This window comes from Pseudomonas corrugata (assembly GCF_001269905.1).
GTDB classification, from domain to species: domain Bacteria; phylum Pseudomonadota; class Gammaproteobacteria; order Pseudomonadales; family Pseudomonadaceae; genus Aquipseudomonas; species Aquipseudomonas corrugata.
In genome coordinates, this window is the sequence record NZ_LHVK01000021.1 from 57,672 (window position 1) to 115,342 (window position 57,671).

47 protein-coding genes and 1 pseudogene (2 of these 48 cut by a window edge) are annotated in these 57,671 nt (G+C 58.6%); 27 read left to right on the forward strand and 21 right to left on the reverse strand.

The annotated features are described in order from the left end of the window. The 4 genes in view from glcD to AD665_RS22215 are tightly spaced (at most 18 nt apart) and all read left to right on the forward strand, a layout consistent with a single transcriptional unit that may run on beyond the window. A protein-coding gene (gene glcD, locus AD665_RS22200) for a glycolate oxidase subunit GlcD (protein WP_024776330.1) crosses the window boundary here: on the forward strand, positions 1–757 show its 3' portion. 743 nt of this gene lie to the left of the window's left edge; only the last 757 of its 1,500 coding nucleotides appear in the window; its start codon lies off the left edge, out of view; it ends in the stop codon at positions 755–757. After that, a complete protein-coding gene (gene glcE / locus AD665_RS22205; protein ID WP_024776331.1) occupies positions 757–1,818 on the forward strand; it encodes a glycolate oxidase subunit GlcE in 1,062 nt (353 codons plus the stop codon). The genes glcD and glcE overlap by 1 nt, the downstream gene beginning before the upstream one ends. A gap of 3 nt (positions 1,819–1,821) precedes the next feature. Continuing rightward, positions 1,822–3,039, forward strand: a complete 1,218-nt coding sequence (glcF, locus tag AD665_RS22210) for a glycolate oxidase subunit GlcF (protein WP_033033989.1) — start codon at positions 1,822–1,824, stop codon at positions 3,037–3,039. An 18-nt stretch (positions 3,040–3,057) separates the two neighbouring features. After that, positions 3,058–3,459 (forward strand): heme-binding protein, encoded by a 402-nt coding sequence (locus AD665_RS22215; protein WP_024776341.1) that lies wholly within the window; start codon positions 3,058–3,060, stop codon positions 3,457–3,459. 268 nt (positions 3,460–3,727) lie between these two features. On the opposite strand, the gene AD665_RS27135 is transcribed toward AD665_RS22215, so the two are convergent. The 7 genes from AD665_RS27135 to AD665_RS22245 all read right to left on the reverse strand — a co-directional run bounded on the left by AD665_RS27135 (position 3,728) and on the right by AD665_RS22245 (position 13,177). Next, positions 3,728–3,892 carry a DUF3077 domain-containing protein gene (locus AD665_RS27135; protein ID WP_313934373.1) on the reverse strand — a complete coding sequence of 55 codons (165 nt, stop codon included), beginning with the start codon at positions 3,890–3,892 and terminating at the stop codon, positions 3,728–3,730. An 881-nt stretch (positions 3,893–4,773) separates the two neighbouring features. Beyond that, entirely contained in the window at positions 4,774–6,048 is a 1,275-nt protein-coding gene (locus AD665_RS22220; RefSeq protein ID WP_053193758.1) for an OmpP1/FadL family transporter, read from the reverse strand. A gap of 67 nt (positions 6,049–6,115) precedes the next feature. Further along, positions 6,116–6,895 carry a thioesterase family protein gene (locus tag AD665_RS22225; protein ID WP_024778762.1) on the reverse strand — a complete coding sequence of 260 codons (780 nt, stop codon included), beginning with the start codon at positions 6,893–6,895 and terminating at the stop codon, positions 6,116–6,118. An 80-nt stretch (positions 6,896–6,975) separates the two neighbouring features. Further along, positions 6,976–8,268 carry a beta-ketoacyl-ACP synthase II gene (gene fabF, locus AD665_RS22230; RefSeq protein ID WP_197677816.1) on the reverse strand — a complete coding sequence of 431 codons (1,293 nt, stop codon included), beginning with the start codon at positions 8,266–8,268 and terminating at the stop codon, positions 6,976–6,978. Between the two features lie 27 nt (positions 8,269–8,295). After that, positions 8,296–11,379, reverse strand: a complete 3,084-nt coding sequence (locus tag AD665_RS22235) for an efflux RND transporter permease subunit (RefSeq protein WP_053193762.1) — start codon at positions 11,377–11,379, stop codon at positions 8,296–8,298. Further along, positions 11,376–12,479 (reverse strand): efflux RND transporter periplasmic adaptor subunit, encoded by a 1,104-nt coding sequence (locus tag AD665_RS22240; protein WP_053193765.1) that lies wholly within the window; start codon positions 12,477–12,479, stop codon positions 11,376–11,378. Before AD665_RS22240 ends, AD665_RS22235 begins: the two co-directional genes overlap by 4 nt. A 74-nt stretch (positions 12,480–12,553) precedes the next feature. Further along, the gene (locus AD665_RS22245) at positions 12,554–13,177 is read right to left on the reverse strand and encodes a TetR/AcrR family transcriptional regulator (protein ID WP_024778766.1); all 624 of its coding nucleotides are present in this window, start codon (positions 13,175–13,177) and stop codon (positions 12,554–12,556) included. Between the two features lie 92 nt (positions 13,178–13,269). Here AD665_RS22245 and AD665_RS22250 point away from each other — a divergent pair, with 92 nt between their 5' ends. Further along, a complete protein-coding gene (locus AD665_RS22250; RefSeq protein ID WP_053193770.1) occupies positions 13,270–14,730 on the forward strand; it encodes an efflux transporter outer membrane subunit in 1,461 nt (486 codons plus the stop codon). 115 nt (positions 14,731–14,845) lie between these two features. Here the strand turns inward: AD665_RS22250 and AD665_RS22255 are convergent, their stop codons facing one another. Next, positions 14,846–15,652, reverse strand: a complete 807-nt coding sequence (locus tag AD665_RS22255; RefSeq protein WP_024778768.1) for an oxidoreductase — start codon at positions 15,650–15,652, stop codon at positions 14,846–14,848. A gap of 193 nt (positions 15,653–15,845) precedes the next feature. Continuing rightward, positions 15,846–16,466: a TetR/AcrR family transcriptional regulator gene (locus AD665_RS22260; protein WP_024778769.1), complete on the reverse strand. Its 621-nt coding sequence runs from the start codon at positions 16,464–16,466 to the stop codon at positions 15,846–15,848. Positions 16,467–17,157: 691 nt separating this feature from the next. Between AD665_RS22260 and AD665_RS22265 the strand changes: the two genes are divergently transcribed. The 10 genes from AD665_RS22265 (at position 17,158) to AD665_RS22310 (ending at position 30,405) form a co-directional block, all read left to right on the forward strand. Further along, positions 17,158–18,198, forward strand: a complete 1,041-nt coding sequence (locus tag AD665_RS22265) for a LacI family DNA-binding transcriptional regulator (RefSeq protein WP_024778770.1) — start codon at positions 17,158–17,160, stop codon at positions 18,196–18,198. 154 nt (positions 18,199–18,352) lie between these two features. Continuing rightward, a complete protein-coding gene (locus AD665_RS22270) occupies positions 18,353–19,741 on the forward strand; it encodes an MFS transporter (protein ID WP_053193773.1) in 1,389 nt (462 codons plus the stop codon). A 4-nt stretch (positions 19,742–19,745) separates the two neighbouring features. Further along, positions 19,746–21,101: a glucarate dehydratase gene (gene gudD / locus AD665_RS22275; protein WP_053193776.1), complete on the forward strand. Its 1,356-nt coding sequence runs from the start codon at positions 19,746–19,748 to the stop codon at positions 21,099–21,101. A 309-nt stretch (positions 21,102–21,410) separates the two neighbouring features. Next, the gene (locus AD665_RS22280; protein WP_024778773.1) at positions 21,411–22,484 is read left to right on the forward strand and encodes an HlyD family secretion protein; all 1,074 of its coding nucleotides are present in this window, start codon (positions 21,411–21,413) and stop codon (positions 22,482–22,484) included. After that, positions 22,481–25,225 (forward strand): ribosome-associated ATPase/putative transporter RbbA, encoded by a 2,745-nt coding sequence (rbbA, locus tag AD665_RS22285; RefSeq protein WP_053193778.1) that lies wholly within the window; start codon positions 22,481–22,483, stop codon positions 25,223–25,225. Before AD665_RS22280 ends, rbbA begins: the two co-directional genes overlap by 4 nt. 2 nt (positions 25,226–25,227) lie before the next feature. Then, positions 25,228–26,352, forward strand: a complete 1,125-nt coding sequence (locus AD665_RS22290) for an ABC transporter permease (protein ID WP_053193781.1) — start codon at positions 25,228–25,230, stop codon at positions 26,350–26,352. Between the two features lie 227 nt (positions 26,353–26,579). Further along, positions 26,580–27,227: a BON domain-containing protein gene (locus AD665_RS22295; protein ID WP_024778776.1), complete on the forward strand. Its 648-nt coding sequence runs from the start codon at positions 26,580–26,582 to the stop codon at positions 27,225–27,227. Positions 27,228–27,404: 177 nt separating this feature from the next. Then, the gene (gene fnr / locus AD665_RS22300; protein WP_024778777.1) at positions 27,405–28,157 is read left to right on the forward strand and encodes a fumarate/nitrate reduction transcriptional regulator Fnr; all 753 of its coding nucleotides are present in this window, start codon (positions 27,405–27,407) and stop codon (positions 28,155–28,157) included. A 130-nt stretch (positions 28,158–28,287) separates the two neighbouring features. Beyond that, positions 28,288–29,781: an arginine-ornithine antiporter gene (gene arcD, locus AD665_RS22305; RefSeq protein ID WP_024778778.1), complete on the forward strand. Its 1,494-nt coding sequence runs from the start codon at positions 28,288–28,290 to the stop codon at positions 29,779–29,781. Positions 29,782–29,868: 87 nt separating this feature from the next. Next, the gene (locus tag AD665_RS22310; RefSeq protein ID WP_024778779.1) at positions 29,869–30,405 is read left to right on the forward strand and encodes an Hsp20/alpha crystallin family protein; all 537 of its coding nucleotides are present in this window, start codon (positions 29,869–29,871) and stop codon (positions 30,403–30,405) included. 106 nt (positions 30,406–30,511) lie between these two features. Here AD665_RS22310 and AD665_RS22315 read toward each other — a convergent pair whose 3' ends face one another. From AD665_RS22315 to AD665_RS22325, 3 genes are all read right to left on the reverse strand, one after another. Continuing rightward, positions 30,512–31,867 (reverse strand): MBL fold metallo-hydrolase RNA specificity domain-containing protein, encoded by a 1,356-nt coding sequence (locus tag AD665_RS22315; protein WP_024778780.1) that lies wholly within the window; start codon positions 31,865–31,867, stop codon positions 30,512–30,514. 102 nt (positions 31,868–31,969) lie between these two features. Continuing rightward, entirely contained in the window at positions 31,970–32,860 is an 891-nt protein-coding gene (locus AD665_RS22320) for a universal stress protein (protein WP_024778781.1), read from the reverse strand. Positions 32,861–32,927: 67 nt separating this feature from the next. Beyond that, the gene (locus tag AD665_RS22325; protein WP_053193784.1) at positions 32,928–35,300 is read right to left on the reverse strand and encodes a phosphoketolase family protein; all 2,373 of its coding nucleotides are present in this window, start codon (positions 35,298–35,300) and stop codon (positions 32,928–32,930) included. Positions 35,301–35,494: 194 nt separating this feature from the next. Here AD665_RS22325 and AD665_RS22330 point away from each other — a divergent pair, with 194 nt between their 5' ends. Continuing rightward, a complete protein-coding gene (locus AD665_RS22330) occupies positions 35,495–36,478 on the forward strand; it encodes a zinc-dependent alcohol dehydrogenase family protein (RefSeq protein ID WP_053193787.1) in 984 nt (327 codons plus the stop codon). On the opposite strand, the gene AD665_RS22335 is transcribed toward AD665_RS22330, so the two are convergent. Next, positions 36,468–37,361, reverse strand: a complete 894-nt coding sequence (locus AD665_RS22335; protein WP_053193790.1) for a universal stress protein — start codon at positions 37,359–37,361, stop codon at positions 36,468–36,470. The genes AD665_RS22330 and AD665_RS22335 overlap by 11 nt on opposite strands. 243 nt (positions 37,362–37,604) lie before the next feature. Between AD665_RS22335 and AD665_RS22340 the strand changes: the two genes are divergently transcribed. Continuing rightward, positions 37,605–38,168 (forward strand): GNAT family N-acetyltransferase, encoded by a 564-nt coding sequence (locus AD665_RS22340; protein ID WP_024778785.1) that lies wholly within the window; start codon positions 37,605–37,607, stop codon positions 38,166–38,168. A 60-nt stretch (positions 38,169–38,228) separates the two neighbouring features. On the opposite strand, the gene AD665_RS22345 is transcribed toward AD665_RS22340, so the two are convergent. Both AD665_RS22345 and AD665_RS22350 read right to left on the reverse strand, forming a co-directional pair. Next, positions 38,229–39,140: a universal stress protein gene (locus tag AD665_RS22345; protein ID WP_024778786.1), complete on the reverse strand. Its 912-nt coding sequence runs from the start codon at positions 39,138–39,140 to the stop codon at positions 38,229–38,231. Positions 39,141–39,245: 105 nt separating this feature from the next. Then, positions 39,246–40,490 carry an MgtC/SapB family protein gene (locus AD665_RS22350; RefSeq protein WP_024778787.1) on the reverse strand — a complete coding sequence of 415 codons (1,245 nt, stop codon included), beginning with the start codon at positions 40,488–40,490 and terminating at the stop codon, positions 39,246–39,248. Between the two features lie 48 nt (positions 40,491–40,538). Here AD665_RS22350 and AD665_RS27460 point away from each other — a divergent pair, with 48 nt between their 5' ends. Together AD665_RS27460 and AD665_RS22360 are read left to right on the forward strand one after the other, a co-directional pair. Beyond that, complete coding sequence (locus tag AD665_RS27460; protein WP_155254747.1) at positions 40,539–40,796, forward strand: hypothetical protein; 258 nt, start codon at positions 40,539–40,541, stop codon at positions 40,794–40,796. A gap of 181 nt (positions 40,797–40,977) precedes the next feature. After that, entirely contained in the window at positions 40,978–41,901 is a 924-nt protein-coding gene (locus tag AD665_RS22360; RefSeq protein ID WP_053193793.1) for a universal stress protein, read from the forward strand. 111 nt (positions 41,902–42,012) lie between these two features. Here the strand turns inward: AD665_RS22360 and AD665_RS22365 are convergent, their stop codons facing one another. The 6 genes and pseudogenes from AD665_RS22365 to AD665_RS22395 all read right to left on the reverse strand — a co-directional run bounded on the left by AD665_RS22365 (position 42,013) and on the right by AD665_RS22395 (position 48,179). Continuing rightward, positions 42,013–43,422 (reverse strand): ATP-binding protein, encoded by a 1,410-nt coding sequence (locus AD665_RS22365; protein ID WP_024778790.1) that lies wholly within the window; start codon positions 43,420–43,422, stop codon positions 42,013–42,015. Beyond that, positions 43,419–44,081, reverse strand: coding sequence for a response regulator (locus AD665_RS22370; protein ID WP_024778791.1), 663 nt, complete (start codon positions 44,079–44,081; stop codon positions 43,419–43,421). The genes AD665_RS22365 and AD665_RS22370 overlap by 4 nt, the downstream gene beginning before the upstream one ends. 11 nt (positions 44,082–44,092) lie before the next feature. Beyond that, positions 44,093–44,420 (reverse strand): annotated as a pseudogene (locus AD665_RS22375) (hypothetical protein); the annotation flags it as partial. A 457-nt stretch (positions 44,421–44,877) separates the two neighbouring features. Further along, the gene (locus tag AD665_RS22385) at positions 44,878–45,333 is read right to left on the reverse strand and encodes a hypothetical protein (protein ID WP_024778793.1); all 456 of its coding nucleotides are present in this window, start codon (positions 45,331–45,333) and stop codon (positions 44,878–44,880) included. A 384-nt stretch (positions 45,334–45,717) separates the two neighbouring features. Beyond that, entirely contained in the window at positions 45,718–46,953 is a 1,236-nt protein-coding gene (locus AD665_RS22390; RefSeq protein WP_024778794.1) for an aromatic ring-hydroxylating oxygenase subunit alpha, read from the reverse strand. Positions 46,954–47,210: 257 nt separating this feature from the next. Further along, positions 47,211–48,179, reverse strand: coding sequence for a LysR family transcriptional regulator (locus AD665_RS22395; RefSeq protein ID WP_024778795.1), 969 nt, complete (start codon positions 48,177–48,179; stop codon positions 47,211–47,213). 331 nt (positions 48,180–48,510) lie between these two features. Between AD665_RS22395 and proV the strand changes: the two genes are divergently transcribed. The 8 genes from proV to AD665_RS22435 form a co-directional block, all read left to right on the forward strand. Next, entirely contained in the window at positions 48,511–49,671 is a 1,161-nt protein-coding gene (gene proV / locus AD665_RS22400; RefSeq protein ID WP_024778796.1) for a glycine betaine/L-proline ABC transporter ATP-binding protein ProV, read from the forward strand. A 96-nt stretch (positions 49,672–49,767) separates the two neighbouring features. Then, positions 49,768–50,721, forward strand: a complete 954-nt coding sequence (gene proW / locus AD665_RS22405; RefSeq protein ID WP_053193799.1) for a glycine betaine/L-proline ABC transporter permease ProW — start codon at positions 49,768–49,770, stop codon at positions 50,719–50,721. Positions 50,722–50,775: 54 nt separating this feature from the next. Next, positions 50,776–51,804, forward strand: coding sequence for a glycine betaine/L-proline ABC transporter substrate-binding protein ProX (gene proX, locus AD665_RS22410; protein ID WP_024778798.1), 1,029 nt, complete (start codon positions 50,776–50,778; stop codon positions 51,802–51,804). Positions 51,805–52,117: 313 nt separating this feature from the next. After that, positions 52,118–53,437: an NAD(P)/FAD-dependent oxidoreductase gene (locus AD665_RS22415; RefSeq protein WP_024778799.1), complete on the forward strand. Its 1,320-nt coding sequence runs from the start codon at positions 52,118–52,120 to the stop codon at positions 53,435–53,437. Between the two features lie 138 nt (positions 53,438–53,575). Further along, positions 53,576–54,478, forward strand: coding sequence for a dihydrodipicolinate synthase family protein (locus AD665_RS22420; protein WP_024778800.1), 903 nt, complete (start codon positions 53,576–53,578; stop codon positions 54,476–54,478). Position 54,479: 1 nt separating this feature from the next. Beyond that, positions 54,480–55,970, forward strand: a complete 1,491-nt coding sequence (locus AD665_RS22425) for an aldehyde dehydrogenase (protein WP_024778801.1) — start codon at positions 54,480–54,482, stop codon at positions 55,968–55,970. 144 nt (positions 55,971–56,114) lie between these two features. Next, positions 56,115–57,461, forward strand: coding sequence for a dimethylsulfonioproprionate lyase DddP (gene dddP / locus AD665_RS22430; RefSeq protein ID WP_053193802.1), 1,347 nt, complete (start codon positions 56,115–56,117; stop codon positions 57,459–57,461). 10 nt (positions 57,462–57,471) lie between these two features. Beyond that, on the forward strand, positions 57,472–57,671 hold the start of the coding sequence (locus tag AD665_RS22435) for a GlxA family transcriptional regulator (RefSeq protein WP_122319433.1). 757 nt of this gene lie beyond the right edge of the window; the window shows 200 of its 957 coding nt (coding positions 1–200); it begins with the start codon at positions 57,472–57,474; the stop codon falls past the right edge of the window.

Here is a 57,671-nt window from a genome sequence, read left to right on the forward strand (position 1 = left end):
CCGCGCGGTGGGTGACATCATCGCTGCGGGTATCATTCCCGGCGGACTGGAGATGATGGACAACCTGGCCATCCGTGCCGCCGAAGACTTCATCCACGCCGGCTACCCGGTGGAGGCCGAAGCCATTCTGTTGTGCGAACTCGATGGTGTGGAAGCCGACGTCCATGATGACTGCAACCGCGTGCGCCAGGTGCTGGAGCAGGCCGGCGCCACCGAAGTGCGCCAGGCCCGCGACGAGGCCGAACGCGTGCGTTTCTGGGCTGGACGCAAGAATGCGTTTCCTGCTGTCGGCCGCCTCTCACCGGATTATTACTGCATGGACGGGACCATCCCGCGTCGCGAGCTGCCCGGCGTGCTGCACGCCATCGCCGCTTTATCGGCCGAGTACGGCCTACGGGTAGCCAACGTGTTCCATGCCGGTGACGGCAACATGCACCCGCTGATCCTGTTCGACGCCAACCAGCCGGGAGAACTTGATCGTGCCGAAGCCCTGGGGGGCAAGATCCTTGAGTTGTGCGTGAAAGTCGGAGGCAGCATCACCGGTGAGCACGGGGTGGGCCGCGAGAAAATCAATCAGATGTGCGCTCAGTTCAACAGCGACGAGTTGACCGTGTTCCACGCCGTCAAAGCGGCCTTCGATCCGAGCGGCCTGCTCAACCCCGGCAAGAACATTCCGACGCTGCACCGCTGCGCCGAGTTTGGCGCCATGCATGTGCATCTGGGGCAATTACCCTTCCCTGACCTGGAGCGTTTCTGATGCACAACGCACTTGATAGGGATGCCAGCGACGCGTTGCTCGAACAGGTCAACCAGGCCCTGAAAAATGCCACGCCACTACGAATCCAGGGTGGCGACAGCAAAGCCTTCCTGGGACGTCCGGTCACGGGCCAGCGCCTCGACACTCGCGCCCACCGGGGCATCGTCAGCTATGACCCGACGGAACTGGTGATTACTGCCCGCTGCGGCACGCCCCTGCGGGAGCTGTCTGAGGTGCTGAACGCCTCGCAGCAAATGTTGCCCTGCGAACCGCCTTCCTTCGGCGACGCCACGGTGGGCGGCATGATCGCCAGCGGACTCTCCGGGCCGCGCCGTCCGTGGGCCGGCTCGGTGCGGGACTTCGTCCTCGGCTCGCGGGTCATCACCGGCCAGGGCAAGCTCCTGCGCTTCGGTGGCGAAGTCATGAAGAACGTCGCCGGTTACGACCTGTCGCGCCTGATGGCCGGCAGCTTTGGCTCCCTCGGGGTGATCACCGAGGTGTCGCTCAAAGTCCTGCCCAAGCCTCGGCAAGCCTTGAGCATCAGTCTGGAAATGGACAGCGAGCGCGCCTTGCTGCGCCTGGCGGAATGGGGCCAGCAGCCGCTGCCGATCAGCGCCGCCTGCCACGACGGCCGACGCCTGCACCTGCGGCTCGAGGGTGGCGAGGGCTCGGTAAGAGCGGCCCATGATCGACTGGGCGGCGAGATGCTGGAGGCCTCGTATTGGGAGGACCTCAACGAACATCGCTTGAGTTTCTTCGATGAGGATCTGCCGCTGTGGCGCCTGTCCGTGCCGCACAACACAGCGTGGCTGCCCTTGCCTGGCAGGCAACTGATCGACTGGGGCGGCGCCCAGCGCTGGCTCAAGTCTGGCGCCGAAGCCGCGTTCATCCGCCGGATCATCGAAGGCGTCGGCGGCCATGTGACCTGTTACGGCCGTGGTCTGATCGACAGCCCGTTCCAACCGCTGCCAGACGCCCTGATGCGTTACCACCGCAACCTGAAGCAACAGCTCGACCCACAGGAAATTTTCAACCCTGGTCGCCTCTACGCGGAGCTTTGAACCATGCAGACAACCTTGAGTGAAGAGGCTCGCCAGTTGCCCCGCGCCGAAGAGGCCGAAAGCATCCTGCGCACGTGCGTGCACTGTGGTTTCTGCAACGCCACCTGCCCGACCTACCAGTTGCTCGGCGATGAACTGGATGGCCCGAGGGGACGTATCTACCTGATCAAGCAAGTGCTCGAAGGCAACCCGGTCACGGCGAAGACCCAACAGCACCTGGATCGTTGCCTGTCGTGCCGCAATTGCGAAACCACCTGCCCTTCCGGGGTCGACTACCACAACCTGCTGGACATTGGCCGCGCCGTGGTCGATGCAGCGGTCGGACGGCCTCTCGGCCAGCGCTTGTTGCGCGAAGGGTTGCGGGCGGTCGTGCCCAACCCGGGCGTGTTCAAAGGGCTGATCGGTGGTGGCCGGATGTTTCGGCCGTGGCTGCCCGACAGCCTGCGCGGCAAGGTGCCTCGCCATGTACCGGCCGCCAAACCGCGGCCGGTGAACCGCCATGCCCGTCACGTGCTCATGCTCGAAGGCTGCGTGCAACCGAGCCTGTCGCCCAATACCAACGCGGCCACCGCCCGGGTCCTGGATCGATTGGGGATCAGTGTGACACCCGTTGCCGAAGTCGGTTGCTGCGGCGCCGTGGACTATCATCTGGACGCCCAGGCCGTGGGCCTGGATCGTGCGCGCCGCAACATCGATGCGTGGTGGCCGAACATCGAGAACGGTGCCGAGGCCATCGTGCAAACCGCCAGCGGTTGCGGCGCGTTCATCAAGGATTACGGGCACTTGCTCGGCAGCGATCCGGCCTATGCCGAGAAAGCGAAAAAGGTCAGCGCCCTGGCCAAGGACCTGGTTGAAGTGCTGCGCGAAGAGCCGCTGGAAATACTGCGCGTGCGCAGCGACCAACGCCTGGCATTCCACTGCCCCTGCACCTTGCAGCACGCGCAGAAACTGGGCGGCGCCGTTGAGGCAGTGCTGACGAACCTGGGTTTCGAGCTCACGCCGGTCCCCGACAGTCACTTGTGCTGCGGCTCGGCGGGCACCTACTCGATCACCCAACCCGAGCTGTCCCGGCAACTGCGCGACAACAAACTCAACGCCCTGGAAAGCGGGCGCCCCGACGTGATTGTCACCGCCAATATCGGCTGCCAGTCCCATCTCGACGGTGCTGGCCGAACACCGGTCCGGCACTGGATCGAGTGGGTAGAAGCCGCATTGCCTTAACCCACCCTGGAGCCTCCCATGAAAAGCAAAGCCGTGCTCGGCCAGAACGAAGTCAGCCGGATTCTCTCGGCCGCCCGCGATGAAGCGAACAGCAACCAGTGGGCCGTCGCCATCGTGATTGTCGATGATGGCGGTCACCCGCTGGCCCTGGAGCGCCTCGATGGCTGCGCGCCCATCGGTGCCTACATCGCCACCGAAAAAGCCCGCACCTCGGCCCTCGGCCGGCGCGAATCCAAAGGTTATGAAGAGATGGTCAACGGTGGACGCCAGGCCTTTTTGTCCGCGCCGCTGTTGACGTCCCTGGAGGGTGGCGTCCCGATCATTGTCGACGGTCAGGTGATCGGCGCTGTGGGCGTGTCCGGGGTCAAGGCCGAGCAGGACGCCCAAGTCGCCAGAGCCGGCGCGCAATGCCTGAACTGAAGTGGACGCAACGGCACCACCGGATTGATCAACCAGCAGTGACGGCGCGGGGTACGTCGAAGATCTGCATACGACGGCTGGTGAGCAGAGCGCACAGATCGCTGTAGGATCGAAACGGCTTTGGCGGAGCTAATGGCTGCGACATCCTTTGCCCAGAAAAAAGAAGGCCCGAACATAATGCTGAACTGAGCCAGCACCAGAGGTTCGGGCGTTATTGACTTAAGTATCTGCGCTCATCATCACGGCGGCAGTGTGCTCCTGTGGACCGTCATGGTCTCGCCCCGTAGAGGTCCACCCCGGATTTGGGCGTAACGGCCATTACCACGCCATTAATGACCGCCTTTCCCAACACCGTGAAATGATGCGCAGCCCAGGCGTGTCGCTCGGTATCGCGTATGAACGCTGCGTCTTCGGCAAACTCATCGGGTACCAATCTCGGTCGCTGAATTTGCAGCGACCTGAGGAAAATATCCCGGTGAAGCGCTGGCCATCAAGATCGTTACGATTAAAAAAACACCGTAAAAAGCACCTCCTACACAACTATCGGAGTTTGCCTACAACCCTGAAAAAAGGTCATCCATTTTATCCAACGGGTCGAGTCCTCTAGCCATACACTCCCGTAACACCGAGCCCTAATCCCGAGGCTACGTCACCTTGCGCCTGTGCCTACAACTAAGCCAGAATCCGCCCGCTTGTGCGCCAGGGGCCCGGCTTCTATTGTCTCCGAGTCGCTGAAAATCAGCGATCGGGTTTAGCAGCCCAGAACCTTTGACGCACAGTGCCACACATATGCCAGCAGGTTTAGAGCCCGCTCATTATGTAATGGCGGTTGTGCGCGGGAGACCTTCGGGTCTGCCGGTTAAGAGGTCCGGTCTGCTAACCCGCGTACAGCCGCCACCCTTTTTTTCGTTTAGCAGCGAGACAAGGCGGCTCCACTACCTCTTAGAGTCACAGCTATGTTTAAAGTAACTCCCAACCCTCCACAAACAGACCCCACCGCCAACGGCCTCGACCCAAAGAAAGTCCAAGAAGCTACCGATAACGTCGATCCGCGCTAGCACCCAGCCTGTAACTTGAGGCCGAGTCGGACTTTGTAACTCTCCTGCCTATAGAGCCGCCGATTCACACCAGCCCGAGCGAGGCCGCCTGTGCAGTGTCCTTCAAACACTGCGCAGGCAACCCATGGCCGACTATCTTCACGGTGTGGGAGTCATCGAACTCAACGACGCCCCGGCGCGGCTCGAAGGCTGCAAACCTAAACGCCGCACCTTCGAAACCCTGCTCCATTCGCAGAGGCGCTCCCCCTTCGCGAATTCAGAACTTATAAGTAACGGACATACCGAACCCACTGGCGCTGTTCTTGTATTTGGAGCTGTAGGCGCCCCTGCTGGCTGAAGCGTCGTTGACCTTCACGCTCTCTTCCCACAGATAGGAGTAAGCGAGGTCGACGGTGACATTGTCCACCGGCGTCCACCCGGCGCCCAAGCTGACCACCGTGCGGTCTCCCGTTGGAATCCGTGGCGAACGGTTGGTGTTGTTGGTGGGGGACTGATCCACCGAAAAGCCAGTGCGCAGCACCCATTGCTTATTGAGCTGGTACGAAGCGCCAATCGCGTGCGCCCACGTGTCGTGCCAGTTCTCCTCTTCAGTAACACTGCTCAACGTGCCGCTCAGCGCCGCAGGCAAGCCGCTGTTCTCGATGGTAATGTCCTTGAAGCGACTCCAACGTGTCCAGGTGCTGCCCAGGTACAGGGTCCAATCGTCATTGAGTTGCTGGGTCACCGAGAAGTCCACGGACTCGGGGGTGTCCACGTCCAGCGAAGCATCGTAGTTTTCACCGCTGAGCCCCAGCAGGGAAAAGACGCCTCCGGTGACTTTGGTCTTGGCATTGTCCAAGTGATAGCTGACCTTGGAATGGTAGGTCATGCCCACCCGCGTGCTGTCCGTGGCCTGCACCAGAATACCGGCGTTGAAACCCAGGGCGGTGTCATCGCCCTTGCTGGTGAGTTTGCCGTCATTGGTACCGGGACTGAAGGGGTTCAGGACCATTGCCGACAACTCACCGCTGATGCGGTTGATGGTCGGACCGAAACCGATGGAAACCCTGTCATTGAAGGCGTAGCTGACCGTCGGTTGGAAGGTCAGTGTCTTGACCTCGCTTTTGTTCGTGAAATAACGACCGGCGAACCCACTGCCATAATCCGTTATCAGACCGAACGGCGCGTAGAAGCCGACACCGAACGCCCAATGTTCATCGATGGGATTGACGTAGTAACCCATGGGCACCGTGACCACGGGCACCATGTCGCCGTCTTGCTGGCCGCCGAATGTGCTGCGCGTCTGGCTGATGTCTGATTTGGCGAACAGCGTTGCAGCGCCCACACTGACCTGTTCTCGCTTCAAGCGAGACATGCCTGCCGGGTTACCGAAAACGGTGCTCGCGTCATCGGCGGAAGAGGATCGACCGGCAAAACCGGTGCCCATCCCACTGATGCTTTGTTCATTGAGCGCAAAGCCGCTGGCGAACAGTTGCGAAGAGGCCAGTGCTACAGCAAGGCCAAGCGGAGTCTTGAGGATCATTTTTTTCATTATTGGATCTCTAGGGTGATGACAGCTAGGTGTTGCAGGGAAAACAGTGGCCTCAGCTCTTTCGGCTTCAAGCGAAAATCGCCACGGTCTGGCGTGCCCACAGCACGCGCAGACCGCTTTCATCCCAGATCTCCATATCCTGGACGCAATAGCCCTCTTGGGTTTGTTGGCTGAACGAATTGATCAGGAACCATTCGCCGACCACGGCAGGTTGCGGCAAGTCGATGGTCCAGGACACCGAACTGATGGCGGCCGGCTCGGTAAAGCAGGTCATGGCCGCGGGCGGTAAGCTGTCGGCCAGCGCGATCAACGCGACGGCCGGATCGACCCCCTGGGCGTCCAGGTGACGCACCCACATCAGCAGTTCGGGATTTTCGGCACCCGACACCGGCAGCGATCCGCCGGCCGGGCGCATCTCGAAGTTGTAGGCGCATGCGGGTGCAACTCGTCTGTCCAGCTCCAGCGTCTGGTACTCGGAGGGCCCGCCCACCGATGGACATTCCCATGAGTCGTGCCGGATCCGACTGGCACGCGGATGGGCAAACAACAACGTCGTGCGTAGCGCCAGTTCATCCCCCGACATGCAGTCAACCGCGACCGAGGTGACCGATCGGCCCTCGCGCAAGACGCTGGTATTGAACGTCTGTGCCTGCGTCACCGGGCCGATGAAGGACACCTGGGCGGACTTGAACGGCGGCAGTTGCCCACCATTCACCAAGCGCACCGCCTGCAACGACAGAGCCGCGGAGAGCCCGCCAAATACGGTTCTGCCCTGCAGCCAATTGGCGGGGGCCGCAAAAGGCCTGTCAGGGTCGAACTGATTGACCAGCTGGGAAAATGAAGTCACGGTCTTTTCCTCTTATGGGAAACTGAACATTCAGAATCGATACTCACGACGAGAACCTACGCAGAACATTTACGTCGTGATCATGGCGCCGACTCCCAACGACGGAACAGAACGCTGGCATTGACGCCGCCGAAGCCAAATCCATTCGAGAGCGCATAGGTGATCGAAGCCTTGCGTGCCGTCAGGCCAACCAGGTCGAGGCCACTAGCGACCTCGTCGGGATTGAGGAGATTCAACGTCGGGGGAATGATCTGGTCCCGCAAAGCCAGCACCGTGAAAAGCGCTTCGATGCCCCCCGCCGCTCCCAGCAAATGCCCCGTGGCCGACTTGGTCGAGCTGATCGCCACGCCTGAGTGGTCGCCGAACACGGACTTGATTGCCGCCAGTTCGCCCTTATCGCCCACCTGCGTCGAAGTCGCATGGGCGTTGATATGCTGTACCTCGCCAGCACTGACACCCGCCTGGCGCAACGCTTGTTCCATGGCACGCCGGGCCCCATTCCCGTCTTCCGGCCCTGCGGTCAGGTGATAGGCATCCGCGCTGGTGCCGTACCCCACCAGTTCCGCCAGGGGCGTCGCTCCGCGGGCGAGCGCGTGCTCCAGCGACTCGATCACCAATAGCCCTGCCCCTTCGGCCATGACAAAGCCGTCGCGATCGCGATCGAACGGACGCGATGCTTCCTGTGGCCGCTCAGCAAACCCGGTGGACAGCGCGCGGGCGGCAGCAAAGCAACCCAGCGTCACCCGGTCGATCGCCGCTTCGGTGCCGCCGCAAATGGCGATATCGGCTTCCCCGCTTCTGATCAGTCGCGCTGCATCGCCAATGGCTTGTACGCCAGCGGCACAAGCTGTCACCGGTGCGCCGAGCGGGCCCTTGAAACCGTTCTGGATAGAGACATGACCCGCGGCCATGTTGGCGAGGAATGACGGTGCGGTGAACGGCGATAATCTACGCGGCCCACGGGCATCCGTGGTCCGTACGGCCTCGGCAATCGCGCCGAAACCGCCGACACCGGAAGCGATAATGGTCGCGGTCCGCTGTTGTTGTGCTTCATCCGTGGGATGCCAGCCTGCCTGCGCCAATGCTTCATGGGCGGCCATGAGCGCGAATTCGATGAAGCGGTCCATCTTCTTGCGCTCTTTGGGCGCAATGATGCGGTCGGGCGCATAACCGGCAACGGGATCCTCTTCCAGTGTCGGCACTTGCCCCGCCACTGCGACGCCGGTGCCCTCACCGATCTCGTCTGGCAGGCTGCGAATGCCCGAACGGCCATCCAGCAACCTGCGCCAGACTTCTTCCGTGCCGCATCCCAGGGGGCCGACAATACCGCCGCCTGTGACTACGATTCGCTTTTGATCATTGGAATTCATCATGAGACCCTCCTGATTCTGAGTCGACGTTCAGTTGGCTGTCTGTGCTTCGGTTCTGGTGTCGGGACGGATTTTGAACCAGATGGCATACATCGCCGGCAGGAACACCAGCGTCATCACGGTTCCACCGAATGTCCCACCGATCAGTGTGTAAGCCAGGGTTCCCCAGAACACGGAATGAGTCAGCGGGATAAAGGCCAGGATGGCGGCCATCGCCGTGAGCAGTACCGGTCTGGCGCGTTGCACCGTCGCCTCTACAACCGCATGGAATGGATCGAGCCCTTCTTTCTGGTTGTGATCGATTTGCCCGATCAGGATCAGCGTGTTGCGCATCAGGATGCCCGACAGTGCGATCAGGCCTACCAGGGCGTTGATGCCAAACGGCTGATTGAAGATGAGCAGGGTCGGCACCACACCAATCAATCCCAGCGGCGCAGTGAGGAACACCATCACCATCGCGGACATTGAGCGGACCTGCAAAATGATGATCAGCAGCGTCAGGGCAATCATGATCGGGAACAGCGGCAACATCGCCTTTGAGGCTTTCCCCGACTCTTCGATCGAACCGGCTTGTTCGATGCGGTATCCGGCCGGCAGTGTGCTGATGATCGGCTGCAGCTCGTCCAGGATTTTCGTGGAAACGTCCGGCGGCTGCAGATCCTCGGCAATGTCCCCGCGTACCGTGATGGTGGGCGTACGGTCACGACGGCGCAGGACCGGATCTTCCATGCGCACCTCGACACTGCCGATTTGCGACAACGGAACCCGCTGGCCGGCCGAGCCCACCAATGTGAAGCCCTGGATTTTTGCCGGATCGAGGCGGATATCGCCCGCTGCACGCCCCACCACTTGCACGGAGCGAATGTCTTCGCGCACAAACGTGATCGGGATACCCGACAGCAGGAACTGCAATTGCTGGCCGACCGTACTGGACGTCAGCCCAACCGCCTGCAACCGGTTCTGGTCCAATGAGAAATGCAGTGTCGGTATGCGCGTCCCCCAGTCGGTGTTGACGGTCCTCATCATGGGACTTGCCCGCATGACAGCCTCGACCCGGCCGGCAATCTCACGCAGCCTGGCGGGATCCGGGCCCATTACCCGGTAAGCGACAGGAAAGGGAGAATATGGACCGAACACCAGTTGAGTAACCCGCACACGGGCTTCAGGCGCGAGCCCGTCAGCCACCGCTTGGCGGAGACGGTGCTTGAGGGTTTCACGCTCCTCCTGGCTACCTGTCAGCACCACCATTTTGGCGAATGACGGATCGGGTAGCTCCGGCGCCATTGCCAGGTAGAAACGCGGCGAACCCTGTCCGATATAGGACGTGACGATTTTCGCTTCGTCCTGCTTTTGCAGCCAGGCTTCAATGCTGGCCGTCGCCGTGCTGGTCTGCTCTATGGAAGTGCCGTAAGGCATCTGCACTTCAATCAGTACTTCGGGGCGATCAGAGGCGGGGAAAAACTGCTTCTTGACCAGGCCCATGCCAAGGATGGCTACGACAAAAAAGCCAATCACCGCCCCGGCCACCAGCCATTTGCGAGCAATGACACGTGTCAGCAATCGGCGAAAACGATTGTAGCGAGGTGTGTCATAGATGGCCGCGTGGCCACCCTCGACTTTTTTGACGTGCGGCAACAGCTTCACACCCAGGTAAGGCGTGAAGGCCACAGCGACCACCCAAGACGCGATCAGGGCAATGCCCACGATCCAGAACATGTTGCTGGTGTACTCGCCCGCGGACGAGTGCGCGAAGCCGTTGGGCATAAAGCCGACAGCCGTCACCAGCGTACCGGCGAGCATGGGGGCGGCGGTATGGCTCCAGGCATAGGCCGAGGCCTTGATCCGGTCGTAGCCCTCCTCCATTTTGACCATCATCATTTCGATGGCGATGATGGCGTCGTCCACCAGCAGGCCCAACGCCAGGATCAGTGACCCCAGGGTGATGCGGTCGAAATTCTTGCCGGTGGCGGCCATCACCATGAACACCACAGCGAGAGTCAACGGCACGGCCGCCGCCACCACCACACCCACATGCCAGCCCATGCTGAGGAAACAGACCAACATCACCACCAGCAACGCGACGAAGAACTTGATCATGAATTCGTCGACGGCCGAACTGATATTCACCGACTGATCGGTGACCTTGGTGAACGTCATGCCCAGCGGCATGCCGTCGTTGATACTGACCGTCTCGGCATCCAGGGCCTTGCCCAGGTCCAGACCGTTCCAACCTTCGCGCATCACGATACCCAGCAACAGGGCGGGCTCGCCTTTGTTGCGGACCAGAAAGGTTGCCGGGTCTTCGTAGCCACGCTCCACCGTCGCAACATCCGAGAGCTTCAGCGCCCGCCCCTGCACCACAATCGGCGTATCGCGAATTTTCTCAAGCTTGTCGAACGCGCCATCCAGGCGCACGAATACCTGCGGTCCCTTGGTGTCGATCGAGCCGGCGGGCGTCAGCACGTTCTGACTGTTCAGCGCGGCAAAAATGTCCTGGGGGGAAAGCCCAAGCGTTGCCAGCCGATCATGGGAGAACGACACGAAGATACGTTCGGACTGCTCGCCGATGATGTTGACCTTTTTCACCCCCGGCACATGCAGAAGGCGCTGGCGCAACGACTCGGCATCGCGGGCCAGCAAGCGCTGCGGCTCGCCCTTGGCCTTCAACGCAAAAAGCGCAAAGGTCACGTCCGAAAACTCATCGTTGACCATCGGCCCGATGACACCGGCCGGCAAGGTTTTCGCCTCATCCGCAATTTTCTTGCGGGCCTGGTAGAACTCTTCCTGCACTTCCGCTGGCGGCGTGGTGTCCAGCAGCGACACCATGGTGAACGCCAGCCCAGGCCGCGTGTACGTTTCCGTGCGGTCGTACCACTTCAGTTCCTGCAGGCGCTTTTCCAACGGCTCGGCGACCTGATCCTGCATCTCCTGAGCGGTAGCCCCCGGCCAGGCAGAAATGATCGTCATCTGCTTGACGGTGAAGGGAGGATCTTCCGCACGCCCCAAGCCGAAGAACGCCAGGACACCGGCAACCGTAATCAGAAAAATCAGGAAAAGGGTGATCGATCGCTCACGAACGGCAAGGGCCGAGAGATTGAAACGCCCCTCGCTCATGGCTGATTCCCCTTGGCGACAACCTGTTCCTGTTCCGCCACCCGAACCTCATCGCCGTCGTGCAGCAAATGCGCGCCCAAGGCCACGATCTGTTCGCCCTGCTTGAGGTTGCCAACGACCGTGGCCGTGTCATCGCCCAGGCCGAGGAGCTGGACCGGACGCCACGAGACTTTTGCCGGTTCGCCGGAAAGCGCCCATACACCGGGGCCTTCACCCGCGTCAAAAACAGCCGCGACAGGCACTTGCAGCGCCTGCCCCGGCGACTTTTCCTGGGCGATATCAAGCGTGACGGTCGAACCGAGCGGCGCATTGGCCAGCTCCCCTTCCAGCACGTACCTGGCCTCGAAGGTGCGCGTTACCGGGTCGGCGGCATCGGAAAGCAGCCGCAGCTTCGCAACAGTGGCTACCTTGCCGTTACCGTACAACGTCGCCTGGGCCACCGAGCCCACGGCCGGGCGCAGCGTTTCGGGCAGATCGACGCTGGCTTCGCGTTGTCCGGCGCGTGCCAGCTTGACGACTGGCTGTCCCGCGCTGACGACTTGGCCGGGTTCGGCCAGGGTATCCATCACAACGCCATCGGCGTCGGCCAGCAAGGTCGCATAGCCCATGGCATTGCTTGCCACATCGGCCTGAGCCTGCGCAGCACTGAGCTGCGCCTTTGCCGTGTCAGCCGCAGCCTTTGCCTGGTCGTATGCAGAGGCCGAGATCGCCCCTGCCGCCACCAGCTCGCGATTACGAGCTTCGTCATCCGCCGTCTGCTTGGCTTGCGCCCGTGCAGCGGCCACTGCCTGCTGCTGCGCACGCGCCTGCAGACCAAGGTCGACCGGGTCCAGGCGCATCAGTGGTTGACCACGCTTGACCGTCTGGCCGGCATCCACCAGACGCTCCTGGACCTTCCCCGACACTCGAAAGCCAAGGTCGCTCTGGACGCGAGCGACCACAACACCAGTGAACGAACGTGCGATGTCGACCGAGTTCTCGACGCCCGCGACCCTCACCAGAGGGGGCTGGGTGCGTGCGTCGACGGCAGTCGATGAATTACCGCACGCCGCCAGGACGAGAGGCATTAAGCAGACGGCAACAGGTTTTAGCCGAAGCATGGTTCGCTACTCAATAAATAGAACAGGAATGCATATTCAGTCTAGTGACCAATGATGTCAACAGTCACAAAATATCAGAACGACTGCGCTGAAAGGCTGCGTAACATCAGCGTCGATAGAAGCGCTACCGCCGACGAGGCCGTATCAAGGTTGTATTGCAGTTGCACGGGATTGGCGTAAGGCTTCATGATCAGGTGGATCGCCAGGACGGCTTCATCCAAAGGGGTTTTCCCCTCGAACTCCCCGGACTCACGCCCCTCCAGGACGATTTTCCGGATCAGTTGGCGCAAGCGCTCGTCATGCGCCTGCGCAGGAAGCCACTGCTCGCGAGCGGCAACAGCGGCAATGTCGTAGAGCTTGCGATCATGAAAGAACAAGTCACTACCCGCCTCTGCCAGCGCCCGAAACAGACGCTTCAACTTCTCGGAAGCCGTCGGTGCATCCTCGATCGCTGCATCCACAATCGCCATGATCATGACCAGACGATTGCTACAGATCACCTCTCCGATCGCCTGCTTGGAATCGAAAAATTTATAGATATAGGCCTTGGAGAAGCCGATGGTCTTGGCAATGTCGGACACGGTGGTCTTCTCATATCCATAGCGGCCAAAGTGCAATGTGGCAGCCTCCACGACTTGATCGCGGACACTATGGTCTGACGGCCCACGTATCTGGGGTGCATGCATGTGTTTGGTCATTTTTCCAGCTTAGCCCCATGCATCTCCATTGACAACGAGTGACCAATCGGTAATATCGTCACGAACAGTAACTGGCTAAACCTGGAGTCTTCATGCCTTCCCTCCGTACGCTTGCTCTGCTTGTGAACACCAGCTTAATGGCGGGCTGCGCGGTTGGACCGGACTACCAGCGTCCGGACGCTCCGCTGTCGGATAGCTACCAGGCTCAATCCGCCGTTCAACAAAGGACGGCAGCCCGCACGGCAAACTTTGCCAACTGGTGGGAAGGCTTCGGTGATCCATTGCTCAGTGACTTCATCGCCAAGGCGCTTGCGCAGAACCTCGATCTGGCCCAGGCCTCCGCACGGGTCGCCCAGGCTCGCGCGGGGCTTGGCGCGGCAACCGCTGCCCTGTTGCCGTCGGGCAACATCAGCGGACAAGCCGCACGCGCCTATCAGTCCGTCGAAACGCCAATGGGCCAGGTGCTCAACTCGACGCCTGGCTATGATCGCTATGGCAATTTGTATGAACTGAACCTCGGCGCAAGCTGGGAGCTGGATGCGTTCGGCGGCCTGCGTCGAGGCCGCGAGGCGGAACTGGCCGAATACCAGGCGTCCGAAGCCGGCTTCACCGCGACGCGCCTGGCCGTCGCCGCGCAGACTGCGGACATCTATATCACCTTGCGTGGCCTGCAGGCCCGGCTGGCCATTGCCAATCGACAGGTCAAGACCCAACAAGACCTGCTGGAGAAAGTACAACTGCTCCACGGCAAAGGGCTGGCCGCCGAATTTCAGGTTCGCCAGACCGAGGGGGCGCTTGCGCAGGTTCAAGCGACAGTGCCGGTCCTCAACACTGGTCTGGATGCTGCGATGAACGCACTGGACGTCATCCTCGGCACCCCTCCCGGCACCCACCGGGCTCAATTGGCTGAGACGGGGACGATTCCTCAGGCACCGCAGATTACCTCAGCCGGCACGCCAGCCGATCTGCTGCGCCGCCGGCCAGACCTCATCGTGGCCGAGCGTAAACTGGCGGCGTCCAACGCCCGGATCGGCGTGGCGATCAGCGAGTACTACCCGAAGTTTTCGCTCGGCACCTTGATCGGCAGCGCGACAGCCGTTTCCAGCGGTCATCTGTTTTCCAGCGGGGCCAGCCAGGCCTCGGGGGTCCTGGGGTTGCGCTGGAGGCTTTTCGATTTCGGCCGTATCAACGCGCAGATCGATCAGGCGAAAGGAGAGGAAGCCGAAGCGCTTGCCGCCTATCGCCAGTCAGTGCTGCGTGCCACCGAAGACGTCGAAAACGCCTTCTCCGCGCTGGTCAACCGCGAGGCGCAGGCAACAACCTTGGCCGGAGGTGAAAGCGCTTTGACCCGTGCTCGGCAGTCGTCCTTCATCGCTTATCAGAAAGGCTCGGCCAGCCTGATCGACGTCCTGCACGCCGATGAAACACTGCTGCAGGCATCCGACGCCAGGGCCCAGGCCCAGACAGAATCGGCACGTGCAGCGGTCGCGGCATTCCGGGCGCTCGGTGGCGGCTGGCAGCCGATTGAAACCCAACCCGTGGCTACGCGCTGAAGCAATTCCCCTCCCCGGTCCTCCTGCTGTTCAGCAGGGAGCCGGGCTGGCCGAGCTTTCCGGCTCGGGAACTGCACTCGAGGCTTATCAGTCACCACCACCCGAGTGCATACATTCAGCTCAGGCCAAATGTTTTTCTCAGGCTGGAGTCGACCGGGCCAGCCGGCATGAAACGGCGCAGCTTGCGCAAAAGAGAGGCCTCGCCTTTAGGCGTGCGGCGCATTTTCCAAGCGCCCAAGGCAGCCTCGACAATCGTTGCTGCTACACCGTCGGGACCTGGTGCGCCCTGGACACTGTTGATGATCGCGCGGGTCACCGCATCGCGGTCTTTGTCATAGGCCGGGATTTTGTCAGTCGCTTGCGGCGCGTTGAGATCCAGGTTCGTCCTGGTGAATGACGGCTCGACGAGCACCACGCGAACACCGAACTTGCGAACCTCATGATCCAGAGTCTCGGACATCCCCTCAATTGCGTGCTTGGATGCCGAGTAGAGGCCCATAAACGGCGCAGGAAGAAAACCCAGTACCGAACTGATGTTGACGATTCTTCCCGATCGCTGCTCGCGCATATGCGGCAGTACGGCTTGTGTCGTACGCAAGGCGCCCCACACGTTGGTATCGAACAACGATTGGGCTTCGGCGATCGACGTTTCTTCCACCGAGCCCACCAACGATCCGCCCGCGTTATTGACCAGCACATCAATGCGTTTGGCCTGAACGATCACAGTCTCGATTGCGCGCTGGACAGAAGCATCGTCGCGAACATCCATTTCGACAAGCTCGACACCTGGCAATAGGTCCGATGTTGTAGCGCGGCGTACGGTGCCAAACACCTGGCAACCTTGCTCGACAAACAATTGCGCGACAGCACGTCCAATGCCAGATGAAACACCGGTAACAAGGACAACTTTAGCGTTCGACATAGCAGTTCCTCTGGCAGGGATCGAGATGCTCACTCTGTACCCAGTAACCATTTTAGTCAATGGTCACAAACCAAAGATAAGAATTCCTCACCGAGGAGCACAGCGTTATCCCGTTTCGATCAAATCGACGCGACGCATGTTGTGATGAATACGCTGCTGCAAGTGCAGCTGGCTGCGCTGGTACCGGCGCGACTCAAGGCATCAGGCTACGCAGGACCAGATTGGCGATGCTCGTGGACGCGTCTTCGACGCCATCAAGGCTGTATTGCAACAGCAAAGGATTGATGTACGGACGCAACGCCAGACAGATCGCATTGACCGTTTCATCCAGAGGGGTCTTGCGTTCGAACTCGCCCAGCTCACGCCCATCAGAGACGATCTGACGCACAAATGCCTGAATGCTGGCTTCGTAGAACTGGGCGCAAGGCCAGCTCTCTGACGCCGCGGAGGCCGCAAGATCGTAGAGCTTTCGGTCGTTGAAGAACAGGCTGACACCGGTGACGACCGCGGTCTTCACCAAGCGACGAAAGCGCTCGGTGGGGGTGATGGACTCTACGCTGATAGCCTCATCCACTGCCGCAACAATCGTCTCCAGGCAATTACTGCAAATGGCTTCGCCGATCGCCTGTTTCGAATCGAAGAACTTATAGATGTAGGCCTTGGAAAAGCCAATGGCCTTGGCCAGGTCCGAGACCGTGGTTTTGCCATAGCCGTAGCGGCTGAAATGCTCATTCGCCGCAGCGACAATCTGGGCCCGGATTTCATGGTCGACGGGGCCACGGACGTTGCGCGAAGGGAAGGATGATTGATTCATGGCGCCAGCTTACCTGTCCCCCTATGGGGTGACAAGCAATGACCAAAATACAATACAGTCACAAAACCAATTCCTCATAGCCCCTCATCAGCCCAGTTTTAAGCTTTTACCGGCAATGTCGTCTGTCCTATTGATCAAGCCAACACCGCGATACAGTAAGCTCGACGGAAGTTTCGTTACCCGCACAGTCGTCGACATGACCTGGGACAAATGGGCTGTTGGACGGATCGCAATGTACACTCGGCCTGAGGGCCGGACAAATCGGTCGCGGTGGGAGCGGAAGTTGCCGGCCCCACGCTCATGTCCGTACGGCCCCCCTTCTCCTGCAACTCATCATCCGACATCAAGCGCACCTACTCGACTGCCATGGTCACACCAGTGAAGTTGCTAATTGTTAAGAGCTTGCGTACACCGCCGAACAGAAGCGCCTGTTTCCCTTTCAAGCTTGTGCATGACCGGTCTAATTGCATGCATAAGGATTCGGGGCGAGCCAGACCTCATAGCTCAAACACTTGGCGAATATCAACGTCGATGGGTGTCCACCGTGCTGAAAAACTGCGATGGACAAGCAGGAGACCTTCGGCAGGCAGCAATCGGCAGAGCCAGTCAAATACCTAACGCCATGGTGTGGCTGCGAAAAGCCCGTTAACATCACGAATTGTTCTTATCGTGTTGTGACGTAGGGTGCTTTGTGGCCAAGAAGTCGAAACGTGAGATTGCCTCCGCCAATGGCAACTTTGAAACTCCCCTCACCGTAGCTGATGTAGCGCTTAAAGCGGGAGTTTCGCCTATTACCGTTTCGCGCGCCTTGCACCGACCTGAGCTGGTAAATGATGTAACCAGGCAACACGTTTTGGAGGTTGTGCGCGATATGGGCTATGTGCCCAATCTTTTGGCCGGCAGTCTGGCCTCAAGCAGAAGCAGGCTGGTTGCGATTGTGCTTCCGACCATTGCCAATTCCATATTTGCTGGCACCGTACAAGCCATCATGGATCGGCTGACCGAGGCAGGCTACCAATCGCTCCTGGGCCCAACTGGATATTCGCCGGAGAAAGAGGAAATCTTGCTTGAAGCCATTCTGGGCCGACGTCCAGACGGTATCGTCCTGACCGGTACTCTCCACACTGAAGCCAGTCGCAAACGGCTTGCATCAGCAGGCATTCCGGTCGTTGAGGCCTGGGACCTGAGTGAAACGGCGTTGGACATACAAGTCGGGTTTTCTCATGAAGCCGTCGGAAAGCTGGTTGCCGACCACTTTTTCGCAAAGGGTTACCGGCGATTTGCGGTTATCACCGTGGATGATCCAAGAGGTATTCGACGCTGCAATAGCCTGATTGAACGGTTGAAGCACTATGACCTTCACGACGTGCCTGTTGAAATTTTACCCCTGCCCGCGACGTGGGAAGTTGGTAGAGAAGGTTTTCGAAGGCTCCAGCAACATGAAGTCGCCCCCCAACTTGTTTTCTGCAGCTCAGACACCGTGGCCTTGGGCGTGCTCGCTGAAGCGGCGAGTCAAGGTATACGAGTTCCCCAGGATATCGCCGTACTCGGATTCGGTGACATCACGGACGCTAAATTCGCCTACCCTGCGCTCTCCACCGTCAGTGTCAATTCCGCAACGATGGGCCAAAGGGTCGCCGAAGCCTTGCTCAAAAGATTTTCTGGCGCCGATGCTTCATCCGCGACCCAGATAAATACTGGCTTCGAGCTGATCGAGCGCGCCAGCACCTGAAAAATTTTTCGAAAACACGCTAAACGGCACTTGAATGATAGCGCTATCTGCTTATGATAGCGCTATCGTTGTACGACAACCTACAACGACTATGGCGATCATCGCCAACCTGACAGGTGTACCCGCACAAAAACAACTAGTGGGAGCGTCAACCATGCAAGACCGCAAGAAAACCCGCGTCCGCTATTTGATCTTACTCATGCTATTCCTGGTGACGACGATCAACTATGCCGACCGCGCCACCATCTCCATCGCGGGTTCCAGCATTCAGAAAGATTTGGGACTCGATGCAGTGACACTCGGCTACATCTTCTCTGCATTTGGCTGGGCTTATGTACTGGGCCAGATCCCCGGTGGCTGGCTCCTGGACCGCTTCGGTTCCAAAAAAGTCTATGCCGGAAGTATTTTCACCTGGTCGCTCTTCACCCTGTTGCAAGGTTATATCGGCGAATTCGGTATCTCTTCCGCCATCGTGCTGCTGTTTCTGCTGCGCTTTATGGTGGGCCTGGCCGAAGCACCTTCGTTCCCGGGTAACGCACGGATCGTCGCCTCGTGGTTTCCGACAAAAGAACGCGGCACCGCCTCTGCGATCTTCAACTCGGCGCAATATTTCGCTACGGCGCTCTTCGCACCATTGATGGGATGGATCGTTTATACCTTCGGTTGGCAGCACGTATTCATCGTGATGGGCGGACTGGGCATCGCCTTTTCGATTCTTTGGCTGAAGGTCATCTACAGCCCGAAGGATCATCCTCTTATCAACGCCGCAGAGGTTCACTACATCGCTGACAATGGCGGTCTGATTGATCTTGATGACCCAGGCAAGAAAAAAGACAGTGGACCTAAATGGGATTACCTCCGCCAGCTACTGACCAATCGCATGATGGTTGGTATTTACTTGGGGCAGTTCTGCATCAATGCCCTGACCTACTTCTTTCTGACTTGGTTTCCGGTCTATCTCGTGCAAGAACGAGGCATGACGATTCTCAAAGCCGGCATCATCGCCTCGCTCCCCGCGATCTGCGGATTCCTGGGTGGCGTGCTGGGTGGCGTCCTGTCAGACATGCTGCTGCGCCGTGGCAATTCACTCAGTGTGGCGCGCAAGACCCCCATAGTGGGCGGCATGCTGTTGTCGATGAGCATGATTATCTGCAACTACGTCGATGCTGACTGGATGGTGGTGTGTTTCATGGCGCTGGCATTCTTCGGCAAAGGCATTGGTGCACTCGGTTGGGCGGTCGTCTCGGACACTTCCCCCAAACAAATAGCCGGCCTTTCGGGCGGTCTGTTCAACACGTTCGGCAATTTGTCATCAATTTCAACACCCATCGTGATCGGCTACATCATCGCCGCAACCGGCTCTTTCAAGATGGCTCTGGTATTCGTTGGAGCGAACGCGCTCCTCGCGGCAATCAGCTATCTGTTCATCGTCGGCGAAATCAAACGTATTGAACTTAAAGGGACTTCAGCGGAGCCAAGCCACGCCGAGGAAACCTCGTCAGTACAAGCAACTGTCCTGCATCCAACTACAAGAAAGGTATGACTTGATGGAAACTTCGATCCAACATCAACCCGCCCATGGCGCACCTGTCATCACGGAGCTGAAGGTCGTTCCCGTTGCGGGCCACGACAGTATGCTGCTCAATTTGAGTGGTGCTCACAGCCCTTTTTTCACTCGCAATGTCCTGATCATCAAGGACAGCGCTGGTCACATTGGTGTCGGTGAAGTGCCGGGCGGCGAAGGTATCCGCAAGACCCTGGATGACGCTCGCGACCTGCTCATTGGCCAGTCCATCGGCAATTACCAAAGCCTGCTGAACAAAGTGAGAAGTGCGTTCGCTGACCGCGACGTTGGCGGACGCGGGCTGCAGACTTTTGACCTGCGCATTGCCATTCACGCAGTAACAGCGGTCGAGTCGGCATTGCTGGACCTGCTGGGTCAACATCTGGAAGTTCCTGTCGCCGCCCTGCTCGGCGAAGGACAACAACGCGATGCTGTCGAGATGCTGGGCTATCTGTTTTATGTCGGCGACCGCAAGAAAACTGACCTGGCATATCGTTCGGAACAGGCTTCCGATAGCGAATGGTTCCGCCTGCGTAACGAGGAGGCACTATCACCTGAGTCGGTGGTTGCACTCGCAGAAGCTGCCTATGATCGCTACGGCTTCAAAGACTTCAAGCTCAAAGGAGGCGTGCTTCGCGGCGAAGAGGAAATTGCCGCTGTCACGGCATTGTCGGAACGCTTCCCTGACGCACGCATCACCCTTGACCCCAATGGCGCATGGTCGCTGAAAGAAGCCGTGGCATTATGCCGGGACCAGCACAATGTGCTGGCCTACGCAGAAGATCCCTGTGGTGCGGAAAACGGCTACTCCGGTCGGGAAGTCATGGCTGAATTCCGACGCGCGACGGGGCTGCGCACTGCAACCAACATGATCGCCACCGACTGGCGGCAGATGGGTCATGCAATCCAGTCGCAGTCCATCGACATCCCGCTTGCAGACCCTCATTTCTGGACGATGCAGGGATCGGTTCGAGTCGCGCAGTTGTGCAATGACTGGGGCCTGACCTGGGGCTCTCACTCCAACAACCACTTCGACATATCGCTGGCGATGTTCACTCATGTTGCCGCCGCCGCGCCCGGCAGCATTACAGCCATCGACACCCATTGGATCTGGCAAGACGGTCAGCGCCTGACCAAGGAGCCGTTGCAGATCAAAGGCGGATTGGTGCAAGTGCCGAAGAAGCCTGGCTTGGGTGTCGAGCTGGACTGGGACGAGCTGGCGAAAGCCCATGAGATCTACAAATCACTGGGCTTGGGTGCACGCGATGACGCTGTAGCTATGCGCTATCTGGTGCCTGGTTGGGAATTCAACAATAAGCGTCCTTGCATGGTTCGTTAATCGAACTTTGCAAAAGGCCCGACTCTGCCCTCCGTGGAGTCGGGCCCAGCCTACCTCTGGCAAGTAGTACACGTCGTTTCTCAATCCAACTCAACGATACTGCCCCATCCTGGGGGGGGTCGATACAAGACAGGAAGCCTGCCGGGGGCGGACCTGTCCAGGCTCTGTACGAAAAGCCTTGATACTCGTTCAGTCTGCTTTAATTGCTGCCCTTAAAAAACAGATCCTTAACGCAGATCAACAAAGCGCCTCTTAATCCAGCCCTATCATCTGCCAGCGCCAACCTTCGCTGAGACCTGAGAGGCAGGGATGAACGATGTAACCGGCAAGTGGCTTAAACGAGGGGCTCTGGGGAGCTTGGTTTTGCTGGGCGTTCTGGGTGCCTGGTATCTATTCAAACCCATCCCTGTGAACCCCGATTTCGCCACCGGTAACGGGCGGATTGAAGCCACTGAAGTGGATGTGGCGAGCAAACTGGCCGGGCGCATCAGTACCATTCTGGTGGCCGAGGGCGAGCAAGTCTTCGCCGGTCAGGTGCTGGCGCGCATGGATACCCAGGCGCTGCGAGCCGAACTGCTCCAGGCCCAGGCCCAGTTACAACGGGCCCGTACCGCCAAACTCACCGCAGCCGCGCTCGTCGCGCAACGGGAAAGCGAAAAGGTTACCGCCCGGGCGGTGGTTGCCCAGCGCCAAGCTGAATTGATCGCCACACAGAAGCGCTTTGCCCGCACGGAAATCCTCGTAAGCCGCAACGCCCTCGCCCGACAGCAACTGGATGACGACCGCGCGCTGCTCGACAGCGGCCAGGCCGCGCTGGCGGCAGCCAACTCACAAGTATTGACGGCCCAAGCCGGAATCGAAGCCGCCAAGTCCCAAGTAGAGGAGGCCCAAGCCAGCATCGAGGCGGCAGCAGCGACAGAGCAACGCCTGCAGGCGGACCTGGCCGATACCGAGCTCAAGGCACCGCGCGATGGACGCGTGCAATACCGCATCGCCGAAGAAGGCGAAGTGATCCCCGCTGGCGGCAAGGTCCTGAACCTCGTGGATCTGAGTGACGTGTACCTGACGTTCTTTTTGCCGACTCAGCAGGCCGGTCGGGTAGCCATCGGCAGCGAGGTGCACGTGATCATTGATGCCGTGCCGCAATACGTGATTCCTGCCACCGCCAGCTATGTGGACAGTGTTGCGCAGTTCACGCCGAAAACGGTGGAAACCGCCAGTGAGCGGGAAAAACTGATGTTCCGGATCAAGGCACGGATAGATCCTGAGCTGCTGCGCAAACACCTCAGCCAAGTGAAAACCGGCGTGCCGGGCGTGGCCCATGTTCGGCTGAACCCTCAAGCCCAGTGGCCAGACGCACTGAAAATCAAGGTGCCGGAATGACCGGCGAGCTCGCTTGGGTAGCACGCCTGCAGGACGTGGGGCTGCGGTACGGCAAGACCATCGCCCTGGACAGCGTCACGCTCGATATTCCTGCCACCGCCACTGTCGGCCTGATTGGCCCGGACGGTGTGGGCAAGTCCAGCCTGTTGGGATTGATCGCTGGGGCCCGGACCGTACAGCAGGGACGTCTGACTGTGCTGGACGGCGATATAGCCAACGCACGTTATCGTGATGCCCTGTGTCCTCGTATTGCCTATATGCCACAGGGTTTGGGCAAGAATCTCTACCCGACCCTGTCCGTGCTGGAGAATCTGGATTTTTTTGCCCGCCTGTTCGGGCAAAGCCGGAATGAACGCCGACAACGCATCGATGCCTTGTTGGCGAGTACCGGGCTGACACCTTTTGCGGACCGCCCCGCAGGTAAATTGTCAGGAGGCATGAAACAGAAACTGGGGCTGTGTTGTGCGCTGATTCATGATCCCGACCTGCTGATTCTTGATGAGCCCACGACCGGCGTCGATCCCCTGGCGCGCAACCAGTTCTGGGCATTGATCGCCGACCTGCGAACACGCAGGCCCCATATGAGCGTGTTGGTGGCCACGGCCTACATGGAAGAGGCTGAGCACTTCGATCATTTGTTGATGATGGATGCCGGCAAGGTATTGGCCAGTGGTTCACCTGCGCAGATCCTCCAGCGAACCGACTGTGAGAACCTGGAAGCAGCCTTCATCGCCCTGCTGCCACCCGATCGCCGACGTGGCCACACATCGCTGGTGATCACGCCGCGCATCGAACTGGCTGAACAGCCGGTGATCGCCATCGAGGCCCGGGAGTTGACCTGCCGCTTTGGCGATTTCACAGCGGTGGACAGCGCCAGTTTCCGCATCGAGCGCGGGGAAATCTTTGGTTTCCTGGGCTCCAATGGCTGCGGCAAGTCCACTACCATGAAAATGCTCACCGGTTTGTTACCGGCAACCTCCGGGCAGGCTTGGCTGTTCGGCAAGCAAGTCGACCCGAACGACCTCAATACCCGACAGCGCGTGGGGTACATGTCTCAAGGCTTCTCCCTCTATAACGAGCTGACGGTTCGGCAGAACCTGGTGCTGCATGCGCAGTTGTTCCATGTACCCAGGGACGAAATTGACAGCCGCGTCCACGAGGCCGCCGAACGTTTCGGCCTGAAACAGAACCTTGACGCCCTTCCCGACCGGTTGCCGTTGGGTATCCGCCAACGCCTGTCGCTGGCGGTGGCATTGATCCATAAACCCGACGTGCTGATCCTCGACGAGCCCACCTCTGGCGTAGACCCCATCGCCCGTGACGCTTTCTGGCAACACTTGCTCGACCTGTCACGCAATGACGGCGTGACTATATTCATCTCCACCCATTTCATGAACGAGGCGCAGCGCTGCGATCGAATCTCGTTCATGCATGCCGGACGGGTACTGGTCAGCGGTGCGCCCGAGCAACTGATCATTGAGCGGGGGTTGGGCAGTTTGGAGCAAACCTTCGTGTCCTATCTGGAGGAGGCAGCCGGCAGCGCGGCGGCCCCAGCGCAGTCCGAAGCCCCGAGCAAAGCATCAACCGGCATCCAGGCGCAGCCTGATGCGCCGCCCAGGCCGCGCCGCAACGGGTTCAGCGGCCTGCGAATGCTCAGTTACGCACAACGCGAAACAATGGAAATCCGCCGTGACCCAATCCGTCTGACACTGGCGGCACTGGGCACCGTACTGCTGATGTTCATCATGGGTTACGGCATCAGCCTGGACGTCGAAGACCTGTCATTTGCCGTCCTGGACCGAGACCAGACCACAACCAGTCAGGCCTATGTCCGCAGCTTTTCCGGGTCGCGCTACTTTATCGAAAAGCCCGAGCTGCTTGATTACGCTGACCTGGAGACCCGCTTGCAAAGCGGTTCGATCACCCTGGCTCTGGAAATCCCCCCCAATTTCGGACGTGACCTCAAACGCGGCAGCCAGCCTACAGTAGCCGCGTGGGTGGACGGTGCGATGCCCATGCGAGCACGCACGATAGAAGGTTATGTCAATGGATTGCACAGCGGCTACTTGACTGAGCTCGGGTATAACGGCGCGGCGCTGGCCAATGTGGAAGTGCGTTACCGCTACAATCCGGATGTGGAAAGCCTGCAAGCCATGGTGCCGGCAATCATTCCGCTGTTGTTGATGATGATCCCGGCCATGCTCACTGCATTGGGGGTGGTACGGGAAAAAGAGATGGGCTCGATCATCAACTTGTACGTCACACCGGTGACCCGACTGGAGTTTCTGCTGGGTAAACAGCTGCCCTACGTCGCCATGGGCATGCTCAATTTTCTGCTGATGTGTGCCTTGGCCGTCTGGGTGTTCGCCGTGCCGCTCAAAGGCAGTCTTTGGGTGTTAAGCCTGGGAGCGTTGTTGTACATCGGTACCTCCACGGGGTTGGGCTTGTGGATGTCGACTTTCATGAACAGCCAGATCGCGGCCGTATTCGGCACCGCCATTGCTACCCTGCTGCCGGCCATTCAGTTTTCCGGGTTGATCAACCCGGTTTCTTCATTGGAGGGTTTCGGCGCCTTGGTCGGTAAGGTCTATCCCACCGCGCAGTTTCTCACCATCAGTCGAGGGGTGTTCTCCAAAGCACTGGAGTTACAGGCGCTGGCGCCCTATTTTCTGCAACTGCTGGTGACGGTGCCGATCCTGATTGGCCTGAGTGTGCTCTGCCTGCGAAAACAGGAGCGCTAGCCGTGCACAGTCTCTTGAACATTCTGCGCCTGGGCATCAAGGAGTTCCGCAGCCTGTACCACGACCGGGCGATGCTGATTCTGATCGTCTGGGCATTTTCGTTCGGCATCTACACCGCGGCCTCGGGCATACCCGAGGCGTTGCACCACGCGCCGCTGGCCATCGTCGATGAAGACCACTCGCAACTGTCCGAACGCTTGAACACGGCGTTTCAACTTCCCTACTTCCTGCCTCCAGCGAAAATCAGCAGCCAGCAGGTCGATGCCGGCATGGACAGCGGTCGTTATACGTTCGCCCTCGATATTGCACCTGACTTTCAGCGTGACGTCCTCGATGGACGGCGCCCAAGCCTGCAGCTCAACGTCGACGCCACCCAGATCGGCCAAGCGTTCACAGGCGCAGGTTATATCCAGACCATCGTTGCCACTGAAGTCGGCGATTTCGTCCGAGGCTTGCGCAATGCGCCACGTCCCCCGGTGGGTTTGGCCATGCGCATGCAGTTCAATCCCAACCTGACCCAGGCCTGGTTCACCTCAGTGATGCAACTGATTGATTACATCACCATGGTCTCGATCATCCTGACTGGCGCAGCACTGATTCGAGAACGTGAGCACGGTACCCTTGAACATTTACTGGTGATGCCTCTACGCGCGTTTGAAATCATGTTGGCCAAGGTCTGGTCCATGGGCCTGGTGGTGCTACTGGCCACCGCTTTTGCCATATGGGTGGTCGTCCGGGGCTGGCTGGCCGTGCCCATCACCGGCTCGATCGGGTTGTTCCTGCTAGGCACCGCGCTGCATTTGTTTGCAACCACCTCTATCGGTATCTACCTGGGCACCGTGGCGCGTTCCATGCCTCAATTAGGGCTGCTGAGCATTTTGATCCTGCTGCCGTTACAACTGCTCTCCGGTGGGGCAACTCCACGCGAGAGCATGCCGGAGCTTGTGCAGAACCTGATGCTGGCCGCCCCCACCACACACTTCGTCAGCTTCGCCCAAGGCATTTTGTATCGGGGTGCAGGACTGGCAATTGTCTGGCCACAGTTTCTGGCGATTGCTTCGATCGGCGCGCTGTTTTTCCTAGCGGCATTACTGCGATTTCGCCGTGCAATCTCGCAGATCGCTTGAGGTGACGCAAGAAAACCCATCACGCTCCTTGAAGTGCACGGTGGCGACCAGAAACTTTCTGGAACGGGTGCCAGCGGTTCGCAGAAACATTGCGTCGATCACCGCTTCGTGTGCTCGCTTGAGTCTTATTGATTTAGCTCAATGTCATTGCGTCGCTCAGGCGTAAAAAAAACAGGCCGGGCATTTAACCGCTCCGCGTTTTCCGCCGCTGCATGGAGGATCCTGAAATGAGCGACTTGAGCCTGCGAAATACCCTTCTCGAAGCACTCGAGTTCCAGCCTGATATCAACGCTGCAAATATAGGCGTGGCCGTGGACGACGGCGTCGTTACGCTTTCCGGACACGTCAGCAGCTTCGCCCAGAAAATCAGCGCTGAACGAGTCGTCAAGGGCATCAAAGGGGTACGCGCCGTGGCTGAGGACATACAGGTCCGACCGGACAAAAGTACCGGTACCACAGATAACGTCATTGCCCATCGTGCGCTGAACATTCTCAACTGGAACTCTGACGTCCCCGAAGGGGCCATCAAGGTGCTCGTGCACAATGGCTGGGTCGCTCTGGAAGGCGAAGTGGATTGGCAGTACCAGAGGGAGGCTGCTGAACGGGCAGTGTTCAAATTATCCGGCGTGGTGGGTGTAAAAAACAGACTCACCCTGCGTCCACGGGAGGACGCAGGCGATATCCAGCGTCGTATCGAGGATGCCCTCAAGCGTAGTGCCGAACTCGATGCCAAGCAGATTCATGTCAAAGTCGACGGCGATGTGGTTAGTCTCGACGGCGAGGTCCATTTATGGAGCCAACGCCAGTCAGCGGAGCGGGCAGCCTGGTCTGTGCCTGGGGTCAGAGAGGTAAACGATCATTTATTGCTGGTCTGATCCAAGCCCTGGACAACCGCGTGCTTCCCGACGTTGTGACTGGCTTGAAGATTTGCAACCCATTGCTTGTGTCCACCATTCCGCGCCAATCGACAGCCGGTAGGGTTTAGACGACAAAAAACAGGCACGGTAGTGGGTCGGTCTTCTATGCTTGCTCCAACTAAAGGAATTTTTCCCATGGTCGAGCTTGAACCACGTCTTTTGAAGGTACATGCCCTACGGACCGCTTGCTCAAACTGCAGCGTGCTGGAACTGTGCCTGCCGATCGGCCTGACAGGCGGTGAGGTCGAGCGCCTCGACACCCTGATTGCCCAGCGGGTCAAGGTCAAGAAAGGTGCAGCGCTGTACCGTACCGGCGACCAACTGCGCTCGTTGTACGCGGTGAGAGTGGGCTTCTTCAAGACCAGCGTTCTTTCGGTAGACGGTCGCGAGCAAGTCACCGGTTTCCAGATGCAAGGCGAAATGCTCGGCTTGGACGCGATCAGCAGCGATCACTACGCCTGTAATGCCATTGCCCTGGAAGACAGCGAAGTCTGCCCGCTGCCTTTCAACCTCCTGGAGAAACTGGCCCACGATTTACCGTCGTTACAACACAATCTGAACAAGCTCCTGAGCCAGGAAATCGTGCGCGACCACAGTATGCTGCTGATGCTCGGCAACATGAACGCCGACGAGCGCCTGGCGGCTTTCCTGTTGAACCTGTCGCAACGGCTCAGTATGCGTGGCTATTCCTCGCGGGAGTTTGTCCTGCGCATGAGCCGCGAGGCGATCGGCTCCTACCTGGGCCTGCGCCTGGAAACGATTTGCCGGGGCATTGCCCACCTGCGCCATGAGGAACTGGTAGACATGCGTGGACGCAATGTCACGATCCTGGACCTGCCAGGTCTCAAGCAGAAGGTCGCCGGTTGCCACCGTCATACCGAGCTGTAATGCCTACCTTGCATCACATCTGATCTACATCAATACCCCCCTGAGCCTTCAAGCCGACATTAAGACACAACGTTCGAACCTTTGTATCGAAGAAGGTTACCGAACCTCCCGTCTCATGGAGGCCTTGATCATGGCTACGCAACTGCAAGGTACAGAACCGCTGACCCCGACTGTCAAACCCCATCCTTTGGCGGGCAGTTTGCGCAAGGTCGAACCCCGACGCCTGTCGCTGAGCCTGTTGATCGCCCTGGTTGTCGGCTCGATGATCGGCAGCGGCATCTTCAGCCTGCCTCAGAACATGGCCGCCAGCGCCGGTGCCGGCGCGATCCTGATCGGCTGGCTCATCACCGGTGCGGGCATGCTCTCGCTGGCCCTGGTTTACCAGATGCTCTCCAATCGCCAACCGGAACTGGACAACGGTGTGTTCGCCTACGCCCGCGCGCTGGGCGGGGAGTTCCTGGGGTTCAACTCAGCATGGGGCTACTGGATCAGCGCCTGGATCGGTAACGTCAGTTACCTGGTGATATTGTTCGCTGCGCTCAGCTACTTTTTCCCACTGTTCGGTGAAGGCAACAACAAAGCCGCGATTGCCGGCGCGTCCGTCGTGTTATGGGCGCTGCATTGGATGATCCTGCGCGGCATGCGCACCGCCGCCAAAGCCAACGCCATGACCACAATCGCCAAAGTGGTGCCGCTGCTGTTGTTCATCGGTCTGGTCATTGCCGGCTTCTCCAAGGACACCTTCCTGATGGATTTCTGGGGTGCGCCGGCATTGGGCAGTACGCTGGATCAGGTCAAGAGCACCATGCTGGTGACGGTCTGGGTGTTCATTGGCATCGAAGGCGCCAACGTATTTTCTGCCCGGGCAGCCAAACGGGCTGATGTCGGCCGAGCCACCGTGATTGGCTTCATCCTGACATTGCTGTTGTTGATCGCAGTTTCCCTGTTGTCGCTGGGTATTCTCAGGCAACCCGAACTGGCCGCCCTGAAGAACCCTTCCATGGCCGGGGTGCTGGAAGCGGTTGCTGGGCCCTGGGGCGCTGTGCTGATCAGTATCGGTCTGATTGTGTCGGTAGGCGGTGCGTTGCTGGCCTGGACGCTGCTGGCGGCCGAATCGGTGTTCACCCCGGCCAAGGAAAAGGTCATGCCTCGCCTGCTGGCCTCGGAAAATCAACATGGCGCACCTGCCAACGCGCTGTGGATCACCAACGGCTGCATTCAGTTGTTCCTGTTGCTGACGCTGTACTCGAGCGCCAGCTACCTGGCCCTGATTTCACTCGCCACCTCGATGATCCTGCTGCCTTACCTGTTCAGTGGCCTGTATGCACTGAAAATGACTTGGCAGGGCCAGACCTACGCTGGTCACCGTGGGCTGCAACTGCGCGACATGGCCATCGCCCTCGTCGCGACGGGCTATTGCGTCTGGCTGCTCTACGCCGCCGGTCCCCGGTACATGTTGCTCAGTGCCCTTCTCTACGCCCCCGGTTCGCTGATCTACCTGAGTGCTCAGCGGGCCAGAACCGACCGTGCGCTTAATGGCTTTGGCTGGGGCCTGCTGCTGGTGATCTGGGTGGCGGCGATCTTTGCCGGGTGGATGCTCTGGTCCGGCCAGCTGTCTCTGTAGGTTCGCAGGCGTGCATTGACCCGTTCGGTAACGGTGCCTGGCGATGGAGCCAGGCTCCCTCCGGACATTTCCAACGAGGAATATCCAATGTCCAATTCAGTGAAAAAAATGCCGGTCCACACCGACCAGAAAGTCCAGCATTCCGCCAAGACAGATATCTGGCACCCGCTGGAAAGACTTCGCCAGCAGGTGGATCACCTGTTCGAAGATTTCAACCGGGGCACAGCGCTCTCGACCTTCAGCCGCGGGTTGTTCGATGTAGAGCCCTTCTGGCGCCGTGAATTCTCCGCAAGTCTGCCGGCGGTGGACATCAGCGAGAAGGAAAAAAGCTTTGAGATTACCGCCGAACTGCCTGGCATGGATCAGAAAGACATCGAGATCCGTCTGGCCAACGGCAACCTGATCATCAAGGGAGAAAAGAAGGAAGCCAAGGAAGAAAAGAAAAAGGGTTATCACTTGTCCGAACGCCATTACGGCTCCTTCGAACGCATGTTCAACCTGCCAAAAGGCATCGATAGCGACAAGATCGAAGCCCAGTTCAGCAAGGGCGTGCTGACGCTGACACTGCCGAAAAAACCAGAAGCACTCAAAGCGGAAAAGGTCGTACCGATCAAGACTGACTGATTGCTCTGCACCCTGCCCCTCGCCGGCCAACGACGAGGGGCTTTTTCATGCCTGGACCGATTGACCGACCAGGTGAGCGTCACTGTGCGCTCGCGAAGGAGGCCGTTTAGAGTTCCACGCTATCGTGGTACGCCGGCACCGACACCGACCAACCCAGCTCGTCACTAATCCGGTAGCGCAAGACATCGGACGCATTGGGCTCCCCGTGCACCACGTAGGTTTGCCGTGGTGGTGTCTTGAAGCCCCGCAGCCATTGCATGATTTCGTCGGCATCGGCATGGGCCGACAGCGTTTGCATGGGCACGACTTCAGCATTGATCGGTACATCCTTGCCGTGGATGCGCACCGAAGGCTCGCCCGCCACAATCCTGGCGCCTCGTGTACCGCCAGCCTGGAAACCGGGCATCAGCAGGGTATTGATAGGGTTGGGTGCCAGGCTCTTGAGGTGATGCAACACCCGTCCCCCGGTGGCCATACCGCTGGCGGCGATGATCACCGCCGGAGTGCGCTGCAGATCCAGAGCGATGGAGTCCTTGACCGAACGCACCGGGTGGGCGATGTGGCACATGCCCTCGCATTCCTCCCGAGATAAACGATGTTCATCGCCGAAGCGCTGATACAGCCGGGTCACGTCGATGGCCATGGGACTGTTGAGGTAGATCGGGATATCGGGAATTGCCCGGCGTTGTTTCAGGCGATACAGGTGATACATTAGCAATTGAGCGCGACCGACCGTGAATGAGGGCACCAAGGTGATGCCGTGGCGCAGTGCCGTGCGGGTAATGACTTCGGCCAGCTGATCTTCCGGCAACTCATGCGGGTGCCGACGGTCGCCGTAGGTGGACTCCACCAGCAGGACATCCGCCTGTTCGATAGCTTTTGGAGCGAACATCACCGGATCTTCGGGCCGACCCAGGTCACCTGAACATACCAGCGTCACGCCACCGGCCTGAACCTGAACAGTAGCGGCACCCAGGATATGGCCGGCGCGGCGCAGCAGGATCGAGATGCCCCGAGCGATCTCCAGCGAATGTTCGAACGCGACCGGACGCAATAGTTTGAGCGCCCGTTCGGCGTGTTCACGGGTGTACAGTGGAAAGGCCGGCGCGTGTTTGGAGAACCCCTTGCGATTGGCGTATTCGGCCTCTTCTTCTTGCAGGCGGGCACTGTCGCGCAACAGGATTTTCACCAGCTCACAGGTCGCGGGGGTGGCGTAGATGGGGCCGCGATATCCGTTGCGCACCATGACCGGCAAGTACCCACTGTGGTCCAGATGGGCATGGGTCAATACGATCGCATCCAGATCCTGCATCGGCAGTTCGAAGGGATCCCAGTTACGCAGGCGTAACTGCTTGTAGCCTTGAAACAGACCGCAGTCGATCAGAATGCGCTGTTCGTCGTGTTCCAGCAGGTACTTACTACCGGTCACGGTGCCTGCGGCCCCGAGAAAAGTCATGCGCATGATGGTGCTCCTGGACAATCGGTGGGAACGCTATGGGTCGCATTGTTCACCCAGGCGGCCCTTGACCTTCGTCAATCACTCAGTCGCCATGGCTCACTTTTGTCAGACCGCCAGGACACTGCACTGCACCTGATACAGGATGTGCTCTGTCGTGCTGCCCAGCAGCCCAAACGGATCATTGTGCTGGGAGCGGCCCATGACGATCACATCCACGTCATGCTCCAGAGCAAACTCACTGAGCGCCGAGACTGGATGGCCCAGCAGAAACTGCCTGCGCTCGGCAGGCACACCGAACAGGTTGGCCAGCTCCAGAAAGGATTTCTCCAGGCTTCTGCGCAATTCCTTGCTGAGCTGCGACAGCAACACGCCGCCGCCCCCCACATCTCCCAGATAGACCGACGACACCTCGTAGGCATGAGCCAGATGCAACTCGGCGTCACATTGCAGCGCCAGGCCAAGCGCCTGGCGGATAATCCGGTCGTTAAGCCCGCTGTTCTGTGCATAGGCGCTGGAAGGGTCCACAGCCGCGACTATTTTGCGCGGCAGGGCGTGACCGGCCGCGCCCACCATATACAACGGAACGGGGCATTTGCGCAGCAGTTGCCAATCCAGTGGGGTGAAAAATGCGCGCTTGAGCAGGGACTCATGCTGGACCTGCTTGATCAGCAAGTCAGGCTGGAACTGCGAGACGTGCTGCAGGATCTGTTCGCCCATGGTCTCGGCCCAGGCTATTTCGGTGGTGACACGCAAGCCCCGGTGCCGCATTTTGTCGGCCTCTTCCTCCAGCCAATTGCGCTGGTCCTGAAGATAGTTCTGCCGCGCCTCTTCACGAGGTTCCTGTTCAAGCAGCGACAAGATATCCAGCGAAGGAATCAATGCAGTGACATGCAGATGCGCTTCGCTGGCTGCCGCCAGAGCCGCGGCGTGATGAAGGACCGGCGAATGTCTTTGCGCCGGGTTGAGGATCAGCAGCAGGCGTTGATACTGGCTCATGATGGTTCTCCGGGGGCGGGCTCTAACGCCACGATGCAGCGCTTGATGCCATGGTAAGTAGCGGGCGTCATGGCGACGTGGGCGTCCAGCGCCACTCCAGTACCTCGGGCAGATCCTGCCCATGCTCGATGACGTAGAGCTGATGCCTTTCCAGGGTTTCCCAATATCGATCACGGGCGCTGTCGACCAGCGAACTCAGCCGTGGCACTCGCTGGATAACGTCAAGGGCCAATCGATAACGATCGAGCTGGTTGATCACCACCATATCGAATGGCGTGGTGGTTGCGCCTTGCTCCATGAAACCGTGGACATGGAAGTTGTCGTGGTTATGACGCTTATAGACCAGCCGATGGATCAGCGACGGGTAGCCATGGAAGGCGAAGATCACCGGCTTGTCCACGGTGAACAGCTCGTCGAACTCTGCATCCGACAGTCCATGGTCATGTTGTTGCGGCGGTTGCAACACCAGCAGGTCCACCACATTGATGACCCGTACTCGCAGGTCCGGCACGTACTGGCGCAGCAACGTGATGGCGGCCAGGGTTTCCAGGGTCGGTACATCACCGGCACAGGCCATTACCACATCCGGATCTTCATCGTCCTTGCAGGCAAAAGCCCAACGGCCAATGCCTGCCATGCAGTGGCGAATCGCAGAGTCGATGTCCAACCATTGCCACTGCGGCTGTTTGCCGGCCACGATCACGTTGATGTGGTTGCGACTCTTGAGGCAATGATCGGTCACAGACAGCAGGCAATTTGCATCGGGGGGCAAGTAAATGCGCACCACGTTGGCACTTTTGTTCGCCACCAGATCAATGAACCCTGGATCCTGATGGGAAAAGCCATTGTGATCCTGGCGCCAGACATGGGAGGTGAGCAGGTAATTGAGCGATGCGATCGGCGTGCGCCACGGTACCTGAGCGGCGGTCTTGAGCCACTTGGCGTGCTGGTTGAACATCGAATCAACGATATGGATGAAGGCTTCATAGCAGGAAAACAGCCCATGGCGTCCGGTCAGCAAATACCCCTCCAGCCAACCCTCACACACCTGTTCACTGAGGATTTCCATTACACGTCCCGCACTGTCCAGGTTGGTATCTCCTGCTTCCAGCGCGGCCAGCCAGGTCTTGCCAGTGACCTCATATACCGCATCGAGCCGATTGGAGGCAGTTTCGTCGGGGCCGAACAGACGGAAATTGGCAGCCTTGAGGTTGTGCTTCATCACATCGCGCAGGTACCCGCCCAGTACACGGGTGCCCTCGGCCTCGACGGCGCCGGGGGCGGAAAGCTGTACGGCATATTCGTTGAACCTGGGCATTTCCAGGGGTTTGAGGAGCGAGCCGCCATTGGCATGGGGATTGGCGCCCAGACGCCGATGGCCTGTCGGCGCTAACGCGGCGATGTCAGGCCGCAACGCGCCGTTGGTGTCAAACAACTCCTGGGGTCGATAGCTCTCGAGCCACTGTTGCAGCTGTGTCAAATGCCGAGGCTGTTCGAGGTGGCTCAGCGGGACCTGGTGGGCGCGCCAGCTACCTTCAACCTGCTGACCATCGACGAATTTGGGGCCGGTCCAGCCCTTGGGCGTGCGCAAGATCAGCAGTGGCCAGAGCTGGCGCTCCACAGTGCGTCCCGATGAGTCCGTACGGGCCTTGCGCTGGATGTCACGAATCTTGAACAGCATCTCGTCCAAGGTCTTGGCCAACTGCTGATGAATGACGAGCGGGTCGTCACCTTCTACAAAAAAGGGGTCGTAGCCGTAGCCATACATCAGGGCCGACAGTTCGTCCTCGCTGATGCGCGAAAGCACCGTGGGGTTAGCGATCTTGAAACCGTTGAGATGAAGAATCGGCAGGACGGCGCCGTCGCGCGCGGGGTTGAGAAACTTGTTGGAATGCCAGCTCGCCGCCAGCGTACCGGTTTCGGCCTCCCCGTCGCCAATGACACACGTCACGATCAACCCTGGATTATCGAACGCCGCCCCATAGGCATGGGCCAGGGAATAGCCCAACTCGCCACCCTCATGGATGGAGCCGGGGATCTGCGCAGAAACATGGCTGGACAACCCGTACGGCCAGGAAAACTGCCGAAACAGGCGCAGCATTCCGTTCTCGTTCTGCTCGATCGCGGGGTAATACTGGGTGAGGCTCCCTTCCAGGTAGCTTTGGGCGAGAATGGCCGGACCGCCATGACCAGGCCCCGTGACAAGGATCATATCCAAGTCGTGGGTCTTGATCAGATGGTTGAGATGCACATAAATCAGGTTCAATCCAGGCGTCGTGCCCCAGTGGCCGAGCAGACGCGGTTTGACGTGGCCAACCTGCAACGGCATGCGCAGCAACGGGTTGTCCTTGAGGTAAATCTGTCCCACCGCCAGGTAATTGGAAGCACGCCAATAGGCATCGATACTTTCCAGTTGATCGGGACTGAGAAAATCACTCATCGCGTCCTCCAGACAAGACGGGTTGGCAGCGCCTCCTGCCGGTCGTCGGAGCCGCCGTCGAACGGCGTGCCATGGGTGGATTCTGGAACGCGGGAATGATCCCGACTTGATTTACATCAGAACCAGGGAGGCTAGGGTGTTAGAAGGTTCGGGCTGATCGACATGGAACCGTCTGCTCAGACAGGAGAATGCTCATGCGTGCCATGGTCCTGCACTCCCCCGGCCAACCCTTGCAACTGGAAGAACGCTCCTTGCCGGTGCCGGCACGTGGGCAACTGCTGATCAGAGTCCTGGCCTGCGGCGTGTGCCGCACCGACCTGCATCTGTTTGACGGTGAGTTGCCCCAAGCGCGGCTGCCCCGGGTGCCGGGCCATGAGATTGTCGGGCAAGTCACCGCTGTCGGCGCGCAAGTAGCCACCGACTGGATCGGTCGACGAGTGGGTGTGCCCTGGCTGGGCTGGACCTGCGGAATCTGTGAGTTTTGCCGCTCCGGAAGGGAAAACCTCTGCGACCAGGCGTTGTTTACCGGCTGCCAGCTGGACGGCGGCTATGCCGATTACACCGTCGCCGACGCGCGTTTCTGCTTCCCTCTCCCTGACGCTCTGAATGCCGCCGAAGCGGCGCCCTTGTTGTGTGCGGGGCTGATCGGTTTCCGAGCCTTGCAAATGGCACAGAACGCCCCTCATCTGGGTCTCTACGGCTTTGGTGCCGCTGCCCACCTGGCGATCCAGGTCGCCGTGGGCCGAGGCCAGCAGGTCTACGCCTTTACCCGCCCCGGCGATGACGCTGGCCAGGCTTATGCCCGATCACTGGGCGCAACCTGGGCCGGCCCGTCGGATCAACTCCCCCCGCATTTGCTCGACTCCAGCCTGATCTTCGCACCTGTCGGCGAGCTGGTACCGCTGGCTTTGCAAGCGACCGCCAAAGGTGGCAGCGTGGTGTGCGCCGGCATTCACATGAGCGACATTCCGAGCTTTCCTTATCGCCTGCTATGGGAGGAGCGCAGCGTGCGTTCAGTGGCCAATCTGACCCGCGCCGATGGCGTAGCATTTTTCCAGCAGATCCAACACACCCCGGTGCATTGCACCGTGACCTGCTTGCCCTTGATCGAAGCCAATCAAGCCCTGGAAGTACTGCGTAGCGGACAGGTCAATGGCGCCATCGTGCTCATCCCCTGACCGCCAACAGACTGCCCGGTATCGAATACAGGGCCCGCTCCGTCGTGCTGCCGATAAAGCGCTCCAGGCCCACGCGATGTTCGATCCCCATCACCACCACATCAACCTCGAACTCATTGAGGAACTCATGGATGACCGGTACCGGCAGACCAACGACGAAGTGTCTTCGCTGCGCCGGCACACCGCAGCGCTCGGCCAGGTTGATGAACGCCGCATGCAACGACTCACGCAGAGCCTCGACAAAATCATCGTCCCAGGCCCCTGCCAGCAGCGAAGCCTCTCCGTTGAATGCCGCCGACAGGTCGCAGGCATACAACAGATGCAACGAAGCCTCGCATTGCCGGGCCATCACCTCGGCAGCCTGGACAATGTGCTCATTCAAGGCATTGGCCTGGGGGTCGGAGGGATCCACTGCTGCCAGCACCCGGCGCGGCATGCCGTGAACTGCCTGGTTGACCAGGTGCACCGGCACCGGACAATCGCGTAACAGATGGCAATCAAGGGGAGTTGCAAAGACCCGCTTGAGCAAGGGCTCGAGGGTGACGTCCTTGATCAGCAGATCGGGTTGCAACTGTTCGACGTAACGAAGGATGTCCAGCAGGGGATGAGTGGTCCAGACCACACGTGTCGACACATTCAACCCCTCTTTCTTGAGCAACGCGGCCTCCTCTTCCATCCAGCGGCGATAGCGATGCAAATGACACTGCATGTCCGCCTCGCCTGTTTTCTCGCCCCATAGGTGTGTACGTGCCGGCGGCTGGACGAATACGTATAAATGCAATTCGGCACCGCTGGCCCGGGCCAGGGCACAGGCCCTGCGCATCGCAGCAGAGGGGTGCAAGTCGGGATCGACGATCAATAGCAGACGCTGGTATTGCTCCATCGCACACCTCCACCCGATTGTTCAACGGAAGCCGGCACCTCGTATTGAGCATTATCCGGCACGAGTAGCAGCGTGCGCCCACCGACGCCCCGTGCGGTTTGATCTGAATCAAGTTCAGCGCAATCGACGGTTGGGTACGCCGAGGCTGATCCAGATCAGAATCGACTGCCGCCACCGGCGTAGAACTGCAGCGAATACGAAGCTTTTTTCGTACCGCACGCTTATCCGATGGAGGATCGCCCCATGCTCACAGTCAAAGACCATAACGAACGCGCCGCCGCGCTGTACGCCAGCATCAGTGGCAAGCACTGGATTCAGGCGCTTAAAGACGGCCGGCATGTACTGATCAGGCCACTACGGGATGAGGATCGCCAACGCGAATATGACTTCATCAAGCGCCTGTCTCCGGAGTCGCGGCATATGCGCTTTCTATCGCAAATCAGTGAGCCCGGAGCGGCGATGCTCGATCAGTTGATGGACGTCGACTATAAGACTCGCCTGGCCTACATCGCCCTGGTCCATGACAACGGCAAGTTGACCGAAATCGGCGTCAGCCGTTACTGCGCTACCGCTGACCACGAATGCGAGTGCGCCGTGACCGTCGCCGACCAATGGCAGCATTTGGGGCTGGGGACGTTATTGATGGAACACCTGATAGAAGCGGCGCGTAAAAACGGCTACCGCCAGATGTACTCCATTGATGCCGCCAGCAATGCCGCCATGCGCGACCTGGCGCATAGCCTGGGGTTCGAGACCCGCACCGACCCCGAGGACACTCGGCAGGTCATTCACCGCCTCTATCTTTAGCCTTTTAGCGATGATACTGCGCGAGTGCCGCACTCCACGGCCCCGCGCAGATGTTTCCCTTCACGCCTGCGGCTTGATCGCCCAGACGCTGCAAGGCGCCCGTTGCAGCAGGAGCTCGGCAGTAGTGCCCAGACGCTTGTCCAGGCCATGGTGCGCCGTGGTTCCCATGACGATCACATCGACCTGATGGTCGCGAGCGAACGTACAGATGCTCTGCAGCGGCGCCCCTTCGATGAAGTGACGCTTGTGCGGCTCGACCCCATGCCGCTCCGCCAAGGATTCGAACACCTCATGCTGCGCCTGACCCAATGCCTCATAAATCCCAGTAGCCAGGGGGAGCGCGCCAATACCCATGTCCGACGCATAGATGGCGGTCCAGTCGAAGGCGTGCAGCAACTCGATTTCGGCATTGCATTGCTCGGCCAATTTGAGAGCTGCGTTGACGATCTGGTCGTTGAACACCAGGTCCTGGTCCTCGCTGCGCAGCACGTCGACAATCGCCAGAACTCGCCGAGGCCGGGGGTTGCGCGAATCGGTGACCAGATGCACCGGCACAGGACAGTCGCGCAGCAAGCGCCAGTCCAACGGTGTGAAAAAGATCCGTTTCAACGCCGGCTCCGGCTGTGCATCCTTGATGATCAATGCCAGCGGCAGTTCCTTGATGTACTGCTGCAAACCTTGATAGGCATCCTTGCTCCATACCACTTCACAGGTCACCTCGATGCCATGCCGCCGCGCCAGTTCGGCCTGTTGCCACAGCCAATGCCGATGTGTTTCCAGATAACCGTCGCGCGCGCTCTTGACCTGGTCGGGCGCGAACAGACCGGCTACCGACAATAGCTCCAGATAATCGATGGCGACGATATGCAGCGGCAGGTCCATCGCCAGCGCCAGCTCGGTGGCACGGTCGAACGCAGGCGTACGGATCATGGCGTCAGGCGCCAATAGTAATAAACGTTGAGTCTGGGACATGGAGCACCTCGGCATGGGACGACAGCCCGTTGAAGGATCGAGGCTTCAGAATGAACCTGTGCCGCAAGCCAGACTTGATCTCCCTCAATTGGCCATCATTGAGGATCAAAAGCTCGGCAGCAGCAGCCCCACCCACATCGCCAGCGTTACCAGCACTTGCCCAGGAATCACCTGCGCAGCAAACTTTCGCCCGCCACTGAGCCAGGCCACCACGCACTTGCTCAGGGAGTTGCTGCTTATCGCCAACAATACCGGTACGGCGCTCGCCTCGAAGGGCAGCAAACCGGCCTTGACCAAGGACGCGATGGAGGCCATCGAGGCATGAGCGTCAACCAAGCCGCTGAAAATTGCGGTGGCGGCCACCCCGGCCTGCCCGAATTCATCAAGCATCGCTGACGACACAACAGTGATGACGGTCATTGCCACGACCACCATCAACGCCAGCTTCAGGCTGAACGCCCCGCCGTGCTTGATCCTCTCCTCAGCTCGCACCCTGGGTCGGGTAAACATCAATGCGCTGGCGTAGAACAGTACGGTCACCGCCCCGCACAGCAGCGGCCACCCCAACCAACGCAGCAACGCCGGTTCCACCGCACCGAGAATCAGCGCCACCTGTGCCAGAGTCGCCAGGTTGGCCAGCACTGCGGCCGCGCTCAGTACCTTCACATTGAGCGGCTCCTTCGCGGCGATGTGTCCCATGGTCGCGACAGTCATCGTAGCGGAGGCAAACCCCGATGCAATTGCGCCGAGGGCGTAGCCATAGCGAGTGCCAAGGGTACGAACCGCGACGTGCCCCATTGCCGCCACCGCCATCAACATGACAGTCAGGGCGCAAATGGTGCGAAGGTTGATGACGTTGTAAGGCCCCAGGTAACGGTCCGGGGTGAGGGGCAGTATGACCAGCGCGGTGATCAACAGCGTCAGGCCATCGCGCAACTCGGCAGCGGTCAACTGGCTGCGGGCAAAATGATGCAACACCTGACGGCTGGCCAGCAGCCCCGCCATCACCACGCCTACCGCAGTTGCCAAGGCCGGCGCACTGACGCAGAGCGCACCCAATACCAACACTGCAAACAGTGCCACTTCGCTGGTGATGCCAGGGTCTTCGGCCAGGTTTTTCCAATACGCCATGGTGACCAGTGCCCCCAGTGCAAGCGCAACAAACCCTAGCAATAAAGGTCCGCCGGTCCAGGCCGTGACATACCCCAACATCGAAGTAACGGCAAAGGTACGCAGGCCGGCATAATCGCGTCTGCCCTCCTCACCCTTGCGCCGCTCACGCTCAAGCCCCACGAGCAGGCCGATTCCCAACGCCGCGCCAGCGTTGACAAAGCCCAGGACCTCGATCACGGCCATGGCGCTATGGCGCCATTTGACGCACGTTCATCGGGACGCCGCATGAACGATCTGCGACGCTTGCGTGCGCGCAATCACGTCTTGCGGCCAGACATGGGGCGCGTCGATTCGCGCCTGCAATGTCCTGGTAAACGACAGCGCTTCACCAGCGCTCCTGAAACCTATGCAAAAGGCATCCAGGTGCACCATCCAGCGCATTTCTGCCTGCCGCTCCTCAAGCCGAATAATCATGACCAATCTCTCATGGCGGGTGAGCCTGGACTTCAAGTTCAAGCACCAGCCTGCGCCCGATTACGCTGAGCGGATTGATCATGATCAAAGATTGCGCTGTTGCCAGATCATCGTCGGCGCCGATGCGACGCTTTCAAGCGTGTTTGATGCAAATCAAGTTACCCAGGCTCACCGCGCTCATGATCAATACCGGACATAGCCCGCGCGAAAGTCGCCCGGCGCCAACAGGTCTTTGCCCAGGAGGTTTATCATGTCTACGCAACCACGCTTGATGCTGGTCGTTTCGCCACTGATGGAACAAAATCCGGCGTTCGATCGGGCCGCCGCCCTGGCCAAGGCCGAAGGCGCCGCATTGCATATTGTCGCCTTCGACTACCTCGAAGGCCTGGCCACGGCTGGCCTGGTCAATGAAGAGGCACTGGAGCAGATGCGGCTGGGTTACATTGAACGCCACCGGCAGTGGCTGGAAGAGAAAGCCAGGTCCCTGCGCAAGCTCGGTATCGAGGTCACGACAGAAGTAGAGTGGGTAGAGCGCCCCCTGCAGGAAATCCTGGTCCACCTCAAAGAAGCACCGATGGAGGCGCTGATCAAGACGGTGGACCCTGAGTCCTGGATCTCGCGCCTGATGTTCACGCCTTTGGACGTGCATCTGTTGCATGAATGCAATGTGCCATTGCACTTCGTCAACAAAGTGGTCCATGCGCGTCCACGCAAAATCCTGGCTGCCATCGATCCGTTCCATCGCGATGGCCGCTACAAGGGGCTCAATGATCGTATCCTGGCCGAAGCCAATAAGCTGGCTACCAGCTGCGATGCGGCACTGGAAGTCATCTACGCCTACGACCTTTCTTCCATCACCGCAGCCGAATACGGTTTTGGCAACGGCTCGACATTCTTCTCCTCGACGCTGGCTCAACAGCTCTACGAATCCCAGGGTGCGGCATTCGACGCGTTGGCCGAACGCAATGGCATCGCGCCGGAACAACGACGCATGATCATGGGTGATCCGGCCAAGGTACTGGCCAGCTACGCCGGCGCCCATGACATCGATGTCATCGTCATGGGCCGCGTGCGCTATGGCGGCCTGGACAAGCTGATCGGAAGCACCGTGGAGAGCCTGCTGTACAAGATGCCGTGCAGCTTGTGGGTGATTGCTCCGCAGCAGTTTGAATGAGGTGGATGACCGTCGCCGATGACCTGTAGAACAACCCTGTCAGCTTTGGTTTCTGCCACGTTGATTGAGGTCATATGCACGGCCAGCGAAATCACTGGGTTTCTCAGCCGTTCATCTTCGACCTGAAAGCAGCTTGGCAGAGGCCTGGAGCGCCTGAGCGTCGCGCATTTTCAAGGTGGCGCGCAACCCTCCTGCGGGGAGGTTCTCCAGACGGATCTGACCGCCCAGGCGATCAGCTATGGTGCGTACGATTGTCAGGCCCAACCCCGCGCCCTGATCATTGCCACGGCTATAGAATCGCTCGAAAAGCCGCTCACGTTCGGCCTCGTCGATACCCGGCCCCTGGTCTTCAACCGACAGTTCATAACAGTCATCTTTCCTGGCCAGCCGTACCGTAATGACGCCATTGGCCGGCGAAAACCTGGCAGCGTTGGTCACCAGATTGTTCAAGGCAATATCGATGGCCACCGGATCGATTCGAACCAGGCCGATGTCGTCGCTGACATCGAGCACCGGTTCGAGCCCCTTGCTCAATAACCAGGGCGTCATCGGCACCAGGCCTGCACGCACTGTGGCGGCCAGATCGATAGGGACTGGCACATCGGCAACCACCTGCGGTTCAAGCCGCGCCATGGTCAGCAACTGGTTAACCAGGCGCGTAGTACGATCAACCCCGGCGAGCAGATGTTCCAGGGACTCGCGACGACTTTGTTCATCCCCCGCCTCCATCAGGTTCTGTGCATGCACCCGAAGCACCGCCAGGGGCGTGCGCATCTCATGGGCCGCGTCGGCGATAAAGCGCCGCTCACGGCCCATGACGTCCTGGATCTGTGCCAACACACGGTTGAGCGCCGCCTGCATGGGCTCAAGTTCTGTAGGCAACGGCACCATCTGCAGGGGCTCGAGTGAACCCGGATGCCTGGCCCGCAATGTTGCCGCCATGTCCACCAGAGGCTTGAGCCCCCAACCGATGGCCAGCCAGATCACTGCGGCAAGAAGCACGCTGCCGATCAGATTGGGCAGCACGGTATGACGAACGATGCGATCCACCAGATCGGCGCGCACATCATCGCGCTCCCCCACCCAGATCTTCAGGCCGTACTGCGGGTCGTCCAGTACGAACGCCCGCCAAGTGTGGTCCTTCTGGTCCGTCACCTCACTGAAACCGGCAGCGCTCGGTGGCGAGGTGAAGGATGGCGCGCTGGAGGTGTGTACCAGCACGGAGCCTTGTGAATTCCAGACCTGGAAGGCGATCTTGCTTTCATAGGGGTGACCATCGACCTTGGGCGCCGCCAGCCCCAGGGCCGAGTTGAACGCCTGGTACAGCTCTGCATGCTCCTTGCTCGCCATGGGCATACGCATGACGCCCTGGAGCAAACGGGCATTCTGCGCCAACTGCGCGTCATACACCTCGGCGATTTCGTGGTTGCTGTCATGCAGGTTGAAGACCGTGATGATCAACAGGCCAAGGAAAAGGAGGCCCAGAATCAACGTCAGGGTACGGCGGCGGATCGAACTCATTGGTGCTCCTCCACCAGGTAGCCGACACCGCGAACGGTCCGGATCAGATCGGTGGAGAACTTCTTGCGCAGATGATGGATGTGGACTTCGAGCGTGTTGCTCTCGGCCTCCTCGCTCCAGCCGTACAGCAGCTGCATCAGATGATCACGCGTCATGACCCGCCCTGGCGGTGAGAGCAGTTCGTGGAGCAGTTGATATTCCTTGGGCGTCAGTGCCACCGGCTTGCCCTGGTAGCTGACCTGCTGTGTGCCGGGGTTCAAGCTGACGCCAGCGTGCTCGATCAGCGCCTGGGCACGGCCCGCGCTACGCCGCAGCAGGGCCCGCAATCGGGCCTTTAGTTCCGCCAGGTCGAAGGGCTTGACCAAGTAGTCGTCGGCCCCGGCATCCAGCCCGGCGATACGATCTTCGGTGGCATCGCGGGCAGTGAGAATCAGCACCGGCAGGTTGCTACCGCTCTCGCGCAAGCGGCGCAGCACTTGCAAGCCGTCCATTCGTGGCAGCCCCAGATCAAGTACCGCCAGGTCAAAGGTTTCACTGAGCAACGAATGCAGCGCACTGCTACCGTCTTGCAGCCAATCGACGGTATAGCCTTCGCGACTCAGGGCCTGACGGATGCCCTCACCCAGCGCCACGTCATCCTCGATTAGTAATAAACGCACACGCACTCCTGTCAGTCGAGTTTCCTGCCTACATCTGCCAGCACCGCTTCGATTCCCCTGCGACGCCCGGCATCGGCGCTTTGCCGCCTTGGTCGGGGCTCTGCCAAAGGCTTTTTACCGCGCAGCCCTGGCTTCACCATAGCGCTTTTGACGGTAGAGGTGATCGCCCCAGAAGTACAGACTATCAATGCCATTGGGGTTGAGTTGCAACGCCCACTCGAGCAACGGCTCGGCCTTGTCCGGATCCCAGGGGCCAGCCTGGCAGCCGATCATACAGTGCGCCGAGACTGGTTAGGCCGAGCCTTGCTGATCAGCGGCTTCCAGCCCAAGCGCCTCGTCCCAAGGCGCCAAGCAGAAAACCGACAAATACTCTTTCATGGCTTGAGGTGCTCATGGCGGGTGGCTTCTTGCAGGGTGTCGGAAAAACTCATGAAGGGGACTCCTCGGACAGAACGGATTCGGTGAAAGGTTCGGTAGGGCTCGACAATCACCTACCGGCACCGGGGCCCGTTGGCGATGAGCAGAGCCTGGCGATACTGGACTTGAGCGAAAAACGTGGCGAAATCCATCGGCAAGCCATCCCCCAGAATGAATGTCATGTCGCCGACGCTCGAATGCCCACGTAGGGTTTGCTGGAATCTGAGGAGAGTATCGAGGCCGTGTCTTAACGAAGTCTGAAGATGGCATACCCAGGACGGGCAGCTTGTGTCGCTATTCACAGGGAGCGAATCGGTCAATTGCGCAGGTTCGGTCGTGGATCGCATCCATGAGTCGCCAAACCTGGTCCCCCCCATATTCAACGCGCCAGCTTGACGGGTTCGATATCGGGAAACCACAAGGCATCTATGCAGCGCTGCGAATCCTCCTCAGTCACAGGTTTGAGGTTGAGCGGATCAAAACTCAGACCCTCGACCAATGCCAGGGGAACGACGCCGTTTTTTTCCAGAAGCGCATGAGCCAGGCACTGACATAGAGCTCGCGGTGACGCGCTTTCTGGGTATTCTATTTCGGCTAGTTCAAATTCAATCTCCAGCCGCGTGGTGCAGGTACTTATCAACGTCTGCACGGCACGCGAGGCGAAGTGAAGCGTGACGAAACAAACCGTCACCAACACCGCCAAAGTGGCTAACAGCAGAACAGCCTCCCTCCTCCATTGCCTTGCGCCTGATCGAAAATGAAGGAGCAATTGCACCCTTCCCCGCCAGAAGCCACGCAAGGCAGAGATCACATTGACGAATCTTTTGACTGCCATGACCCGGGACCTGACTCAACGTATTGTTCAGAGCATGACGGCCGACGAACGCCTTCGTTTGACTTGAATCAAACTGTGTTGAGTCCTTATTGTGCTGATCAGCTACGCAGCGTCCCATGACACTATGGTGATGGGCGCGTGCGCCAGTTCGAGGCAACCACCGCCAAATTAGCACTCAAGCAACGTCTCGAAGCGTGGATAGTCGATTTTGCCTTGGGCATCGAACGGCGTGATCGCGGCCAGGTTGAGGCCGGAAAATGCGAATTCGGACATTGAATCGAGCCCCTCCTTGATCTTCTTGAGCGGCCGAAATAATAGCCCTTCCCGGGCTGTTTACATGCTGCAGTGGCCAGCGCAGGACCGCCGGCCATCGTTGCAAGAAAATCAATCCACCGGTTTGAGTGGTATCTGGACCCGCAGACGCGTCAGCATGGTTTCGCAATACCAATCATCGAACTGGCATACACCATTTTCTGCGATGTCCGAAAAAGGACCGGGCTCGTAAGTCGGAGAGGTAACTCCCGCTTGGGTGCCCTCGACCAGTCGTCGGTCTTGATCGTTGGTGGCGAGCCAGACTTTTGTCAGCCGGTCGATATCGTAGTCAACACCTTCAACGGCCGTACTGGGGACAAGCCATTTGGTCGTCACGAGCGTTTCGCCAGGCCCGATTGGAAGTACGCGGAAGCTCAATGCGTGGTCACCGAGAAAGTGGTTCCAGGTAGACGGGTAGTTAAAGTAGAGCAAGGCTCCGATGTCCGGCTCGCCGCTTTTATCCAGGCGTCCCGCAACAGCAGGCTTGCCATCCATTGTGTAACTCACGGCGCCTGCGGAAAGCGGTATGCGCGTCATACGAAAACGACCATTCGGATCCATGACGAGCTTGCTTGGCATACCCGCGGTTTCGCAGCGATGCCAATGCGCGGTCAATTCGGGATCATCTTCGCCCCCTACCCCTGCCACCGAAAGGTTCTCGACAAAGGAGTTCATCAATTCGGGATGCGTACCGTCACAATGGAAGCACTCGCGATTGTTTTCAAAGACGAGTTTCCAGTTACCCTTTTCCACGAGATTGGACTCGAAAGCAACTTTGCAGTTATCCAGGAAATGGGGGGCAATGAAAGGACTTACAGAGTTCCTGAAACTATCGAACTCCGGCGCCTTATCAGCGACGCATACATAAATGTAAGTGTGGACAATTTCACAATGTACCGGCTTCAGATCATATTGAGTCCTGTCGAAATCGGCCCCCATGTTACCGGCAAATAAAAGACTGCCATCCAGCTCGAAAGTCCACTTGTGATAAGGACACACCAGCTTCGCGACTTTGCCTTGGGCGTGCTCGCAAACTTTAGAACCACGATGACGACAGGCGTTGTGAAAAGCACGGACCTGGCCGCTCTTATCCCTGATGATCAAGATCGGATAGTCGCCGATCTGCAACGTCAAGTACTGTCCGGGTTTTTCAATTTCAAAGGTATGACCGGCAAAAATCCAGTCTTTGTGCCAGATCTGCTCAAGATCCTGACGAAACACCTCAGGTTCGATATACAGTTCACGAGGTAGCGCGTGACGTGCTTTGCGCTTTTGAATCAGGTCAATCACGGATGTTGGCTTATTCATTATTATCCTCTACACATCAACCTGACGGTTAACGGCAAGTACGTCCAGAAAACGGCGTCATGAACAACGAAGCCTGCGCGCAGAATCGTCAACTTAGACGCCGATACGCATGTCCCAGCCATGTTTAACAAGAGGGTACGACGGCTCACTCAGTCGGCAAAACTACATTTTCGTCGCTCAACTGATAACTTGCCGTTATGAGCCATCAAATCCGGACAATTCCATGCTTACAGCTGCTCTGTAATCAGAGGGAAAACCTACACGCTCCATCTTGAAAACTTCGAAAGGATCCAGTCCCGTACTCGCCGACAGGCATCCTCATATTCAGACCTTTCATTGCAAGCCACGTAATGAAGACTGTTTCGAAGCGTCACTTGGTGCTCGACGGGACGAACGAGCTGGCCCCTTTCGACCATTGCCCCGACAAGCTGATTCCAGCCCAATGCGACACCTTGGTGGGTCAGGACCATATTCATGATCAGGTTGTAGTCGTTGGCATGAAAAATAGGTGGACAATCGGCAGGACGCTCATCGATATCAACGTTCAGAAAGGCCAGCCACACCCCCCAGTCCACATGCTCAGCCACGCCCGAGCGTCCATATGGACTCAGATTAAGCAGCGAAGAATCGCGTACCCCTTCAAGTGAGGTCAGTTCGGGATGAGCTTCCAAAAATGCTGGAGAGCAAACAGGATAAATAATATCGTGGCACAGCTGGTAGCTTTTATACCCGTCCCCCACCTTGCGAATTTTTGAAATGATGATGTCCGGCTCTACGCCAGGTTCCATATTCACGAAATTCTGAGTGGTGATCAGATTGAACTCAATATCCGGGTTGGTCGCACGAAACTCCGGAAAATGCTCGGTTAGCCATAACGCAGAAAAAGCAGGCGAGCAACAAACGGTCAGAATATGCTTCTGCGTCGGAGCGGTTCTAATTCTTTCAGCTGCCTGCGCGATATTAACGAACGACAGTTGCGCCGCCTCAAAAAAAATCTTTCCCTCGGCGGTTAGTTCTACTGTGCGTCCGGAACGCATGAACAGTTGAGCGCCCAAGGAGTCCTCAAGCTCTCGAATCTGCCGGCTGATTGCGGCTTGTGATACGCACAAGGCCTCTGCTGCCCGAGTAAAGCTTTCATATTTAGCGGCGGCGACAAACGCTCTGACAGCCCGAAGGGAAGGCATCCTAAGCAGTAATGTATCGGGGTCAACGTGTCTGCTGAGCATGGTAAGCCCTCATCCTCCTATCATCCGCGAAAGCGGCGGAGCGTAACTCAATAGCCTAGCCCAGGCCATAAGAAGCGTCGTGATTGCGCCAAGGCAGTCGCTTCAGCCAGCAACGATAACGTTAGGTTATCCAAAAAGCCCTGTAAATGTTGTTGGATTTAAGACCCGGATCCCCATAGATTTAAAAAAAGCCCGACCACAAGGGCAAACAATAAAAACCAGGTACAGGTCATGCGCATATTCATCCTTTATTACTGCCCGCCTAAATTACCAACGCTCGAGCTCAATTTGGTTTCGTGCGCTGTAGCGTTACACGCAAAGGAGGGACGCAATGACTAATCCAGACGAAATAATTTCCGTTAAAAATGTTTTTAAAATATTTGGCGCACAACCTGATGCGGCGATGAAAATGCTTAGCGCCGGAGCAAGCAAAAAGGATGTCTTTGAGAAAACGGGCCAAGTAATTGGTGTTTTCGACGCCAGCTTTGCCGTCAAGCGCGGTGAAATCTTTGTGATCATGGGACTTTCAGGCTCTGGGAAGTCCACGATGGTGCGATTGTTCAACCGCCTTATCGAGCCGACGTCCGGCAGTATTTATCTGAACGGTCGAGAAATTACAGGCCTGGATGACAAAGCTCTACTCGATGTCCGCCGCAAAGAGATGGGCATGGTGTTCCAGTCTTTTGCTTTGATGCCCCATATGAGCGTTTTGGAAAATACCGCCTTTGGGCTGGAAATTTCCGGCATCAATGAAAAGGAACGACATGGTCGCGCCAGGGAAGCCCTCGCCCAGGTCGGTCTTGCAGGACAGGAACACAGTTATCCGCATCAACTTTCCGGCGGCATGCAGCAACGCGTAGGCCTGGCCCGTGCGCTTGCCAACGACCCGACCATCCTGCTGATGGATGAAGCCTTTTCCGCCCTGGATCCGCTTATCCGTAGCGAGATGCAGGGGGAGCTCATTCGCCTGCAAGCCGAGCAAAAGCGGACCATCATCTTCATTTCCCACGACATCGAGGAAGCCGTTCGCATCGGCCACCGCATAGCGATCATGGAGGGGGGACAGGTCGTACAGATTGGCACACCTCAAGAGTTGATCAGTCAACCGGCCAATGACTATGTACGCACGTTCTTCAAAGGATTCGACAGCTCCCGGATTCTCAAGGCAGGCGACGTTGCCAGACTTGATCCGGAATGGGTTCGCAAGGCAAATGGCCAAGCACCACAGTTCAAGGCCGGCCTACCGTTCGGTTATTTGATCGACGAACTTGGGCAATTACTCGGGGTCGTCGATATCGATACGAGCGGCGCGGGTGGCAGCACGCATTACACCCTCCATAAACACCAGCCCGTATTTACCGATACCCCCCTGCACGAGGTGCTGGAGATTGCAGCCCACCTGCCCTATCCGGTCCCAGTACTGGACCGTTCGGGCGCGCTCACCGGGACGCTGTCAAAGAGCGAGTTACTGCAAACGCTCAGCCGCCATTAATACAGCCGCGCCCCGCTACGCTGGCGCGTCCCTGATGACCTGAAGTATCCGCGGCCCTTATAGCGCCGCTGCGGTGATATGAAGAGGTAAGCCCTGATGTCCGAGTTCAGTTTTCTCGATCCGTTTCAAGTCGCCACTATCCCACTGGGTGATTGGGTTGAAAGTATCCTCAATTTTCTGGTGCATAACTTTCGCGATGTGTTCCGCGCCATCCGTTGGCCAATTGACCAAGTACTAAACGGCGTCGAATACATTCTGCAAAGCATTCCACCCAGCATCGGGATCCTCCTGTCTTCTTTGCTGGGATGGCAACTGGCCGGGAAACGCATGGCGTCACTGTGCTTTGTGACACTCACGCTGCTGGGCCTTATCGGTGTCTGGTCCGAGTCGATGACAACCCTGGCGCTCGTACTGACATCGGTATTCTTTTGCGCCCTGCTAGGTGTACCTCTGGGTATTCTCTGCGCCCGCAGTGACAATCTGGAAAAGGTCCTGCGGCCCGTACTCGATGCCATGCAGACACTGCCGGCGTTCGTTTATCTCGTGCCCGTCGTCATGCTGTTCGGCATCGGCAACGTGCCGGGCATCCTGGTGACCATTGTGTTCGCCCTTCCCCCCCTGGTGCGCCTGACGAACCTGGGCATCCGCCAGGTACCTGAGGACAAAATAGAAGCCGCCCGCGCTTTTGGCTGCACTCCACGGCAGATGCTGACCCGCGTTCAGTTGCCACTGGCGACATCGACCATTATGGCCGGACTCAATCAGACCCTGATGCTGTCCCTGTCGATGGTGGTCATCGCCTCGATGATCTCGGTGGGCGGTCTTGGCCAGATGGTCCTGCGGGGCATCGGCCGCCTGGATATGGGCTTGGCCACGGTCGGCGGCACAGGCCTGGTGCTGCTTGCCATCTTCCTTGACCGCTTGACTCAAGCCATGGGCGCCCGCACCGGAGCCGACCCAAGCCTGCGCTGGTATCACACCGGTCCCGCAGGCCTTCTGCTACGCCTGTGCGGCGCGAGACAGCCTGCGGGGCGGAGCAAGACCGCCTGACCCTTCTATTCGATCTGCCGCAGTGAAGTTAAACCCCAAAAAAGGTACACGACGATGTCTGAATTCAAGCTTTCACGCAGCATGCTCAATTGCGCTACAGCCCTCGCCATTGCGGCCATGTCGCTTTGTGCCAACGCTTCGGCGAACCAACCGGGAGACGGTGTAAAGATCACCCCTATCTTCCCTTCTATTGCTGAAGAGCGATTTCGCGGTGAAGTGGCCGTCGAGGGCCTTCGAGAGCTGGGTTACAAGGTACAAGAGCCCAAGGAGACAGAGTACAGCGTCATGATGATGGCCTTGGCTAACGGCGATGCAGACTTTACGGTGCACTTGTGGGACAAGCTGCACGACAAGTTCTATCAGCAGGCCGGGGGCGACAAGGTCATGGTCAAGGCGGGCGACATCATGCCCGGCGTACTCCAGGGTTATTTGATCGACAAAAAAACCGCTGACGCGTATGGCATCAAATACATCACTGACCTGAAAAAGCCTGAAATCGCCAAATTGTTCGACACCAACGGCGACGGGAAAGCAGACATGACAGGATGCAACCCTGGATGGGGCTGCGAGCTGGTCATCGCCCATCACATGAAGGCCTATGACCTGGAGAAATCGATTAACGTGAACCAGGGTTCCTATTTTGCACTGATGGCCGACACCATCACTCGCTATAAAGAAGGGCAGCCGATTCTCTACTTCACCTGGGTCCCCCAGTGGATCGCCACTGTTTTGGTAGAAGACAAGGATGTGGTCTGGCTGGAAGTACCGAAAACCGACCTGCCGGATGGCAAGAATGATGTCGACACGATGTACAAGGGCAAGAACCTTGGCTTTGCAGTAGACAAAGTCGAAGCCGTGTTGAACAAAGACTTCGCCCAAAAAAATCCGGCGGCCTTAAAGTTCCTCTCAGTGATGCAAATCACCACCGCAGACGAAAGTGCCCAGAACTTGAAAATGCAAGAGGGCGAGAAAAAGCCTGCCGATATCCGTCGTCACGCCAAAGAGTGGGTAGCCGCACACCGGCAGCAGTTTGACGATTGGTTGCAAACCGCTCGAGCTGCAGCGACACAAGCTAACAATTGATATGAATACAGCGGTGGGGCAAGTCGATGACGGGCTCCACCCTGTAGATTTGAGCCAAGTTTTGGATGTAGGCCGGCATAGATTCGATAACCCAGGCAACTGCAAAAACACTTCAATGCCGTCTGACCACATAGTCGTTTGAAACTGTAAAAGCTGAACAGTTACGTCTATTGAACACTCGCTCGCATGAACTGCCAACTTTCGCTGGCGGCATACGGTGGTTCAACTGTTGATGGGACGATGACCGCATTTCTTGGCGCCCGATAGTTTTGCATGACTGGCGTCGGATCGGTTGAATGAACAGGATCTTGAAATGTTGAAAGTATCTTCGTTACCTGCCGATGACCAATCTTGCGGGTGGTATCACTTGAGCAGGGGGCGCCAGATCAAGCCCGCCCATCAAGGCCATAGCAATGCACGCTGGGTCATCGTCGGAGCCGGCTTCACGGGGCTTGCCGCGGCCCGTCAGCTCGCGGCTCATTTTCCTGACGACACCATCCTGTTGATCGAAGCTCAGGAAGTGGGCTTTGGTACCTCCGGCCGTAATGCCGGATTCGCTATCGACTTGCCGCATGACATCGCCGCAGAGGATTACATAGGTGATATCGCCACGGCAAAAACAACACTTAAACTTAATCTGAGTGGCCTGAATTATCTAAAAGAGTTGGTTGAACAGCACAGCATAGATTGCCAAATGAAGCATTGCGGCAAATATCAGGCCGCCGTTGAACCAAGAGGCATCGCCGTTCTGGATGCCTACCGCCGCGGACTCGATAAACTCGATCAGCCCTACCAGATGATCGAGGCTGGTGAACTACCCGAGCATATCGGCACGCATTTCTACCGCAAAGCGTTATTTACCCCAGGGACTTCTTTGCTTCAGCCTTCGGCGCTTGTCAAAGGCTTGGCCGACAGTCTTCCCAGTAATGTGACGCTGTATGAAAACACTGCAATCACTCATGTGGAATATGGCACAAAGACGGTACTCAAGCATGCCGCAGGTTCAATCACCGCGGACAAACTGATCCTGACCAATAATGCCTTTGGTATGAGTTTCGGCTTTCTCAAAGGGCGAATGCTGCCGGTGTTCACTTATGCCAGCCTGACCCGCCCCATGACCGAACAAGAGCAAACTCGCCTCGGCGGCCGACCTTATTGGGGAGTCATCCCTGCGGATCCATTCGGAACTACGGTACGTCGTACACCGGACAACCGTCTTCTGATCCGTAACAGTTTCAGCTTTAACCCGGACGGCCGCAGTGACTCAAAATACCTGAAACGCTTCGTCGCCAGGCATCAGGCCTCTTTCGAGCAACGGTTTCCTATGTTGCCTGAGATGAAGTTCGAATATACCTGGGGAGGCGCATTGGCGCTTTCACGTAACCATATGGGCCATTTCGGCGAGCTGGCGCCCAATGTCTACGGGGCACTGTGCTGCAACGGGTTAGGTGTTACCCGCGGGACAGCGACCGGCAAACTCTTGGCGGATTGGCTGGCTGGGGAACACTCTGAGCTCATTGATTTCGTCTTGAAATCACCGGGTCCATGCCCCAACCCACCGGCTCCACTGGTTTCAGCAGGGGTCAATATAAGTTTGCGATGGGGACAATACCGAGCCGGTAAAGAAAGTTGACCCGCCCCACACTTTAAGAAGTTTCAGTCCGCCTGTTCGTTCTTCTGCAGACGGCTTCCCTTGGTTGAAAAACTGGCTGCGCTGACCTATCGAGCGGCGCCGCTTGCTAGACAGTGACACTAACTGGAGCAAATTTTGATGAAATTTGAAGGCATCTACACACCGGCCATTACACCCCTGACCTCTGACGGCAGTATCGATAAGAAAGCCTTTGCCGAAGTCCTCGAGTACCTGGTCGACTCCAAAGTGCACGGCGTCATTATTGGCGGCTCAACCGGCGAATATTATGCCCACACTCCTCAGGAGCGTTTCGACCTGGCCGCCCAGGCCAAGGACGTGTTGCGCGGTCGGCTACCGTTGATCGTGGGTACCGGCGCCATTCGCACTGAAGATTCGGTCGCCTACGCCGAAGCGGCGAAGGCCATCAAGGCCGATGCATTGTTGGTTGGCTCGCCCCCCTATGCGCTGCCAACGCAAAAAGAGATCGCATTGCATGTCAAGGCGGTGGACCGCGCCGCCTCGCTGCCCATCATGCTTTACAACTATCCAGGCCGCATGAGCGTAAGCATGGGCGAGGAATTCTTTGATGAGGTCAGCGATGTGACAAACATCGTCGCCATCAAGGAAAGCTCCGGCGACATGGCCCAGTTGCACCGTTTGGCCTGTAAATACCCGCGCATCGCCCTGTCCTGCGGATGGGACGATCAAGCCCTTGAGTTTTTCGCATGGGGCGCCCGCAGCTGGGTGTGTGCCGGTTCCAACTTCATCCCTCGCGAGCACGTCGCCCTGTACGAGGCCTGCGTCGTCGAGAAAAATTTCGACAAAGGCCGTCGCATCATGGCGGCGATGATGCCGCTGATGGACGCTCTGGAAGGCGGAAAATTTGTCCAGTCCATCAAGTACGGGTGTGAACTGAATGGCTTGAGCACCGGTGGCCTGCGCGCCCCCCTGCAGGGCCTGGATGTTGATGAAAAGCAGACGCTGCAAGGCGTCGTCACCGAGCTCAAGCGCAACATCGCGCAGATCACTGGAGGTGCCTGAAATGGCTGATCTACTGACCAAGGAACAGTACGCGGCCATCGCCGCCAAGTTGGAGTTTCCTACCCAGGCATTCATCAACGGCGAGTTCCGGGATGCCCTCTCTGGAAAAACGTTCATCACGACGAACCCGGCCACGGGTGAAAAGCTTGCAGAGGTTGCGGCATGCGATGCCCGTGACGTCGACGTTGCCGTGGCTGCCGCCAAGCAGGCGTTCGAGGATGGGCGCTGGCATAAGCTGTCACCGGGCGCACGCAAGCAAGTGCTGCTGCGCTTCGCTCAATTGCTGGAAGACAATGCACACGAGCTCGCCGTGCTGGAAAGCCTGGACAGTGGCAAGCCAGTCAGCGAGTGCCAAAACGTCGACGTGCCCGATAGCATCCATACCCTGCGTTGGCATGCGGAATTGATCGACAAGGTGTACGACAGTACCGCGCCGACCGGCCACGGTGCAGTAACCCTGGTGGTGCGCGAGGCGATCGGTGTCGTCGGCCTGGTCCTGCCTTGGAACTTCCCTTTGCTGATGCTGGCCTGGAAGATCGGCCCTTCCTTGGCCGCTGGCTGTTCCATCGTGGTCAAACCGGCCAAGGAAACCACCCTGACCGCATTGCGTGTTGCCGAGTTGGCGCATCAGGCCGGTATTCCGGCAGGCGTATTCAATATTACCCCTGGCGGCGGCCGGGAGGCTGGCGAAGCGATCGGTCGGCACATGGATGTGGCGATGGTCAGCTTCACCGGTTCTACCGACACCGGCCGGTTATTTCTCAAGTACGCCTCCGAGTCGAACCTCAAGCGCGTGGTGTTGGAACTGGGGGGTAAGAACCCCGCCGTGGTGATGAATGATTGCGAAGACCTCGATCAGGTTGCCCAGTATGTGACCGCAGGCGCTTTCTGGAACATGGGCGAAAACTGCTCGGCCTCCTCACGGCTGATTGTCCATGAAGACGTCAAGGATGAACTGCTGAAACTGATCGGCAAGCATTTGCGTGATTGGAAAATGGGCGACCCCCTGGATCCTGAAAATCGCCTCGGTGCCATGATCAGCAAAACGCATTTCGATAAAGTGCGCTCGTATCTGGAATTGGCCGCCGAGCAGCAACTCAACGTGACGCAAGGTGGCGGGACTGAGTCCGGCGTCTTCGTCCAGCCGACGATCATCGACGGAGTCGAACGTGAAAGTCGCCTGTTTATCGAAGAGATCTTCGGGCCGGTACTGAGTGTCACCAGCTTCAGTACTCTCGACGAAGCCATAGAACTTGCCAACGACACCGTCTACGGCCTGGCGGCATCCGCCTATACCGGCAGCCTGCGTAATGCCTTGCGCCTGTCGCGGGAGATTCGTGCGGGCGTGGTCACAGTCAACTGTTTCGGGGAAGGCGACGCCTCTACACCGTTCGGTGGCTACAAGGAATCAGGCTTTGGTGGTCGCGACAAATCCGTCTGGGCGCATGACCAATACACCGAGCTGAAAACCATCTGGATTGACGCTTCGTAACCTGATCAGGCACGTGCTGTATTGACGACGCTCAGTAGCCCGGTCACCGCCTCACGCAAGCGGTGACCGGGCTATGGACTCCCTTCGGCTTGTTGGTCGCCTGGTCAGACAGAACCTTTCACAGATTGAACTCTGGACGCCATCATGACTCATTCACCTTTTTCGATTCCAGCCAACGCCCGACGCATCGACCCAGCCAGACAACGTGCAACTGCATTAAAAAAAGATGGCTCCGCCGAGGACAACGACCGCGTCGAAATAGGCCCCACGCCGCTGGCTTTTGCGGAGTGGGAACGTTTGGGCCTGGAACCGCCCCATCTGCCCACCCTGCGTACATACCGATTGCAACGACTGGTTGATCAGTTGGTAGCCCGTGAGCTGGGCGGCATTCTGTTATTCGATCCACTGAATATCCGCTACGCAACCGATACCACCAACATGCAGTTATGGACGACCCATAATCCCGCACGGGCATGCTTCGTCGCCGCCAGTGGACATGTTGTCCTGTGGGACTTTCATGGCTGCGATCACCTGTCCGCCCACTTGCCGCTGGTGACAGAGTTGCGCAGTGGCGCGTCTTTTTTCTTTTTCGAGACCGGTGAGCACACCGACCGACACGCCAGACATTTCGCCGCGCAAATCGACGAGTTGCTGCGCCAACACGCCGGTGTCAATCGTCGGCTTGCGGTGGATCGAATCGAAGTCGCCGGCCTGCGCGCCTTGGATGCATTGGCGATCGAAATTTGCAGCGGCCAGGAAGTGACTGAATTCTCCCGCATGATCAAGGGCCCTGATGAGGTCAAGGCGATGCGCTGTGCGGTGGCCGCGTGCGAAGCTTCGGTAGCCGAAATGCACCAGGCCATGCGTGCCGGCGTGACTGAAAACGATGTCTGGGCCGCCCTGCATGCCGGTAATATCCGCCGCGGTGGCGAATGGATCGAGACCCGAATTCTCAGCTCCGGCCCTCGCACCAATCCCTGGTTCCAGGAGTCTGGCCCACGGGTGTTGAGCGACGGCGACCTATTGTCATTCGACACGGATCTGATCGGCACCTACGGCATGTGCGTGGACATGTCCCGCAGTTGGATCTGCGGCGGGCTGGAGCCTACGGCCGAACAGAAACGCCTGTATCGAATTGCCCATGACCATATCACCCACAACATCGAGCTGATCAAGCCAGGCGTGCACTTCACGGAGCTGACCAAACAGTCGCATCGGCTGCCCGAACTCTGCCGCGCCCAGCGATACGGCGTGCTGTTCCATGGCGTCGGCCTGTGCGACGAGTACCCCAGTATCCGCTATCCGGAGGACTTGGAATCTTACGGATACGAGGGCGAGCTGCAGCCAGGCATGGCCCTTTGCGTCGAAGCGTACGTGGGTGAAGTGGGTGGCCGCGATGGCATCAAGTTGGAGAACCAGTTGTTGGTCACCGAAACCGGCTATGAACTGCTGACGCACTACCCTTTCGACGACAGTTTTCTGCAAGCATGAAACTTGATCGATGAATCAGTTAACCGTGTGTCATCAAACATCAAGCATCGGCTTTCTCTTGCTTGAGAACTTCTCCCTGACGTGCTTTACGCAATGCCTGGACGTGCTCGTGACGGCCAATCTGATTCGGCCAGGCTCGGTAAAAGTTCATACATTCAGTTGCAACGACTCCGAAGTCACGAGCGACCTGGCCATCCCTATCAGGCCGGA

Excerpts from the sequence above, each read along its gene's own strand:
- glcE (WP_024776331.1), top strand. The coding sequence starts at position 757 with ATGCACAACGCACTTGATAGGGATGCCAGCGACGCGTTGCTCGAACAG.
- glcF (WP_033033989.1), top strand. The coding sequence starts at position 1,822 with ATGCAGACAACCTTGAGTGAAGAGGCTCGCCAGTTGCCCCGCGCCGAA.
- AD665_RS22215 (WP_024776341.1), top strand. The coding sequence starts at position 3,058 with ATGAAAAGCAAAGCCGTGCTCGGCCAGAACGAAGTCAGCCGGATTCTC.
- AD665_RS22220 (WP_053193758.1), bottom strand. The coding sequence starts at position 6,048 with ATGAAAAAAATGATCCTCAAGACTCCGCTTGGCCTTGCTGTAGCACTG.
- fabF (WP_197677816.1), bottom strand. The coding sequence starts at position 8,268 with ATGATGAATTCCAATGATCAAAAGCGAATCGTAGTCACAGGCGGCGGT.
- AD665_RS22235 (WP_053193762.1), bottom strand. The coding sequence starts at position 11,379 with ATGAGCGAGGGGCGTTTCAATCTCTCGGCCCTTGCCGTTCGTGAGCGA.
- AD665_RS22240 (WP_053193765.1), bottom strand. The coding sequence starts at position 12,479 with ATGCTTCGGCTAAAACCTGTTGCCGTCTGCTTAATGCCTCTCGTCCTG.
- AD665_RS22245 (WP_024778766.1), bottom strand. The coding sequence starts at position 13,177 with ATGACCAAACACATGCATGCACCCCAGATACGTGGGCCGTCAGACCAT.
- AD665_RS22250 (WP_053193770.1), top strand. The coding sequence starts at position 13,270 with ATGCCTTCCCTCCGTACGCTTGCTCTGCTTGTGAACACCAGCTTAATG.
- AD665_RS22255 (WP_024778768.1), bottom strand. The coding sequence starts at position 15,652 with ATGTCGAACGCTAAAGTTGTCCTTGTTACCGGTGTTTCATCTGGCATT.
- AD665_RS22260 (WP_024778769.1), bottom strand. The coding sequence starts at position 16,466 with ATGAATCAATCATCCTTCCCTTCGCGCAACGTCCGTGGCCCCGTCGAC.
- AD665_RS22270 (WP_053193773.1), top strand. The coding sequence starts at position 18,353 with ATGCAAGACCGCAAGAAAACCCGCGTCCGCTATTTGATCTTACTCATG.
- gudD (WP_053193776.1), top strand. The coding sequence starts at position 19,746 with ATGGAAACTTCGATCCAACATCAACCCGCCCATGGCGCACCTGTCATC.
- AD665_RS22280 (WP_024778773.1), top strand. The coding sequence starts at position 21,411 with ATGAACGATGTAACCGGCAAGTGGCTTAAACGAGGGGCTCTGGGGAGC.
- rbbA (WP_053193778.1), top strand. The coding sequence starts at position 22,481 with ATGACCGGCGAGCTCGCTTGGGTAGCACGCCTGCAGGACGTGGGGCTG.
- AD665_RS22295 (WP_024778776.1), top strand. The coding sequence starts at position 26,580 with ATGAGCGACTTGAGCCTGCGAAATACCCTTCTCGAAGCACTCGAGTTC.
- fnr (WP_024778777.1), top strand. The coding sequence starts at position 27,405 with ATGGTCGAGCTTGAACCACGTCTTTTGAAGGTACATGCCCTACGGACC.
- arcD (WP_024778778.1), top strand. The coding sequence starts at position 28,288 with ATGGCTACGCAACTGCAAGGTACAGAACCGCTGACCCCGACTGTCAAA.
- AD665_RS22310 (WP_024778779.1), top strand. The coding sequence starts at position 29,869 with ATGTCCAATTCAGTGAAAAAAATGCCGGTCCACACCGACCAGAAAGTC.
- AD665_RS22315 (WP_024778780.1), bottom strand. The coding sequence starts at position 31,867 with ATGCGCATGACTTTTCTCGGGGCCGCAGGCACCGTGACCGGTAGTAAG.
- AD665_RS22320 (WP_024778781.1), bottom strand. The coding sequence starts at position 32,860 with ATGAGCCAGTATCAACGCCTGCTGCTGATCCTCAACCCGGCGCAAAGA.
- AD665_RS22325 (WP_053193784.1), bottom strand. The coding sequence starts at position 35,300 with ATGAGTGATTTTCTCAGTCCCGATCAACTGGAAAGTATCGATGCCTAT.
- AD665_RS22330 (WP_053193787.1), top strand. The coding sequence starts at position 35,495 with ATGCGTGCCATGGTCCTGCACTCCCCCGGCCAACCCTTGCAACTGGAA.
- AD665_RS22335 (WP_053193790.1), bottom strand. The coding sequence starts at position 37,361 with ATGGAGCAATACCAGCGTCTGCTATTGATCGTCGATCCCGACTTGCAC.
- AD665_RS22340 (WP_024778785.1), top strand. The coding sequence starts at position 37,605 with ATGCTCACAGTCAAAGACCATAACGAACGCGCCGCCGCGCTGTACGCC.
- AD665_RS22345 (WP_024778786.1), bottom strand. The coding sequence starts at position 39,140 with ATGTCCCAGACTCAACGTTTATTACTATTGGCGCCTGACGCCATGATC.
- AD665_RS27460 (WP_155254747.1), top strand. The coding sequence starts at position 40,539 with ATGAACGATCTGCGACGCTTGCGTGCGCGCAATCACGTCTTGCGGCCA.
- AD665_RS22360 (WP_053193793.1), top strand. The coding sequence starts at position 40,978 with ATGTCTACGCAACCACGCTTGATGCTGGTCGTTTCGCCACTGATGGAA.
- AD665_RS22365 (WP_024778790.1), bottom strand. The coding sequence starts at position 43,422 with ATGAGTTCGATCCGCCGCCGTACCCTGACGTTGATTCTGGGCCTCCTT.
- AD665_RS22385 (WP_024778793.1), bottom strand. The coding sequence starts at position 45,333 with ATGGCAGTCAAAAGATTCGTCAATGTGATCTCTGCCTTGCGTGGCTTC.
- AD665_RS22390 (WP_024778794.1), bottom strand. The coding sequence starts at position 46,953 with ATGAATAAGCCAACATCCGTGATTGACCTGATTCAAAAGCGCAAAGCA.
- AD665_RS22395 (WP_024778795.1), bottom strand. The coding sequence starts at position 48,179 with ATGCTCAGCAGACACGTTGACCCCGATACATTACTGCTTAGGATGCCT.
- proV (WP_024778796.1), top strand. The coding sequence starts at position 48,511 with ATGACTAATCCAGACGAAATAATTTCCGTTAAAAATGTTTTTAAAATA.
- proW (WP_053193799.1), top strand. The coding sequence starts at position 49,768 with ATGTCCGAGTTCAGTTTTCTCGATCCGTTTCAAGTCGCCACTATCCCA.
- proX (WP_024778798.1), top strand. The coding sequence starts at position 50,776 with ATGTCTGAATTCAAGCTTTCACGCAGCATGCTCAATTGCGCTACAGCC.
- AD665_RS22415 (WP_024778799.1), top strand. The coding sequence starts at position 52,118 with ATGTTGAAAGTATCTTCGTTACCTGCCGATGACCAATCTTGCGGGTGG.
- AD665_RS22420 (WP_024778800.1), top strand. The coding sequence starts at position 53,576 with ATGAAATTTGAAGGCATCTACACACCGGCCATTACACCCCTGACCTCT.
- AD665_RS22425 (WP_024778801.1), top strand. The coding sequence starts at position 54,480 with ATGGCTGATCTACTGACCAAGGAACAGTACGCGGCCATCGCCGCCAAG.
- dddP (WP_053193802.1), top strand. The coding sequence starts at position 56,115 with ATGACTCATTCACCTTTTTCGATTCCAGCCAACGCCCGACGCATCGAC.